At 34.4% G+C, this 56,804-nt stretch carries 64 protein-coding genes and 1 riboswitch (1 of these 65 running past the window's edge); of the genes, 22 read left to right on the top strand and 42 right to left on the bottom strand.

Features of this window, described 5'->3' with window-relative positions:
• Positions 1-63: the 3' portion of a DUF4271 domain-containing protein gene (locus tag M0D21_RS23110; protein ID WP_394802448.1), read on the top strand. The gene continues 591 nt to the left of window position 1, outside the view; the window shows 63 of its 654 coding nt (coding positions 592-654); its start codon lies off the left edge, out of view; the stop codon is at positions 61-63.
• 33 nt (positions 64-96) lie between these two features.
• The gene (locus M0D21_RS04865) at positions 97-843 is read left to right on the top strand and encodes a uroporphyrinogen-III synthase (protein ID WP_248327324.1); all 747 of its coding nucleotides are present in this window, start codon (positions 97-99) and stop codon (positions 841-843) included.
• Between the two features lie 97 nt (positions 844-940).
• Here the strand turns inward: M0D21_RS04865 and pckA are convergent, their stop codons facing one another.
• Positions 941-2,557 carry a phosphoenolpyruvate carboxykinase (ATP) gene (gene pckA / locus M0D21_RS04860; RefSeq protein ID WP_248327323.1) on the bottom strand — a complete coding sequence of 539 codons (1,617 nt, stop codon included), beginning with the start codon at positions 2,555-2,557 and terminating at the stop codon, positions 941-943.
• Between the two features lie 68 nt (positions 2,558-2,625).
• Positions 2,626-3,015 (bottom strand): DUF423 domain-containing protein, encoded by a 390-nt coding sequence (locus M0D21_RS04855; protein WP_248327322.1) that lies wholly within the window; start codon positions 3,013-3,015, stop codon positions 2,626-2,628.
• A gap of 146 nt (positions 3,016-3,161) precedes the next feature.
• Between M0D21_RS04855 and M0D21_RS04850 the strand changes: the two genes are divergently transcribed.
• Positions 3,162-4,532, top strand: coding sequence for a saccharopine dehydrogenase family protein (locus tag M0D21_RS04850; protein WP_248327321.1), 1,371 nt, complete (start codon positions 3,162-3,164; stop codon positions 4,530-4,532).
• Between the two features lie 91 nt (positions 4,533-4,623).
• The gene (locus M0D21_RS04845; protein ID WP_248327320.1) at positions 4,624-5,088 is read left to right on the top strand and encodes an Lrp/AsnC ligand binding domain-containing protein; all 465 of its coding nucleotides are present in this window, start codon (positions 4,624-4,626) and stop codon (positions 5,086-5,088) included.
• Positions 5,089-5,145: 57 nt separating this feature from the next.
• On the opposite strand, the gene M0D21_RS04840 is transcribed toward M0D21_RS04845, so the two are convergent.
• The 5 genes from M0D21_RS04840 to M0D21_RS04820 all read right to left on the bottom strand — a co-directional run bounded on the left by M0D21_RS04840 (position 5,146) and on the right by M0D21_RS04820 (position 11,277).
• Positions 5,146-5,838, bottom strand: a complete 693-nt coding sequence (locus tag M0D21_RS04840; RefSeq protein ID WP_248327319.1) for a zinc metallopeptidase — start codon at positions 5,836-5,838, stop codon at positions 5,146-5,148.
• Positions 5,839-5,947: 109 nt separating this feature from the next.
• Positions 5,948-7,063 carry an alanine dehydrogenase gene (gene ald / locus M0D21_RS04835; protein ID WP_248327318.1) on the bottom strand — a complete coding sequence of 372 codons (1,116 nt, stop codon included), beginning with the start codon at positions 7,061-7,063 and terminating at the stop codon, positions 5,948-5,950.
• Between the two features lie 134 nt (positions 7,064-7,197).
• Positions 7,198-7,458, bottom strand: a complete 261-nt coding sequence (locus tag M0D21_RS04830; protein WP_248327317.1) for a SemiSWEET family sugar transporter — start codon at positions 7,456-7,458, stop codon at positions 7,198-7,200.
• A gap of 12 nt (positions 7,459-7,470) precedes the next feature.
• Entirely contained in the window at positions 7,471-10,284 is a 2,814-nt protein-coding gene (leuS, locus tag M0D21_RS04825; protein WP_248327316.1) for a leucine--tRNA ligase, read from the bottom strand.
• Positions 10,285-10,344: 60 nt separating this feature from the next.
• Positions 10,345-11,277: a ketopantoate reductase family protein gene (locus M0D21_RS04820; protein WP_248327315.1), complete on the bottom strand. Its 933-nt coding sequence runs from the start codon at positions 11,275-11,277 to the stop codon at positions 10,345-10,347.
• A 109-nt stretch (positions 11,278-11,386) separates the two neighbouring features.
• Here M0D21_RS04820 and M0D21_RS04815 point away from each other — a divergent pair, with 109 nt between their 5' ends.
• From M0D21_RS04815 to M0D21_RS04790, 6 genes are all read left to right on the top strand, one after another.
• Positions 11,387-12,265 carry a cell division protein FtsX gene (locus tag M0D21_RS04815; RefSeq protein ID WP_248327314.1) on the top strand — a complete coding sequence of 293 codons (879 nt, stop codon included), beginning with the start codon at positions 11,387-11,389 and terminating at the stop codon, positions 12,263-12,265.
• Between the two features lie 9 nt (positions 12,266-12,274).
• Positions 12,275-12,682 carry a hypothetical protein gene (locus M0D21_RS04810; protein ID WP_248327313.1) on the top strand — a complete coding sequence of 136 codons (408 nt, stop codon included), beginning with the start codon at positions 12,275-12,277 and terminating at the stop codon, positions 12,680-12,682.
• Positions 12,663-12,929, top strand: a complete 267-nt coding sequence (locus M0D21_RS04805) for a DUF3098 domain-containing protein (RefSeq protein WP_248327312.1) — start codon at positions 12,663-12,665, stop codon at positions 12,927-12,929. The genes M0D21_RS04810 and M0D21_RS04805 overlap by 20 nt, the downstream gene beginning before the upstream one ends.
• Positions 12,930-12,992: 63 nt before the next feature.
• Complete coding sequence (uppP, locus tag M0D21_RS04800) at positions 12,993-13,787, top strand: undecaprenyl-diphosphatase UppP (RefSeq protein ID WP_248327311.1); 795 nt, start codon at positions 12,993-12,995, stop codon at positions 13,785-13,787.
• A 14-nt stretch (positions 13,788-13,801) separates the two neighbouring features.
• Positions 13,802-14,509 carry a tRNA pseudouridine(55) synthase TruB gene (gene truB, locus M0D21_RS04795; protein ID WP_248327310.1) on the top strand — a complete coding sequence of 236 codons (708 nt, stop codon included), beginning with the start codon at positions 13,802-13,804 and terminating at the stop codon, positions 14,507-14,509.
• A 33-nt stretch (positions 14,510-14,542) separates the two neighbouring features.
• On the top strand, positions 14,543-15,238 hold the full coding sequence (locus tag M0D21_RS04790) for a hypothetical protein (protein ID WP_248327309.1): 696 nt from the start codon (positions 14,543-14,545) through the stop codon (positions 15,236-15,238).
• Here M0D21_RS04790 and M0D21_RS04785 read toward each other — a convergent pair.
• Positions 15,235-15,846 (bottom strand): thioredoxin family protein, encoded by a 612-nt coding sequence (locus M0D21_RS04785; protein ID WP_248327308.1) that lies wholly within the window; start codon positions 15,844-15,846, stop codon positions 15,235-15,237. The two genes, M0D21_RS04790 and M0D21_RS04785, sit on opposite strands and share 4 nt — an antisense overlap.
• A 140-nt stretch (positions 15,847-15,986) precedes the next feature.
• On the opposite strand from M0D21_RS04785, the gene M0D21_RS04780 reads away from it, so the two are divergent.
• Both M0D21_RS04780 and M0D21_RS04775 read left to right on the top strand, forming a co-directional pair.
• The gene (locus tag M0D21_RS04780) at positions 15,987-16,550 is read left to right on the top strand and encodes a DNA-3-methyladenine glycosylase I (RefSeq protein ID WP_248327307.1); all 564 of its coding nucleotides are present in this window, start codon (positions 15,987-15,989) and stop codon (positions 16,548-16,550) included.
• A gap of 2 nt (positions 16,551-16,552) precedes the next feature.
• Positions 16,553-16,957, top strand: a complete 405-nt coding sequence (locus M0D21_RS04775) for an ACT domain-containing protein (protein ID WP_248327306.1) — start codon at positions 16,553-16,555, stop codon at positions 16,955-16,957.
• A 1-nt stretch (position 16,958) separates the two neighbouring features.
• Here M0D21_RS04775 and upp read toward each other — a convergent pair whose 3' ends face one another.
• The 4 genes from upp to M0D21_RS04755 form a co-directional block, all read right to left on the bottom strand.
• Positions 16,959-17,612: a uracil phosphoribosyltransferase gene (gene upp, locus M0D21_RS04770; RefSeq protein ID WP_248327305.1), complete on the bottom strand. Its 654-nt coding sequence runs from the start codon at positions 17,610-17,612 to the stop codon at positions 16,959-16,961.
• A gap of 41 nt (positions 17,613-17,653) precedes the next feature.
• A complete protein-coding gene (aat, locus tag M0D21_RS04765; RefSeq protein ID WP_248327304.1) occupies positions 17,654-18,292 on the bottom strand; it encodes a leucyl/phenylalanyl-tRNA--protein transferase in 639 nt (212 codons plus the stop codon).
• A 209-nt stretch (positions 18,293-18,501) separates the two neighbouring features.
• Entirely contained in the window at positions 18,502-18,879 is a 378-nt protein-coding gene (locus tag M0D21_RS04760) for a DUF3127 domain-containing protein (RefSeq protein ID WP_248327303.1), read from the bottom strand.
• Between the two features lie 9 nt (positions 18,880-18,888).
• The gene (locus M0D21_RS04755) at positions 18,889-19,764 is read right to left on the bottom strand and encodes a flavin reductase family protein (protein WP_248327302.1); all 876 of its coding nucleotides are present in this window, start codon (positions 19,762-19,764) and stop codon (positions 18,889-18,891) included.
• Between the two features lie 124 nt (positions 19,765-19,888).
• Here M0D21_RS04755 and M0D21_RS04750 point away from each other — a divergent pair, with 124 nt between their 5' ends.
• Positions 19,889-21,076, top strand: coding sequence for a sensor histidine kinase (locus M0D21_RS04750; RefSeq protein ID WP_248327301.1), 1,188 nt, complete (start codon positions 19,889-19,891; stop codon positions 21,074-21,076).
• A 45-nt stretch (positions 21,077-21,121) separates the two neighbouring features.
• Complete coding sequence (locus M0D21_RS04745; RefSeq protein WP_248327300.1) at positions 21,122-21,487, top strand: hypothetical protein; 366 nt, start codon at positions 21,122-21,124, stop codon at positions 21,485-21,487.
• 2 nt (positions 21,488-21,489) lie between these two features.
• On the opposite strand, the gene M0D21_RS04740 is transcribed toward M0D21_RS04745, so the two are convergent.
• The 3 genes from M0D21_RS04740 to greA all read right to left on the bottom strand — a co-directional run bounded on the left by M0D21_RS04740 (position 21,490) and on the right by greA (position 22,891).
• A complete protein-coding gene (locus M0D21_RS04740) occupies positions 21,490-21,903 on the bottom strand; it encodes an acyl-CoA thioesterase (RefSeq protein WP_248327299.1) in 414 nt (137 codons plus the stop codon).
• Positions 21,904-21,909: 6 nt separating this feature from the next.
• On the bottom strand, positions 21,910-22,299 hold the full coding sequence (locus M0D21_RS04735) for an HIT family protein (protein ID WP_248327298.1): 390 nt from the start codon (positions 22,297-22,299) through the stop codon (positions 21,910-21,912).
• 115 nt (positions 22,300-22,414) lie between these two features.
• Positions 22,415-22,891 (bottom strand): transcription elongation factor GreA, encoded by a 477-nt coding sequence (gene greA, locus M0D21_RS04730; RefSeq protein ID WP_248327297.1) that lies wholly within the window; start codon positions 22,889-22,891, stop codon positions 22,415-22,417.
• A 121-nt stretch (positions 22,892-23,012) separates the two neighbouring features.
• On the opposite strand from greA, the gene M0D21_RS04725 reads away from it, so the two are divergent.
• Complete coding sequence (locus tag M0D21_RS04725) at positions 23,013-23,447, top strand: hypothetical protein (RefSeq protein WP_248327296.1); 435 nt, start codon at positions 23,013-23,015, stop codon at positions 23,445-23,447.
• Positions 23,448-23,449: 2 nt separating this feature from the next.
• On the opposite strand, the gene thiH is transcribed toward M0D21_RS04725, so the two are convergent.
• From thiH to M0D21_RS04685, 8 genes are all read right to left on the bottom strand, one after another.
• Positions 23,450-24,565, bottom strand: coding sequence for a 2-iminoacetate synthase ThiH (thiH, locus tag M0D21_RS04720; protein ID WP_248327295.1), 1,116 nt, complete (start codon positions 24,563-24,565; stop codon positions 23,450-23,452).
• A complete protein-coding gene (locus M0D21_RS04715; protein WP_248327294.1) occupies positions 24,555-25,328 on the bottom strand; it encodes a thiazole synthase in 774 nt (257 codons plus the stop codon). The genes thiH and M0D21_RS04715 overlap by 11 nt, the downstream gene beginning before the upstream one ends.
• A 9-nt stretch (positions 25,329-25,337) precedes the next feature.
• Complete coding sequence (locus M0D21_RS04710; protein ID WP_248327293.1) at positions 25,338-25,961, bottom strand: thiamine phosphate synthase; 624 nt, start codon at positions 25,959-25,961, stop codon at positions 25,338-25,340.
• A 7-nt stretch (positions 25,962-25,968) separates the two neighbouring features.
• On the bottom strand, positions 25,969-26,739 hold the full coding sequence (locus M0D21_RS04705; protein WP_248327292.1) for a hydroxymethylpyrimidine/phosphomethylpyrimidine kinase: 771 nt from the start codon (positions 26,737-26,739) through the stop codon (positions 25,969-25,971).
• Between the two features lie 7 nt (positions 26,740-26,746).
• Complete coding sequence (locus M0D21_RS04700) at positions 26,747-27,346, bottom strand: thiamine phosphate synthase (protein ID WP_248327291.1); 600 nt, start codon at positions 27,344-27,346, stop codon at positions 26,747-26,749.
• A gap of 15 nt (positions 27,347-27,361) precedes the next feature.
• A complete protein-coding gene (gene thiC / locus M0D21_RS04695; protein WP_248327290.1) occupies positions 27,362-29,221 on the bottom strand; it encodes a phosphomethylpyrimidine synthase ThiC in 1,860 nt (619 codons plus the stop codon).
• A 52-nt stretch (positions 29,222-29,273) separates the two neighbouring features.
• Positions 29,274-29,474 (bottom strand): sulfur carrier protein ThiS, encoded by a 201-nt coding sequence (thiS, locus tag M0D21_RS04690; RefSeq protein ID WP_248327289.1) that lies wholly within the window; start codon positions 29,472-29,474, stop codon positions 29,274-29,276.
• A 69-nt stretch (positions 29,475-29,543) separates the two neighbouring features.
• Positions 29,544-29,645: riboswitch (TPP riboswitch) on the bottom strand.
• Between the two features lie 69 nt (positions 29,646-29,714).
• Positions 29,715-31,898 (bottom strand): TonB-dependent receptor, encoded by a 2,184-nt coding sequence (locus tag M0D21_RS04685; RefSeq protein ID WP_248327288.1) that lies wholly within the window; start codon positions 31,896-31,898, stop codon positions 29,715-29,717.
• Positions 31,899-32,235: 337 nt separating this feature from the next.
• On the opposite strand from M0D21_RS04685, the gene M0D21_RS04680 reads away from it, so the two are divergent.
• A complete protein-coding gene (locus M0D21_RS04680; RefSeq protein WP_248327287.1) occupies positions 32,236-34,671 on the top strand; it encodes a hybrid sensor histidine kinase/response regulator in 2,436 nt (811 codons plus the stop codon).
• Here M0D21_RS04680 and M0D21_RS04675 read toward each other — a convergent pair.
• From M0D21_RS04675 to M0D21_RS04640, 8 genes are all read right to left on the bottom strand, one after another.
• Positions 34,668-36,017 carry a sigma-54-dependent transcriptional regulator gene (locus tag M0D21_RS04675; protein WP_248327286.1) on the bottom strand — a complete coding sequence of 450 codons (1,350 nt, stop codon included), beginning with the start codon at positions 36,015-36,017 and terminating at the stop codon, positions 34,668-34,670. The two genes, M0D21_RS04680 and M0D21_RS04675, sit on opposite strands and share 4 nt — an antisense overlap.
• 170 nt (positions 36,018-36,187) lie before the next feature.
• Positions 36,188-36,505: a hypothetical protein gene (locus M0D21_RS04670; RefSeq protein ID WP_248327285.1), complete on the bottom strand. Its 318-nt coding sequence runs from the start codon at positions 36,503-36,505 to the stop codon at positions 36,188-36,190.
• A gap of 215 nt (positions 36,506-36,720) precedes the next feature.
• The gene (gene arfB, locus M0D21_RS04665; RefSeq protein ID WP_248327284.1) at positions 36,721-37,122 is read right to left on the bottom strand and encodes an alternative ribosome rescue aminoacyl-tRNA hydrolase ArfB; all 402 of its coding nucleotides are present in this window, start codon (positions 37,120-37,122) and stop codon (positions 36,721-36,723) included.
• Complete coding sequence (locus M0D21_RS04660) at positions 37,119-38,684, bottom strand: DUF4301 family protein (protein ID WP_248327283.1); 1,566 nt, start codon at positions 38,682-38,684, stop codon at positions 37,119-37,121. Before M0D21_RS04660 ends, arfB begins: the two co-directional genes overlap by 4 nt.
• On the bottom strand, positions 38,668-39,249 hold the full coding sequence (locus tag M0D21_RS04655; protein WP_248327282.1) for an AAA family ATPase: 582 nt from the start codon (positions 39,247-39,249) through the stop codon (positions 38,668-38,670). Before M0D21_RS04655 ends, M0D21_RS04660 begins: the two co-directional genes overlap by 17 nt.
• Positions 39,210-39,842, bottom strand: coding sequence for a nicotinamide riboside transporter PnuC (gene pnuC / locus M0D21_RS04650; RefSeq protein WP_248327281.1), 633 nt, complete (start codon positions 39,840-39,842; stop codon positions 39,210-39,212). Before pnuC ends, M0D21_RS04655 begins: the two co-directional genes overlap by 40 nt.
• A complete protein-coding gene (locus tag M0D21_RS04645; protein WP_248327280.1) occupies positions 39,826-40,086 on the bottom strand; it encodes a YkoF family thiamine/hydroxymethylpyrimidine-binding protein in 261 nt (86 codons plus the stop codon). The genes pnuC and M0D21_RS04645 overlap by 17 nt, the downstream gene beginning before the upstream one ends.
• A 47-nt stretch (positions 40,087-40,133) precedes the next feature.
• Positions 40,134-40,769 carry a 4'-phosphopantetheinyl transferase family protein gene (locus M0D21_RS04640; RefSeq protein ID WP_248327279.1) on the bottom strand — a complete coding sequence of 212 codons (636 nt, stop codon included), beginning with the start codon at positions 40,767-40,769 and terminating at the stop codon, positions 40,134-40,136.
• 135 nt (positions 40,770-40,904) lie between these two features.
• Here M0D21_RS04640 and ahcY point away from each other — a divergent pair, with 135 nt between their 5' ends.
• Positions 40,905-42,221, top strand: a complete 1,317-nt coding sequence (gene ahcY / locus M0D21_RS04635) for an adenosylhomocysteinase (RefSeq protein WP_248327278.1) — start codon at positions 40,905-40,907, stop codon at positions 42,219-42,221.
• Positions 42,222-42,342: 121 nt separating this feature from the next.
• Entirely contained in the window at positions 42,343-42,954 is a 612-nt protein-coding gene (locus M0D21_RS04630; RefSeq protein WP_248327277.1) for a hypothetical protein, read from the top strand.
• 67 nt (positions 42,955-43,021) lie between these two features.
• Here the strand turns inward: M0D21_RS04630 and rpmA are convergent, their stop codons facing one another.
• The 8 genes from rpmA to mutY all read right to left on the bottom strand — a co-directional run bounded on the left by rpmA (position 43,022) and on the right by mutY (position 48,971).
• Positions 43,022-43,282, bottom strand: a complete 261-nt coding sequence (gene rpmA, locus M0D21_RS04625) for a 50S ribosomal protein L27 (protein ID WP_073318462.1) — start codon at positions 43,280-43,282, stop codon at positions 43,022-43,024.
• Between the two features lie 46 nt (positions 43,283-43,328).
• Positions 43,329-43,874, bottom strand: a complete 546-nt coding sequence (rplU, locus tag M0D21_RS04620) for a 50S ribosomal protein L21 (RefSeq protein ID WP_248327276.1) — start codon at positions 43,872-43,874, stop codon at positions 43,329-43,331.
• Positions 43,875-43,974: 100 nt separating this feature from the next.
• Positions 43,975-44,448 (bottom strand): DUF4199 domain-containing protein, encoded by a 474-nt coding sequence (locus M0D21_RS04615; protein ID WP_248327275.1) that lies wholly within the window; start codon positions 44,446-44,448, stop codon positions 43,975-43,977.
• Positions 44,449-44,504: 56 nt separating this feature from the next.
• Positions 44,505-45,419, bottom strand: coding sequence for a DMT family transporter (locus tag M0D21_RS04610; RefSeq protein WP_248327274.1), 915 nt, complete (start codon positions 45,417-45,419; stop codon positions 44,505-44,507).
• A gap of 85 nt (positions 45,420-45,504) precedes the next feature.
• Positions 45,505-46,080 (bottom strand): gliding motility lipoprotein GldD, encoded by a 576-nt coding sequence (gldD, locus tag M0D21_RS04605; protein WP_248327273.1) that lies wholly within the window; start codon positions 46,078-46,080, stop codon positions 45,505-45,507.
• Positions 46,064-47,392, bottom strand: a complete 1,329-nt coding sequence (locus tag M0D21_RS04600) for a gliding motility-associated protein GldE (protein ID WP_248327272.1) — start codon at positions 47,390-47,392, stop codon at positions 46,064-46,066. Before M0D21_RS04600 ends, gldD begins: the two co-directional genes overlap by 17 nt.
• 24 nt (positions 47,393-47,416) lie before the next feature.
• Complete coding sequence (locus tag M0D21_RS04595) at positions 47,417-47,875, bottom strand: single-stranded DNA-binding protein (RefSeq protein WP_248327271.1); 459 nt, start codon at positions 47,873-47,875, stop codon at positions 47,417-47,419.
• 40 nt (positions 47,876-47,915) lie between these two features.
• Positions 47,916-48,971: an A/G-specific adenine glycosylase gene (gene mutY / locus M0D21_RS04590; RefSeq protein ID WP_248327270.1), complete on the bottom strand. Its 1,056-nt coding sequence runs from the start codon at positions 48,969-48,971 to the stop codon at positions 47,916-47,918.
• A 130-nt stretch (positions 48,972-49,101) separates the two neighbouring features.
• On the opposite strand from mutY, the gene M0D21_RS04585 reads away from it, so the two are divergent.
• The 3 genes from M0D21_RS04585 to M0D21_RS04575 all read left to right on the top strand — a co-directional run bounded on the left by M0D21_RS04585 (position 49,102) and on the right by M0D21_RS04575 (position 51,551).
• A complete protein-coding gene (locus M0D21_RS04585) occupies positions 49,102-49,392 on the top strand; it encodes an HU family DNA-binding protein (RefSeq protein WP_024768281.1) in 291 nt (96 codons plus the stop codon).
• Between the two features lie 276 nt (positions 49,393-49,668).
• Positions 49,669-51,207: an Rne/Rng family ribonuclease gene (locus M0D21_RS04580; protein ID WP_248327269.1), complete on the top strand. Its 1,539-nt coding sequence runs from the start codon at positions 49,669-49,671 to the stop codon at positions 51,205-51,207.
• Between the two features lie 176 nt (positions 51,208-51,383).
• Positions 51,384-51,551, top strand: coding sequence for a hypothetical protein (locus M0D21_RS04575; protein ID WP_248327268.1), 168 nt, complete (start codon positions 51,384-51,386; stop codon positions 51,549-51,551).
• 74 nt (positions 51,552-51,625) lie between these two features.
• On the opposite strand, the gene M0D21_RS04570 is transcribed toward M0D21_RS04575, so the two are convergent.
• Complete coding sequence (locus M0D21_RS04570) at positions 51,626-53,482, bottom strand: AraC family transcriptional regulator (protein WP_248327267.1); 1,857 nt, start codon at positions 53,480-53,482, stop codon at positions 51,626-51,628.
• Positions 53,483-53,707: 225 nt separating this feature from the next.
• On the opposite strand from M0D21_RS04570, the gene M0D21_RS04565 reads away from it, so the two are divergent.
• On the top strand, positions 53,708-53,980 hold the full coding sequence (locus M0D21_RS04565) for a hypothetical protein (RefSeq protein ID WP_248327266.1): 273 nt from the start codon (positions 53,708-53,710) through the stop codon (positions 53,978-53,980).
• A gap of 213 nt (positions 53,981-54,193) precedes the next feature.
• Here the strand turns inward: M0D21_RS04565 and M0D21_RS04560 are convergent, their stop codons facing one another.
• Both M0D21_RS04560 and M0D21_RS23050 read right to left on the bottom strand, forming a co-directional pair.
• On the bottom strand, positions 54,194-54,409 hold the full coding sequence (locus M0D21_RS04560) for a class I lanthipeptide (RefSeq protein ID WP_248327265.1): 216 nt from the start codon (positions 54,407-54,409) through the stop codon (positions 54,194-54,196).
• A gap of 133 nt (positions 54,410-54,542) precedes the next feature.
• The gene (locus M0D21_RS23050; protein WP_248327264.1) at positions 54,543-56,249 is read right to left on the bottom strand and encodes a helix-turn-helix domain-containing protein; all 1,707 of its coding nucleotides are present in this window, start codon (positions 56,247-56,249) and stop codon (positions 54,543-54,545) included.
• Between the last annotated feature and the right edge of the window lie 555 nt (positions 56,250-56,804).

Here is a 56,804-nt window from a genome sequence, read left to right as displayed (position 1 = left end):
ATTTTGTATCTTTGCGCACTTGAAATCGCGCCTTATTTTATACTATATAAGCTTATAATCTAAAATTTAGGTTACGAACGTAAGAAAAGAATATATATGAAAGTGAAAACAATTTTGGTCTCACAACCAGAGCCTAAAGTAGAAAATTCACCTTATTTTGATCTAGAAGAAAAGGAAAAAGTGAAGATCGATTTTATTCCTTTTATTCATGTTGAAGGAGTTGATGCCAAGGAGGTAAGATTACAAAAAGTGGATTTATCGCAATACACCGCAATTATTCTTACCAGCCGTAATTCTGTCGATCATTTTTTTAGAATCGCAGAAGAAATGCGTTACAAGGTTCCGGATAGCATGAAATACTTTTGTCAGAGTGAGGCGGTAGCATACTATTTACAGAAGTATGTTGTTTACAGAAAAAGAAAAATATATGTTGGTAAAAGAACGTTCCAAGAGCTTTCACCTTTAATTAAAAAGTATAAGACAGAAAAGTTCTTACTACCATCTTCTGATAAATTAAAACCTGAAATTCCTAACACCCTAGACAGTCTTAAGGTAAATTGGAAACAGGGGATATTCTACAGAACTGTTGTTAGTGACCTTTCTGATTTGAGAGATGTTTTTTATGACGTACTTGTGTTTTTCAGCCCTTCTGGAATAAAGTCGTTATTCGAAAACTTCCCAGATTTTAAGCAAAATAATACTCGTATTGCTGTATTTGGGAACTCAACAGTAAAAGCAGCCGAAGAACATGGTTTGGTAGTAAATATTCAGGCACCAACCCCTGAAACACCATCTATGACAATGGCACTTCAGAAATACATTAAAGAAGTCAACAAAAAATAACTTTTTAAGAACTTAAAGAGAGTTATCTTGATAACATATAATTAAAAAAGGATCTGAAATAAATCAGACCCTTTTTTAATTGTTTATTCTAGATGAATTAGAACCCATAACGTTGTGGCCCTCCTCTTCGGATTTCCTCGTTCGCATAAGATTCAAATTTCTTGAAATTCTCTCTAAACGCATTCGTTAATTTAAAAGCAGTGGTATAGTATGCTTCATCATCATTCCAAGTCGCTCTAGGACTTAGCACGCTATCTGGAACACCGGGACACTTTCTTGGTTGCGCTACACCAAAAACCGAATGAATATGATAATCGTCATACGAATATAGACCAAGATCACCGTTAAGCACCGCTTGAATCATAGCTCTAGTATACTTAAGCTTAATTCTTGAACCTACTCCATAAGGTCCGCCGGTCCACCCCGTATTTACAAGCCACACATTCACACCGGTCTCCTGCATTTTATTGATTAACATTTCTGCATACTCTGCAGGGTGTAACGGCATAAATGGAGCTCCAAAACAAGCAGAGAATGAAGGTTGTGGTTCTACTACTCCAGCTTCAGTTCCAGCAACTTTTGCTGTATATCCAGATATAAAATGATATGCCGCCTGACTTGGAGTAAGCTTAGAAATAGGAGGCAACACTCCAAAAGCATCAGCCGTTAAGAAAAATATATTCTTAGGGTTTTTACCAATAGATGGTGTCTTTATATTCTCTATATGATGTATCGGGTAACTTACTCTGGTGTTTTGTGTGATTGACGTATCAGCAAAATCAACCTCGCCATTATCATCAATAATCACATTTTCCAGAATAGCTCCTTTTTTAATCGCACCATAAATTTCTGGCTCTTTCTCCGCAGACAAATCGATCACTTTTGCATAACAACCTCCTTCAAAATTGAAGATTGTATTTTCTTTTGTCCAACCATGCTCATCATCACCGATAAGTTTGCGATTTGGATCGGTAGAAAGAGTCGTTTTACCTGTTCCTGAAAGACCAAAGAATATTGCAGTATCTCCCTCTTCACCAACATTGGCAGAGCAATGCATTGGCAGAGAGTTTCTTTCTACCGGAAGAATAAAATTTAATGCCGAAAAGATTCCTTTTTTAATCTCTCCCGTGTACCCAGTTCCTCCAATAAGTGCAATTTTTCGCTCAAAATTTAAGATGGCAAAATTATGCTGCCTTGTTCCATCTACAGCAGCTTCTGCCATAAAACCAGGTGCATTAACTACAGTCCATTCTGGCTTAAAGTCTTTTAACTCTTCTTGAGTTGGTCTTAAGAACATATTATAAGCAAACATATTTGACCATGGATACTCATTTATCACTCGTATGTTTAATCTATACTCCGGATCGGCACATGCATAACTATCTCTAACGAAAATTTCCTTTCCTGATAGGTATTTGGTAACCTTATCATAAAGCTTATCGAAAGCGTCGGGTTCAAAAGGAATGTTAATATCTCCCCACCAAATTTTGTCTTTGGTAATGTCATCTTTAACAATAAAACGATCCATTGGTGAGCGACCTGTAAACTCCCCTGTGTTTATTGCCAGTGCTCCCGACTTAGTTATTTTCCCTTGGCCTTTTTGCACCGCCTCATTCTCTAGTTCTTCTGGAGATAATTGGTAGCGCATTGTAGCATTTTCAATACCGTAATGCTTTAACGAAAACGTTTTCGTAATTGGATACAGTGGTTCCATAAAAATATGTTGTGTATGTTATGTACGTGCAAAATTATAAATAATAATTACACTAACCGTGAAAAACTTTACTTAATCTTAACAAGTGCGGCAATAAAGAAAATCCATCCAAAAATTAACAAAAAACCTCCCAAAGGCGTAATAAAACCAATACTTGATAGAGAAATCCCTAATACTTCATCTATTACCAAAAGATAGATGGATCCTGAAAAAAGGGCAATTCCCCCTATAAAGAAATAGAAGATACGTTTCTGAAAAGTCTTATTTAAAGCAGACATATTTCCTAAAATAATAAGCACAATTGCATGGTACATCTGGTACCTTACTCCGGTATTAAAAGAAGTGACACTTGACTCATCTACCAATTTCTTAAGGCCGTGCGCACCAAAAGCACCAAATAGTACTGCAATAAGAGCCAAGGTTGCCCCAGTAATCAAAATTGTCTTATTTAATCTCATTTTCTGTTCAATTGATTTTTCAAACATATTTTCTAAACTATTTAGACATTTTTTTTCAAAAAATAGAATTAATCCAATAGATAACACTTACTATTTTTTGAGGTATTTATTACATTCGTATCAAAGTTATCAAAATATAAACTTGTATGCGAAAGGTTTTAGTTATCGGAGCTGGTAAATCTACCGCCGTATTGATTAAATATTTTCAGGATAAAGCTGAATCAGAAAATCTTCAGATTATTATTGGAGACATTTCAATAGAAAATGCTCAAAAATTAGCTAATAATCATCCCTTCAGCGAAGCGATATTGCTAGATGTTTTTGATAAAAACTCCAGAGAAAATGCCATTCAAAATGCCGACATAGTGGTTTCTATGCTTCCCGCAAGATTTCATATTGAAGTTGCTAAAGACTGTTTGAAATATGAAAAAAATATGGTTACCGCTTCTTATGTGAGTGAAGAAATGCAAGAGCTTGATTCCGAAGTTCGCAAGAAAGGATTAGTATTCATGAATGAAATTGGCCTGGATCCCGGAATAGATCATATGAGTGCCATGCAAGTGATTGATCGAATTAGAAATCAAGGAGGTAAAATAATCTTATTCGAATCTTTTACTGGCGGTCTGGTAGCACCAGAAAGCGATACCAACTTATGGAATTATAAGTTCACATGGAATCCTAGAAATGTGGTTATCGCAGGCCAAGGAGGATCTGCAGAGTTCCTGCAGGAAGGCACCTATAAATATATTCCATACCACAAACTATTTAGAAGAACCGAGTTTTTGGAAGTAGAAGGATATGGGCGTTTTGAGGCTTATGCCAACAGAAATTCACTCAAATATCAAAGCATATATGGCTTAGAAGATATTTTAACATTATACCGAGGAACCATTCGTAGGGTAGGTTTCTCAAGAGCATGGAACATTTTTGTTCAATTAGGAATGACGGCAGATGACTATACCATAGAAAATTCTGAGCATATGAGTTATCGCGATTTTATGAATTCCTTTTTACCCTACTCTCCTTCGGATTCTGTTGAACTAAAACTAAGACATTACCTCAAAATAGATCAAGATGACATCATGTGGGACAAGCTTTTAGAACTTGATCTCTTCAACCCTCACAAAAAAGTTAGTATCTCAAATGCAACTCCTGCCCAGATTCTTCAAAAAATACTAATGGACAAATGGACTCTAGATGACGGAGATAAAGACATGATTGTTATGTATCATAAATTTGGATATGAACTCAACGGAAAACGTCAACAAATAGACGCCACAATGGTGAGTATAGGTGAAGATCAAACCTATACTGCAATGGCCAGGACAGTTGGACTTCCTGTAGCCATGGCAGCACTTCGTATTCTTAATAAAGAGTATACACATAGTGGAGTTCAAATCCCTATCAAAAAAGAGATATATGACCCCATCTTAAAAGAATTAGAAGATTTCGGAATCACATTTAATGAGATAGAGCGCGACTATTTAGGCTACAATCCTGATGGAGTAAAAGGTTAATTTTATTACAATTTTATACATTTATAACATTTGAAATTTCAATTTTATATCAATAATCGTATTTTTGGTTAACAGTTGAAATAATTCCCCTATGAAAAATAGTCAAGTAAAAATCGACGGAATTGATAAAGAAATTTTACGCAATTTAATGGAAGACGCTAGAAGACCCATTCTAGAAATTGCCAGAAAAGTTGGTATTTCTGGTGCCGCAATTCACCAAAGATTACGTAAAATTGAAGCTTCAGGACTAATAGCAGGATCAAAATTTATCATTGACCCGAAAGTACTTGGTTATAAAACGATGGCTTTTGTGGGTGTTTTTCTAGATAAGGCTGTTAGCAATCCAAAAGCAGTAAAACAACTCAAAGAAATTCCTGAAGTAATAGAATGTCATTATACAACAGGTAACTGGTCAATTTTTATCAAAATATTATGCAAAGATAATGAGCATTTGATGAACGTTTTAAACAAGAACATCCAAGCTATAGAAGGCGTTTCTCGAACAGAAACTTTCATCTCTCTAGATCAGCAAATCGACCGTCAAATAAACATATAAAAAAACCTCCAAGATGTAAACTTGGAGGTTTTTTTATCATCTAGGCACACATCTTATCTAGTCTCTTCTTCCTAAAAATATAGAAATGAAATATAACAGCGTAGCTAAGGAACCTAGTGCAGCCACTACATACGTTCTTGCTGCCCATTTCAATGCATCTTTTGCTCCCGCATACTCCTTTTGAGTCACTATATTGTTATTTTCAAGCCAGGCCAAAGCTCTATTACTAGCATCATATTCTACAGGAAGAGTAATAAACGCAAATAGCGTAGTCATCCCGAATAATACTATACCCAGCAGAAACACTGTATTACCGAGAAGCATTCCTGAAGCAGACATCACTAATCCTGCCATGATTACAAAATTTGAAAATTTCCCTGCCATTCCCACTACAGGCACAATCTTAGACCTCATTGTTAACCAACTATAAGCAGTAGCATGTTGTACAGCATGACCAACTTCATGTGCTGCTACAGCAGCAGCAGCTGCATTACGCTGGTTATATACTCCTTCACTAAGATTTACAGTTTTCTTTAGTGGGTTATAATGATCTGTTAGCATTCCTGGTGTAGAAATAACTTGAACATCAAATATGCCATTATCTTGAAGCATTTTGGTCGCTATTTCGGCTCCACTCATTCCATTTTGTAAATGAATATTGGAGTACTTTTTAAATTTACTTTTAAGTTTATTGCTCACATAAGAACTAACCAAGAAGATAATTCCCGCAATGATATAATATCCCATCATAACTTATGTACTTTTTATGTTTGTTAAAGTTACAACATAAAAAGCAAAAACCTCGCCATAAAAGCGAGGTTCTCGGTTAAATAAACTTGAGTTAGCCAATAAGTCGAGTTTAATCTAAATAACCATTTACATCTTCTAACGGAAGGCCAAAAGCCTCTGATATTGCAGGGTACACAACATCTCCATTAATTACATTTAGTCCTTTCTTTAGGGGTTCATTTTCTTTACAAGCCTTTTTCCAGCCCTTATTTGCCAATTGCACAGCATATGGCAAAGTGACATTAGTAAGTGCCAAAGTTGACGTATAAGGCACTGCACCTGGCATATTTGCTACAGAATAGTGCACTACATCATCAATAATATATACAGGGTCTTGGTGTGTCGTTGGTTTAGTAGTTTCAAAACACCCTCCTTGATCAACCGCAACATCAACCAACACCGTTCCAGGGCGCATATCTTTAAGCATATCTCTGGTAATCAATTTTGGCGCCTTTGCCCCCGGAATTAACACCCCTCCTACAATAAGATCTGAAGTTTTGATATGTTTTCTAATCGTGTATTCGTTAGAATATTCAGTATTTATATTGGCAGGCATTACATCATCAAGATATTTTAATCTTTTCGGACTAATATCTAGTATAGTAACATCTGCACCCATACCCGCTGCCATTTTAGCGGCTTGTGTACCTACAACTCCACCTCCTAGAATTAAAACCTTTGCTGGTGCTACTCCAGGAACACCTCCTAAAAGAATACCTCTTCCTTTCAAAGGTTTTTCAAGATATTTGGCTCCTTGTTGGATCGACATTCTCCCTGCAACTTCACTCATAGGAGTTAATAATGGAAGACTTCTATCTGGATCCTCTACGGTTTCATAAGAAACACACACCGATCCACTATCGATCATAGCTTTGGTTAGCACCTCACTAGAAGCGAAATGAAAATATGTAAATAATAACTGATCCTTCTTAATTAAAGAATATTCTGGTTCTATTGGTTCTTTAACCTTAATGATCATTTCAGCGGTTTGGTATACATCTTCAATTGTGGGTAAAATTTGCCCACCAGCACTTATGTATTCTTCATCGCTAAATCCACTTTGTAGACCAGCATTTTGCTGAATAAAAACGGTGTGACCATGTCTAACAAGTTCCATAGTCCCGGCAGGTGTTACACCTACTCTGTTCTCGTTATTTTTGATTTCCTTGGGGACACCAATTATCATATTCTTATTTTTTGGTCGAAAATAGCTGTTTTTATGAAATAAAACAATAAACCAGCCTCTAAAAATATTTTATTGATAATTTTAGCAGGTTTTCATTTAAATTGTTAAAATTTAAAAAACCTTGTTATAGATAGTTAGTTTTTATAGCGAAGCTTGAAATACAAGAGTATCAACCCTAAAATAATGGTGACAAAATTTGCTAAAATAATAGGAAAACTATCGATCAAAAAGCCATAAACCAACCAACAAAGTAACCCAGAAACAAAAATTAACAGCATAGATAATGATAAACTATCTGTTGATTTTGTTTTCCAGGTTTTATACACCTGAGGAAAAAAAGCCGCAGTCGTTAAAACTGCGGCTACGAGTCCCAGAATTTCTATTGGGTCAATCATATTGTTTTTGAGTTATCCTACTACATTTACAATCTTGCCAGGTACTACTATCACCTTTTTAGGTTCACGCCCAGCAAGTTGCTGTTGTGTTTTTTCGTGAGCCATTACAGCCGCTTCAATATCTTCTTTACTCATATCTAAAGGTAGCTCAAGCTCAAAACGTTTTTTCCCGTTAAAAGAGATCGGGTATACTTTTGCGCTTTCTACCAAATATTTCTCTTCGAATTTTGGAAAAGCAGTAGTAGTAATAGAAGTGGTATTCCCTAACTTTTGCCATAGCTCTTCAGCAATATGAGGAGCATAAGGAGATATAAGCACCAAAAGCTGCTCCAAAATCGTTCTTGAATTACATTTTTGAGCGGTAAGCTCATTTACAGCAATCATAAAAGTACTTACTGAAGTGTTAAAAGAAAAATTCTCTATATCTTCTTCTACTTTTTTGATTGTCTTGTGTAGCGTTTTAAGATTATCTTTTGTTGGCTCTGTTTCAGAAACTTCAAAAGCATCTCCATTATGATATAATTTCCATAATTTCTTCAAGAAAGAATGTACACCTGTAATACCCGCGGTATTCCAAGGTTTGGCCTGTTCTAATGGACCTAGGAACATTTCGTATAATCGTAAGGTATCTGCCCCATAATCATTACAAATATCATCTGGGTTTACTACATTAAACCACCTTTTAGACATTTTTTCTACCTCTCGACCTACAATATACTTACCATCTTCAAGGATAAACTCGGCATCAATAAACTGTGGCTGCCAATTTTTGATAGCTTCCAAATTGAGCTCATCGGAATTATTGATCAAACCAACATCTACCCTTAGCTCTTCGGTTTTATGCTGAGCTTTTAAACCTTTAGAAACATAAGAATTTGTACCACTAATTCTATATACAATAGCACTAGTACCTAAAATCATTCCTTGGTTGATCAATTTCTTAGCAAATTCTTCGACTGGCACAACTCTTTTGTCGAACAAGAATTTTTGCCAGAAACGAGCATATAACAAATGTCCTGTTGCATGCTCACTTCCTCCTATATAAAGGTCTACTTCTTTCCAATATTCGATTGCCTCATTAGAAAACACTTCATGTTCGTTTTGAGGATCCATATATCTATTGAAATAATAAGAACTCCCTGCCCAACCCGGCATCGTATTTAATTCTAATGGAAAAACGGTATTATGATCAATCTTATCATTTGAAACAATCGTATTGCTATTGGTATCCCAAGCCCATTCTGTCGCTCTTCCCAAAGGCGGCTCACCTGTTTCGGTGGGTAAGTATTTCTCTACTTCGGGCAACTCAATAGGTAAATGTTTAGCCTCAATCATTTGTGGCATTCCATCGACATAGTATACAGGAAAAGGCTCACCCCAATATCGCTGTCTACTAAATACAGCATCACGAAGACGGTAATTAATTTTTCCTTCTCCCTGACCTAGCTTTTCAAGTTCTTCTATCGCCTTTTTTGTAGCTTCTTTATAGCTTAATCCGTTTAAAAAATCTGAATTAGCGATAACCGTATTCTCTTTATCTGCAAAGGCTTCTTCAGAAATATCTACTCCGTCAAAAATATTAGGAATTTCAATATTAAAGTGTTTCGCAAAGTCATAATCTCGTTGATCTCCACAAGGAACAGCCATTACAGCTCCTGTACCATAGCCCGCTAAAACATAATCTCCAATCCAGATTGGCACTGGCACCTTGGTAAAAGGATGCTCTGCATAGGCTCCAGTAAAAGCACCACTAATGGTTTTTACATCGGCCATACGCTCTCGCTCACTTCGCTTAGCGGTCGCTTCAATATATGCTTCTACTTCGGCTTTTTGCGCTGCAGTTGTAATTTTTTGCACCAAATCATGTTCTGGCGCTAAGGTCATAAAACTAGCTCCAAAAATAGTATCTGGCCGAGTAGTAAATACTTCTATAACTTCATCATGATCTTTTACTTTAAAAGTCACACTAGCTCCTTGAGATCTTCCTATCCAGTTGGTCTGAGAATCCTTTAGAGGTTGTGGCCAATCAATGGTATTCAATCCATCCAATAAACGTTGCGCATATGCCGAAATTCGCATACTCCATTGTGTCATTTTTTTGCGAATCACCGGGTAGCCACCACGTTCTGACACTCCATTTACTATTTCATCATTGGCTAAGACTGTTCCTAGTTGCGGACACCAATTCACCTCTGTTTCGGCAAGGTATGTTAATCTGTATTTTAGAAGTACTGCTTGTTTTTCTTTGACAGAAAATGCATTCCATTGTTCGGCTGTAAACACATTCGTATCATCATCACAAACTGCATTTACCGCACTATTTCCATCTTTTGAAAAAATGGTTGCTAAATCTGAAATATCTCTGGCCTTATTTGCATCATTATCATACCAAGAGTTAAACAGCTGAATAAAAATCCATTGTGTCCATTTATAAAATTTAGGATCACTGGTTCTCACTTCACGACTCCAATCGAAAGAAAACCCTATTTTATCTAATTGCTCACGATATCTTGCAATATTTTCTTTGGTGGTAATAGCAGGATGCTGTCCCGTTTGAATAGCATATTGTTCTGCAGGCAACCCAAAAGAATCATACCCCTGAGGATGTAATACATTGAATCCTTTATGGCGTTTATATCTCGCATAAATATCACTGGCAATATACCCTAGTGGATGCCCCACATGTAATCCGGCACCAGAAGGATAAGGAAACATGTCTAGTACATAATATTTTGGTTTAGCACTGTTGTTTTCTGCTTTGAATGTTTGGTGCTCTGCCCAATATTTTTGCCACTTGGCCTCAATAGTATTAAAATCGTAGCTCATTAATCTAAAATTAAGATCGCAAATTTACGATTTTATGCGAGTTTACTACGTTTTTTCGCTTTAGTTTTTGGTTAACCTTGCTTTGGCTTCCATTGGCTGCAAGCAACTATAAATAAAAGCATTAACAGGCGTAGAAATTCCTAGTTTTTTACCTTCTTCAACAATAAATCCATTAAAATTATTTAATTCTGAAGGTCGCCCCTCTAAAATATCTCGTTGCGTAGAGGCGGTAGAATCAAAAGGTTGCTTCTCGATAAAAGCCATAATACGTTTTACCAGATCACTTGGTAGCCCTATGCCTTTGGCTACTCCAATCTCATAAATTTCCTGGGCCGTTTTCTCCAATAAGTTTTGCGTTCCTGAATCTTGATACATTTCACCAATAGTAAGTCGAGTTAGGGCACCTAGACCACTTACGGTTGCTATAAACATAAACTTACTCCAAATATCTACATAAATGTTTTTTGAAATGGTATTATGAAAACCTGCTTTATTAAACACTTGCTGAATAGTGGACAATCTTTTGGTAAGAGTACCATCAATCTCTCCAAAAACAACTTCTGGATCATGACCAAAATGAGAGATCACCCCTGGAGCTTCAATTTTACTATAAATTTTACACAACCCGCCCAGCACATGTTGTTTGGGAATAGCAGAAAGTAATTTCTCTACATTATCAGCACCATTTTGCAACGGAATAACCACGGTGTTCTCCTTAATTATGGGCAGCACCAATTTTGCAGCTTCTGCAACCTGCCATGATTTTGTGCAAATAAGAATAAGATCTGCCTTTTCTGCTTCATTAATTTGATCTGTCACTAAATAAGGGTGCGTCACAAAGTCTCCATTAATACTATTCACCTCTAAGCCCTTATTTTTAATAGCTATAAGATGCTCCCCTCTGGCAATAAGCGTAACTTTTTGACCAGAATTCGAAATTTTTCCTCCAAAATATCCTCCTACACCTCCAACACCAAAAACAACTGTGTGCATATATAAATCCTTTAAGTAAATAAGAATGTTGTTAAGTATACGTTATTCCTGTACAAACCAAAGTTAATTAACTATTCTTTATTATTTTTACCCGAAAATATAATTCTTTATGAGCTCATCCTTTGAAAAATACCAAAAACGCAGACTAATTTCTTCATACTTCTCGGTGGTGATTAGTATCTCTTTGGTTTTATTTTTATTAGGTTTATTGGGCTTGTTGGTTTTGAATACTAAAAAAGTAGCAGATCATTTTAAAGAAAAGATCGCTCTTACGATTTATTTAAAAGACACTGCCAAAGAGGTAGAAATCAAACAGCTTGAAAAAACGCTAGCCTTAGCAGAATATACAAAGTCGACTACATTTATATCTAAAGATGAAGCTGCCGAAGAACACAGTAAGGATATCGGTGAGAATTTTATGGAATTTCTTGGGTATAATCCCTTGCAAAATTCTATCGACGTATATTTGAAAGCTGATTTTGTAGATGCTGCCAAAATTGAAGATATTTCTGCGTCTATCACTAAGAAGAATTTTGTAGACGAAGTGATTTATGACAAACCGCTTATTTCTTTACTAAATGATAATATTAGACGTATAAGCTTTTGGGTATTATTAATAAGCGGGATTTTCACTTTTATCGCAGTGCTATTGATCAATAGTTCTATTCGTTTATCGGTTTATTCTAAACGATTTATTATTAAAACCATGCAAATGGTTGGTGCTACCAAAAAATTTATTCGCAGACCATTTGTCTGGAAAAGTGTTCGCCTTGGTATGATAGGTGCAATCGTGGCTCTTGTAGGAGTAGGTATTGTATTATATTATTTGAATAAGACCTTCCCAGAATTGGCTTTGCTAGATGATAAGGCCCTCTTAGCAATTTTATTTTTAGGCGTTTTTGGAATTGGAGTACTTATCACCTGGATTAGTACCTTTTTTGCAACCCAGCGATTCTTAAATCTTAGAACCGACGAATTATATTATTAAGCTCTCAAGATGAAAAAAGTAGCTAAAATATGGTTCTCAGTCGTTTTTGTGTTGTTTTTAGGCTTTATGTGGATGATGGTACAAACTTTTAAGCCTGTTCGAAATGTTCAACCTGAAGATGTACTCACCGTAAAAGGAACAGTAACCAAAATAGAAGAAGGCCCAGGTCTTGACCTTGTCATTACACTAAAAGGCGACGAGCACTATTACTATATTAATCGAGGCTTACAGCAAGGATTAACGGTAGAACAAACTCGTCTTGATATTTTAAACAAAACTGTTACTTTGTATCCTATTAAAAGATGGACTATCTTTACTCGCGACGGAAATATGGGACATATTTCTAAATTGATGCTTAAGGACAAGGTAATTTATAACGAGATTAATAACGATATACATGAAAAAACAATCCAATAAAAATTCATTACCGAAACCAGACTTCGTTTTCGGAAAGAAAAATTATATGTTCATGGCCATTGGTATTGCAGTTATTGCTCTTGGTTTTATTTTGATGGCAGGTGGAGGAAGTGACGATCCTAATGTCTTTAATCCGGAAATCTATAGTTTCAGAAGAATAAGACTTGCTCCCACGATTGTATTAATCGGTTTTGGTATAGAAATTTACGCAATCTTATTAAATCCAGATAAGAAGAAAGATAAGTAATCGATCAATTTATCATTCCACTACCCTATATTTGCCAAAGTTTAAGAAAACCCTGAATCCTTTATGGAAATCATTGATTCGATTATTTTAGGCATTATACAAGGACTTACAGAATTTTTACCTGTCTCCTCTAGCGGCCATTTAGAACTAGGAAAAGCTATTTTAGGTGACACCAGCGTACCCGAAGAATCTCTTCTTTTCACCGTAGTCCTTCATTTTGCCACTGCACTAAGTACTATTGTAGTGTTTCGAAAAGATATTCTGGAAATTATTTCTGGATTATTTAAGTTTAAAAAAAACGAAGAAACCTTATTTTCTTTCAAAATTATTATCTCAATGATACCAGCGGTTATTGTGGGTTTGTTTTTTGAAGAACAGTTAGAGCAATTATTTGGAGGAAACATCACATTTGTTGGTTTTATGCTTATTATCACTGCAATTCTATTGTGGTTAGCAGACAAAGCCAAAAACACGCTTAAACCAGTAAGCACCTCCAATGCATTTATAATTGGTATCGCGCAGGCAATTGCCATGTTACCAGGAATATCACGAAGCGGAGCTACTATTTCTACATCGGTTTTACTAGGCAATGACAAAACAAAAGCTGCTCGTTTCTCTTTTCTAATGGTTATTCCTTTAATTTTCGGTAAAATAGCCAAAGACCTTTTAAGTGGTGATCTTAATTTTTCGTCAGAGAACAGTATACCCATCATTGTTGGTTTTATTGCGGCATTCATTTCAGGGCTTTTCGCCTGTACATGGATGATTTCTCTGGTGAAAAAGAGCAAGTTAACGTATTTTGCCGTATATTGTATACTTGTTGGCATACTTGCCATCAGTTTTGGTTTTATTAAATAGCGCCCCACACAACAATGTTAACCGAACAAGATTATAAAGATGGTCAAATTCTATTGATCGACAAACCACTACAATGGACTTCTTTCCAGGTTGTAAATAAATTGCGTTGGCTTATTCGGAAGACGTTCGGCATAAAGAAAATTAAGGTTGGGCATGCCGGAACATTAGATCCTCTAGCTTCGGGGTTATTGGTAATATGTACCGGAAAATTCACTAAGCGCATACAAGAATTTCAAGGTCAAGCCAAAGAATATACTGGGACCATCACATTAGGAGCTACAACTCCTTCTTATGATTTGGAAACTGAAATAGATCAAACTTTTCCGATAGATCATGTTTCTGAAAAAAAAGTTATGGATGCTACTTCTCATTTTATTGGTGAAATACAGCAATTTCCACCGGTCTTTTCAGCCTTGAAAAAAGATGGAAAACGCTTGTATGAGTATGCCCGAGAAGGAGAAGACGTAGAAGTCACCCCCAGAAAAATAACAATTGACGAATTTGAAATTACAAAAATTGCACTGCCAGAAATTGATTTCAGGGTAGTTTGCAGTAAAGGAACATACATACGATCTCTAGCACACGATTTTGGAAAACATTTACAAAGTGGAGCACACCTAACCGCTTTGAGAAGAACCAAAATAGGGGAATTTTCGGTGGAAGAAGCTATGACTATTGAGGCTTTTAAAACCCAGTTACCAGTTAAAATTGAAACTAATTAAAATATTGTATAAGAAAATTAGTTATAGATACCTATGGAGTTTATAGAAAAACATAAAGCCCTGATTATCACATCGATGCTGATGGGTATTTTTGTTCTTAGTCTTTATAACATTAGCATGTTTAAGAAGCAAAAACAGCAATCTGAAATTCTTATGGAGATTCCTGAAGAATTCCTTGCTGAAGAAGAACAAGCTGAAGAAGAAGAACCGCAAATGGAAGAAGCAAGAGACCTAATCGCTTCTAAAAGAACTCACAATGCCTATAATGAAGATTTTGAAGATCATGATGAAATAGAAGAACGCATTAAATCATTAATGGAAGCCGAGCAGGCATCTTCAGAAAATGAAGAAACACAAACCAATGATGGCGAGGTGCCCATAGAAGAAAAAGCTGAAGGAGACGATACAAAAAAAGAAGAACTCGAACCCGAAGGAAAAGAAACCAATAACAGAAATAGTTCGTTAACCTACAGTCTTAAAGGAAGAAACTCGCTTGAATTGCCTAATCCAGTTTATACCTGTAATGGAAGCGGAAAAGTAGTGGTTAAAATTGAAGTGAACAAAAACGGATATGTAGTAGATACCAAAGTCGATAAAAAGCGTTCTACAACAAGAAATGAGTGCTTATTCGACAATGCTATGGAGTATGCCAAACAAGCACTATTTTCTCGTTCTGATGTAGAAGAACAACAGGGTTCAATTACATATTACTTTAATTATAGTAATTAGATAAGTTTGGTTAAATCTTCGATGATATTAACCCCCTTATCTTTATTATACCATACTTGTAAATCTTGTTTAAAATCTGCATCAAGACTACCGTGCTCAGCTTTATAATCGTTTACCATTTTTGTAGCTACTGAAGGTCGAGGACCCCAGGAATTTAGCACTTCCTTTTTATCATTATCAAATGCAATCAATTTAGGAATTGCTTTACCTCCATTGGTTAAAAAATTACTCATTAAGTCATCATGCTCATCGCGAGAAACAATTCTTAAATCGATCCCATCATTAAGTTCTGCCAATTTATTTATTACAGGCAGAGACTGTGCGGCATCGCCACACCAACCTTCGGTCAACACTAACCAAGTTACATTCAATTTTGCGTCAGAAAATATCTTTTTAGCCGCATCATTTACTTTTATAGTTTTATCTAATCGCTTCATTCTTCGATCATTCAACATACTATAATTTGTCAAAGCTTCGGTTTGATCATTACCGGTAGATTTACCTTCTAGCAATAGGCTACTTACTAATTCTTTATATTCTTCATAGCTAGCAGAATTAGAAATTCCCTTTTCTATTAATTCGTTTATTGTTATTGTGGTAGTATTCATATTTCTTTTCATAAATGTTACAAGATAAGACGATAATTATTTTTAAAACTTACGAAATTGGTTTTTTCATTCTATAATCGTACTTCAAGGAAGTATCAGAATAAATAAATGCAATATATTTATATTCTAAAATTCGGAATATGACAAAAATCAGATGTGGATGGTGTGTTGGTGACGACTTATACGAATCTTACCATGATAATGAATGGGGAACTCCTCTTCATGATGAGCAGCTTTTATTTGAGTTTTTGATATTAGAGACTTTTCAGGCTGGCTTGAGCTGGATAACCATTTTAAGAAAACGAGATAACTTCAGAAAAGCTTTTGATAATTTTGATTACAAAATTGTAGCAAAATATGGAGAAACTAAAAAGGAAGAATTGCTTCAAGATGCTGGTATCATAAGAAATAAATTGAAAATAAACTCTGCTATAACTAATGCCCAAAATTTCATAAAAATTCAGGAAGAATTTGGCAGTTTCGATAGTTATATCTGGGGTTTTATTGACAGAAAACCTATTAAAAACTCTTGGAAACATCATAAAGATTGTCCGGCAAATACCGAAATTTCTGATCGCATTAGTAAAGACTTAAAAAAGAGAGGTTTTAAATTTGTTGGATCCACTGTTGTATATGCCTTTATGCAAGCCATAGGAATGGTCAATGACCATGTAGTAGATTGTTTTAGATATAATGAGGTTTGATCATGGAAGGAGAAACCAATTTGACCAAACTGATACGATCATTACAGCCTAAGTTACAAGAGGGCGAGTATATTTTTTCTACCGTAGAAAACGCAAATAGTATTGCCAGAAGCGATATTCTTTGTGAATTCAAAGAAAAAGAAGGAGTAACAATCGTTATGGAGCGTCAAAAAGCGGATGACCACAAACTATCTTATACCTATATTGCTAACTGGATCACACTAAAAGTACATTCTTCATTGGACGCGGTCGGTATGACTGCAATTTTTTCGTCTGAACTGGCAAAACATAATATTAGCTGCAATGTAATAGCAGGGTTTTATCATGACCATATTTTTGTACATAAAAAAGATGGTAATAAAGCGGTAAAAATTCTGAAACAATTATCTGAAAACTATAAAGATTGAATTATAGTTTCACTCCAAAAGATAAATCTCCCGCATCTCCCAACCCCGGAACAATGTAGCTTTTAGCATTGAGCTCCTGGTCTACCGCTGCAATCCATAGATGTGTATTCTCGGGAAATACTTTTTCGGTGTACCCAACCCCAGATTCTGAACCAATTACAGAAACAATATGAATTTGACGAGGGGTACCATGCCCTTTCATTGCTTGTAGGGTATTTTCTAGTGTTTTCCCTGTAGCAAGCATAGGATCGGCCAAAATCAAGGTTTTATTCTCTAATCTTGGTGACGCCAAATAATTCACTACAATATCAAAATCATCACTATCTCTTTTATGATCCCGATATGCTGAGATAAATGCATTTTCAGCTTTATCAAAATAATTCAATAATCCGTTATGCAAAGGAAGGCCTGCCCGTAAAATGGCACATAAAACAATCTCTTCTACAGGAACTAGCGTCTTCTGTTCTCCTAATGGTGTTTGAACGGTTTTATGAACAAACTCCAGCGTTTTACTGAGTTCATATCCTAAAATCTCTCCTATACGCTCTACATTTCTTCGAAATCGCATACTGTCCTTTTGAATAGTTACATCACGAAGCTCAAGCACAAATTGATTTAAAACCGAATTTTCTAATCCTAAATTATGAATGGTCATAAGAGTATAGTTTTTAATACACCGCAATAAGGTAATATTAATTATTTTAAATATTTCAGAAACTCGTCTCTGGGAATTTCTCTAGCTCCTAAACTTGATAAGTGATCTGTATGCACTTGACAATCTATAAGCTTCACGTCTTTTTGCTGCAACCACTCTACTAACATTATAAACCCATATTTGGAAGCGTTACTCATGGTAGAAAACATACTTTCACCACAAAAGATCCTTTTTTCTTCTAGCCATATCCCATATAGCCCTCCAACCATAGTATTTTCTTTCCACACCTCAACAGAAATTGCATAACCCAAATCGAACATCTTTTTATAGGCATTTTGCATATCAGTTGTAATCCATGTTCCTTCTTGATCGGGACGATTTATGGTTGCACAATTATATATGACTTCTTCAAAATTTGAATTAAAGGTAACTTCAAAAGCTTTTTTTCGCAGTATTTGTCGCATGCTTTTACTTATTTTCAATTCATTGGGAAATAAAACCATACGAGGGTCTGGACTAAACCATAAAATAGGCTGTCCTTCATTATACCAGGGAAAAATCCCGTTACGGTATGCAAATATCAATCTATCTGTAGACAAATCGCCGCCTATCGCCAGTAATCCATCGGTATCGGCATAAGCAACTGGAGGAAATTCTATGGATTCTGTTAGAATAAACAAAGTGTAATTATATGAGTTTCTGCAACGTTAAATATCAATCAGTTGTTTGAATTGACCAAAAAAATCACAATCTTTGTTAAGACCTTTTAAGATAAATTTTGTTCATCATTGCTTTTTTGAGTTTTATTAAAAGGTTAACCTAAACCACAATATGAAAAGTCCGATAGTATACTACCGGACTTTTTACTTTTTACTATTTATGTTTTTTTCTAGAACGGTAAGTCGTCGTGTTCTTCTTCAGAAAAATCGTTTGCTGGCTCAAATGCATCTGCAGGTGGCATTGGTGGTGCCGAAGCCGCAGGAGCAGCTGGTTGCAGGCTTTCGATTCTCCAACCCTGAATAGAATTAAAATATTTTGTTTCTCCTTGAGGGTTCACCCATTCGCGCCCTCTTAAATTGATACTTATTTTCACGTCTTGTCCCACTTGAAAATTATTCAACAGATCACACTTATCCTGAATAAATTCTACCATGATATGTTGTGGATACTGCTCGTCTGTAGTTACAACTATTTCTCTCTTTCTAAAACCATTGCTTCCAAAGGTTTGTGTCTCCCCGACCATCTTTACTTTACCTTGTACTTCCATCTTAATGTATTATAATTTTGCTGCTAAAATCTTCCATGCAATATCTATGTGGTTGTCATCTAAATATTGCTTAGCAAATTTATGAATTTCTATTGGGTTGGCCTGTGCTATTTTGTTCTTAATATCATCTTGTTTATTAACAAAATCTAAAGCTTCTTCTTTCCTTGGCAAATGCTCAATATTCGCAAGTTTACCTAAATCGTTTCCTGTAAAAACTGTACTATTCTTAATATCTTCTGGCAATTCATCTACACCAATTCCTATCGTACTCAACGGTTTAGGCACTTCAAACATACCTCTATTTGCACGAGTGTACCAATTTCCTCCCATACGGGCTACCTGATCAATTTTATATTGATCGATACGACCATCGGCATCAACAATATTTTCATTTACGTGCATTAACAGCACTTCACACATAACAAGATTACCAGCACCGCCTTCGCTTCCCATAGGTATAATATCATTTACTTTACACTCGAACTGTACCGGGGATTCACCCACTCTAAATGGCGCTACTTTTTCAGATTTCACCATAGTTAAACCCGATTTTGTAAACTCATTCACACCTTCACCATATTCCGTACTAGATAAAGACATTTGCTGCACAATATCATAGTTTACAATATTAATTACCACTTCTTTTGTGGCTTGAGCATTTTCTAAGGTATGTTTTGTAGTATTATCCCGAACCCTTCTTGCAGGCGAAAAAATTAGTATTGGAGGATTCGCACTAAACACATTAAAAAAGCTAAATGGAGACAAATTTGGATTGCCATCAACATCTACAGTACTCGCAAAAGCTATAGGTCTCGGGCCTATTGCACCCAACATGAAACCGTGTAATTTTCCTGTAGAAACAACTGAAGGATCTATTGTAATCATATTTTATTTTATCTTGAGCAAAGATAACCAAAGTTTGACCACTAATTTCAACTTTAGTATTCTCTTACATAAACAATAAAATTATATAAAAACGTTTATATTTAGGATTTAGTTAACGGTTCTTATGAATTTCTCTGATGAGCGTAATTTTTCTAGCTACTTTATCATTGTAGCAGTTTTGGTAATCACCATTCTTGTGTTATGGAATACTTCATTGTTCCTACAGCGATTTAAAGATGATGAACGTACCAAAATTGAAATATGGACACAATCTAGAAAAGCTTTTAACAGCGAACAGTCTGACGATTACCTCGATTTGGTAATTCTGATTGGAGAAACCAACAAATCGGTACCTTTTATAATTACAGACTCTAAGGGAGATTTTATTAGAGATTCTTTGGGTAAACCCGACCCTAGTTATTTTCAAAACTTATCTAAGAACGTACTTAATGACGAAAGGAAATTAAGGTCTTATCTAAAAAAAATCAAATCTGAAAACGATCCCATAGAACTTGATCTTAAAGACAGTGTACAATACATCTACTATGGCCATTCTGACGTATTAAATAAACTGAAATATTACCCCATAGCCATTGCACTCATTTTATTTTTGCTGATAGGAGTAATTTATTTCTTTTTTACTACTTCTAAAATAAGTGAGCAAAACAAATTATGGGCAGGTATGGCCAAAGAAACAGCCCATCAGATAGGAACTCCTTTGTCTTCATTGGTAGGGTGGAATGAAATCTTGAAAGGAGAAAATGTAAATCCGGATTACATAACCGAAATTGAAAAGGATATTTCAAGACTTAAAGTAATCACCGAACGCTTCTCAAAAATTGGATCAATTCCTATTCTAGAAGAGGTTGATATTGTTGAAGAAACACGAAATGCCTACACATATCTGCAATCAAGAAGTTCAAAGCTTATCAACTTCTCGTTAGATTTACCAGATAAACCTATTCTTGTTTCATTAAACTCTCAACTTTACAGTTGGACTATAGAAAATCTGGTTAAAAACGCAATAGATGCAATGCGTGGAAAGGGCGATCTAAAAATTGATTTATCTGATGATGCCAAACGGGTTTTTATACGAATTAAAGATTCTGGAAAAGGAATCCCAAAAAGCAAATTCACCAAAATATTTGAACCAGGATACACTTCAAAAAGCCGTGGTTGGGGCTTAGGTTTATCACTTTCTAGAAGAATTATTGAAGAATATCATTCTGGAAGAATCAAAGTTCTTAAGTCTGATATAGGGAAAGGAACTACCTTCCAAATTACCCTACGCAAAATAGGAGCTACCGTATAACAATAACTACAATAGAGCGTTATATAGATTCAAAATCTACTCAAGGTGAAAACTGAACATATAATTCTAAAGAGGGCAAATCTAACCAACAATTGTCCAGAATGTTATGCTACTGACGGTATGGTACTTTCTTTTATGCAAGAAAAAAAAACCTCTAGCTTTATAATTAAAACCAACAAAAAAGTACTGGATAATATTCATTGTAGTAAATGCGGTACTCAAATTTTTCCCGGACGATGGACTCCAGATATCGAACGAGTTTATGATTATCACAGAAAGACCATTACCGCTAAACCAGGTTCTACAAAATTTACAGGTTTATCTTATGCTATAGTTTTTATACTCATTACCATATTGAGTTTAGGGTATATTTACTTCAGCCATCCAGAACTTCTAGGCTTAACTTCATAGTCTTATGAGTACTTAGACATTATTTGTCGCAGATCGTCGCTAATCTTAAAAGTTTGATCAATATTAAAATCAAAACACACAGCTACGTCATGTCCTTCGGCACAAAGCACGCCATCATCGTTATAGAGCATATGATGTAATCCAAAACTCGAATTTTTAATAAATTCTACTTTGGTCTCTATAGTTACATTTCCTGGGAAAAACAATGGATGTTTAAAATCACATTTCGTAGAAACCAACATAGGTCCTTTTTTGGTTTCGTCATATAGCTTAGCCAATCCTGTAACATCCCAAAACTGTACACGTGCACTTTGCATGTACTTCATAAAATTAACATTATTGACATGCTGATAGGTGTCCATCTCACTCCAATCAATTCGTAGAGTGAGGGACAATTTAACATCTGAATTTTGCATAAACAATTATAAATTTGATTGAATGGCTGATGCCAGTGTCTCAAATTCTGATTCTGACATAGAAATTTTATGTTGAAAGGTCATGTCCTTCATTTCATTTATCGGAATCAAATGCACATGAACATGAGGAACTTCTAATCCAACAACAGCAATTCCCACTCGTTTACAAGTAACTGTTTTTTCGATAGCTTTGGCAACTTTCCTTGAAAATCGCATAAGCTCAAGATATTCGTCTTCCCCAAGATCGAATATTTTGTCTACTTCTTTTTTGGGTACACACAAAGTATGTCCTTTTGCATTTGGACTAATGTCTAAAAATGCGTAGAAATTCTCATCTTCGGCAACTTTATAAGACGGAATTTCTCCATTAATAATTTTAGTGAATAGGGTAGGCATTAAATTAATTTTAGTCGGTTTATGATCTCGAAATATAATTATTTTTTACAAGTCGAAAACATAAAAAAGCCTTTTTTAATTCTAAAAAAGGCCCTTACATAACTAAAATTTATTTTTATTCTCTGGTGATTTCTACAACATCAAATTTCATGATTCCGTTGGGAACCTGAATTTCTGCAACTTCTCCTACACTTTTACCCAGTAATCCTTTACCAATAGGAGAATCTACAGATATTTTCCCAGTTTTTAAATCGGCTTCACTTTGCGCAACCAATTTGTACGTCATTTGTGCGCCGTTGGTCTGGTTTTTAATCTTCACCGTAGAGTGAATTAAAACCTTAGATGTATCTAATTGAGATTCGTCTATTAAACGCGCATTAGCCAGCGTTTCCTCTAATTTAGAAATTCGCATCTCTAATAATCCTTGTGCTTCTTTTGCGGCATCATACTCAGCATTCTCACTTAAATCTCCTTTGTCACGCGCCTCTGCAATAGCTTGAGAAGCTTTAGGGCGTTCTATATCTTTAAGATTATTTAGTTCATCTCTTAATTTTTTTAGCCCCTCTGCAGTATAATAAGATACTTTGCTCATAACTTCATCGTTTATATAAATACAAAAAATCCCATAGAAAATGGGATTTGTTATTCAAAGATAACAAAAATTTCATGGAAGATTACAAATTTACGTAATTTGCCTTTACAATAATAATGATATGAAAAAGATTGCATTCCTATTAGGCCTTATTCTTATAACTTCTTGTAGCAGTGATGACGGAAATCAAAACAATCCAAATTTACCAAATGTAAGTTTTACAGCTCAAATCAACCTTAATTTACCTCAATTCGTAAACCTGAGGTTTCCGGGAGGAATAGAAGTAGATAGAACCGATGGTCGAGGTATTCGAGGATTGATCCTGTACAACCAAAATGATCAACAGTTTTTTGCATACGAATTAAGTGACCCAAACATTCCTCCTAGTGATTGTTCGGCATTAAGTGTGGAGGGAACTAGAGCGGTATCAAATTGTGGAAATGAAAATATGTATGAAATCACTTCATTTGGCCAACAAATACAGGGTGAAGGCGGGCGTCCTCTTCTTTCATATAGGGTAGAAAAAAACGGAAATACACTTATTATTTCTAACTAAGGTTATTTCCAGTTATATTCCCAATCTTTCCAGACTACTTCTAAGCCTTGATTTTTTAGCATTGTAACGACTTCTTCTGTTGAACGTTCATCAGAGATTTCAAACTGCTCTAACGACTGAGGCTCTACAACATATCCTCCAGGATTGGTCTTAGACTCTGCACTTATTGAAGTAATTCCGAGATTAACGATGTGTTCTCTAAATATTTCACTTTCACGAGTAGAAAGAGATAATTCTACATCTTCATCAAAAAGTCGGTATGCACAAATTAATTGTACCAAATCGGCATCAGTCATCGCTACTTTGGGCTCTAAACCTCCACTATGCGGCCGTAATCTGGGAAATGAAATTGAATACTTTGTTTTCCAATAGGTCTTTTGAAGATATTTTAAATGTAGAGCCGTAAAAAAACTATCGGCTCTCCAATCTTCTAACCCAAAAAGCGCCCCTAAGCCAATTTTATGAATCCCCGCTCTACCCAAACGATCTGGAGTGTCTAATCGGTAATTGAAATTCGATTTCTTTCCTTTGGGATGATGTTTCTTATACTCATCTTGATGATATGTTTCCTGATATACCAGTACAGCATACAACCCACTTTCAATTAATGTGCTATAATCTTCTTCATTCAACGGCTGTACTTCGATCGTAATATTTGCTACATGTGATTGAATAAGTTGTATTGCATTATTGATATAATCTACACCAACCGTTTTATTTGCTTCACCGGTAACCAGAAGAATATGATCGTACCCTTTGCTTTTTAAATATGCTACTTCTTTAAGTATTTCTTCATCGGTTAATGTTCTTCTGGGAATCTTATTGGTCATACTGAAACCGCAATAGGTACAGATGTTCTGACACTCATTACTAAGATATAACGGAGCATACATTTGTATCGTGTTTCCAAAACGTTTTTTGGTAATCATATTGCTTTGACGAGCCATTTCTTCTAAAAATGGTCTTGCAGCAGGAGATATTAGAGCCATAAAGTCATCTAAAGTTCTTTTGGAAGCACCCAAGGCGCGAAGAACATCATCTTCTGTTTTGGATATAATGGTATTTAAAACTTCATCCCAATTGTACTCGTCAAATATATTTTTAAAACTATGATTCATTTAAAAAACTTGTTAAAGGGCTACTAGCTTCGGCATGTTTTTTAACCGGGGCCAACTTTGCATTATATGCCATTCTACCTGCTTCAACTGCCATTTTAAAAGCTTTGGCCATGGCCACCGGATTTTGAGAAACTGCTATAGCGGTATTCACCAAAACTGCATCGGCACCGATTTCCATTGCTTGCGCTGCATGAGAAGGACTACCAATTCCAGCATCCACTATTACAGGAACATTACTTTGATCAATAATAATCTCTAAAAACTCTAAGGTTTTTAATCCCTTGTTACTTCCTATTGGAGCGCCTAACGGCATAACACATTGCACCCCTACTTCTTCTAACCTTTTACACAATACAGGATCTGCATGAATATATGGCATGACAACAAAACCAAGTTTCACCAATTCTTCTGCCGCTTTCAATGTTTCTATTGGGTCGGGTAATAAATACTTGGGATCGGGATGAATTTCTAATTTTACCCAATTTGTTCCCAATGCTTCTTTGGCCAATTGAGCAGCAAAAATGGCTTCTTTAGCATCTCTTACCCCTGAAGTATTGGGTAGTAGATGTATACGATCATGTTGTAAATGATTTAGAATATCATCATTATCCTTATGAACATCAACACGTTTTAAGGCTACTGTTACAAGTTCGCTTTCAGACGCTAACAATGCATCTCTCATAAACCTAGACGAGCTAAATTTTCCTGTACCGGTAAACAATCTTGATGAAAATTCCTTATCTGCGATCTTTAATGTATCCATTCTTTTAAACTAAAAAGTGTTTTTAATGTTTTCTATTTTCTCTTTCAACCCTTTAGGCTCACTTAGCATACTTGAAACGGCTACCCCAGAAACTCCAGTAGCTTTAAGGCCTTCAATATCTCTTATTCCTATTCCTCCAATCGCAACAACAGGCACTTTACCCTTGTACTGATTAAATTCGGAAAGAATTTCTGTATATCCCTCTAACCCCAAAATAGGGCTTAATTTCTTCTTGGTTGACGTAAATCGAAATGGTCCTAATCCTACATAATCAGCACCATTTTCTGCATGATCCAAACAATCTTCTAGAGTATTTGCTGTACCTCCAATAATAAAATTATCTCCTAAGATATTTCTTGCTTCTACAAGACTCATATCATTCAAACCTAAATGAACGCCATCAGCCATCGCTGCTTTAGCGACACTCACCTGATCATTTACGATTAATAGTGCTTCGTATCGGTCACAAATCTCCCTACATTTTAATGCTGTGGTTAATGATGTAGCAGCATCAGTGTTTTTCAACCTTAATTGTATCCATTTACCTCCAGCTCGACATACTTCTTCTATCTTTTGAAGATGCTCCTGAGGCGTGTTTCCTTGTGATATATATTGTAATCTAATCTCTTTCATAACTCCTTTATATACGATGATATCCCAAAAGATTCTTATTTGAACTTAGTACCTTCTCTACATATCGCTTTCCTTTAAAACATGCTTTGTGTAGCGAAAAACCAAGAGCAAGATGAGCCAGAATAGCAGAAGATAAAACACATCCGCTACCATGCTTCTCTGAAATATCTTTTCTTTTTGGTTGTAAAGCATAATATTTACCATCTTTGGTATATAGCTCGTCTTTACCGACTTCATTTTTTCTATGACCTCCCTTAAGTAAAAGGTTAGTTTTGGATCTTATCGCTTGAATCGTTTCATCTACATTTTTATCGGGAAACAGATGTTCAATTTCCCTATAATTTGGAGTAAGTAGATAGATCTTATTCAAAATTTCTTCAAACTGTTTTTCAGTTTTCATCCAGGATGCTATTGATGCATTATGAAAACTAAAACCTGAACTAGATTTCAATACCGGATCTACAACAATTTTTATGTCTCTATTTTGATCTAGAACCATATCAATTATGCTATTCAACATTTCCCAGTTTTGAACAATTCCAATTTTCACAAACTCTACTTTAAAGCGCTTAAATAATACTTCAAGTTGTGCTTTTATAACGTCAAAATCTACCCAATGAGAAAAGACAAAGTCTATATCATTTTGAATTGTATTTGAAGTACATACCGACAAACCATATACCTTCAAAGCTTCAAATGTCTTTACATCTGCAGTAAGGCCAGCCCCATTAGAAGGATCAAAACCGGCTATACTTAATACAAAAGGTCGAGTCTTCATTTTTAATTTAATGATATACTTCTTTCAACTTATTATAAATTTCTTTGAAACTTTCCAGCTCATTGTCTGTATTCCAAATACCACCCAAAACTCCTACACCTTTAAACCCTAGTTTAAATGTTGGCAGAAGAGTCTCTGCATTAATCCCCCCCATACCAATCACAAATTCATCAAGATGGTTCACATCGAAACCCTTACCCTCATACCCAACTTTGGATATCGAGCTGAAAACAGGACTTAATAGCACATATTCAAAAACTCCTGTATGTTCTTCTATATCTTCAATAGAATGGAAAGAACTAGATACTTTTAGATTTTTGTTTGTGTATACCTGTATCGTTACATGTAAAGCGTCTCCTAAATCTCTTCTGGCTTGTTCTTGCAAATGAATTCCTCTTAGCGAATATTCATGGCTCAATTGGTGACACTCATGAAGCATTATTCTATCATAATACTTAGGCTCTATTTGATCCAGCAGCGCTCTGTATCCATCGTCGCTAAACCCTGGTTTTCTAAGATGTAATCTTTCTAAACCAGCTTTACACAATGCATTAATTTTTAGTGCCTCATTCTCAACAATGCCTTCAGAGGTAATGACTATTAACATGGTATCGCAATACTATTATAAATACACTTCACTTCCCTTTTCTTTAAATTCTTCTGCTTTTTCTTGCATCCCGGTTTCAAGAGCTTTTTGATCGTCAATTTCTTTCTTAGCAGCATAATCGCGAACCTCTTGAGAAATTTTCATCGAGCAGAATTTTGGTCCGCACATACTACAGAAATGTGCAATTTTGGCACCTTCGGCTGGTAATGTTTCATCATGATATTCTCTCGCCAATTCTGGATCAAGCGATAGATTGAATTGATCTTCCCAACGAAACTCAAATCTAGCCTTACTTAAGGCATCATCTCTATGTTGTGCTCCAGGGTGTCCTTTGGCAAGATCAGCTGCATGTGCTGCAAGTTTATAAGTAATTACACCAGTTCTTACATCATCTTTGTTTGGCAGGCCTAAATGCTCTTTTGGTGTAACGTAGCATAACATAGCTGTACCGTACCACCCAATCATAGCGGCTCCAATTCCCGAAGTGATATGATCATAGCCAGGAGCAATATCGGTGGTCAAAGGTCCTAATGTGTAAAAAGGAGCTTCTCCACATGCTTCGAGTTGCTTATCCATATTAGCCTTGATCATATGCATTGGTACGTGACCCGGACCTTCAATAAATGTCTGTACATCATGTTTCCAGGCAATTTTAGTTAACTCACCCAGTGTTTCTAATTCTGAAAACTGAGCTTCATCATTCGCATCTGCAATACAACCTGGTCGTAAACCATCTCCCAAAGAAAAGGCTACATCATATGCTTTCATGATTTCACAAATCTCCTCAAAATGAGTGTACAAAAAGCTTTCCTTATGATGCGCCAGGCACCATTTAGCCATAATTGAGCCCCCACGAGATACAATTCCTGTAATTCTTTTGGCGGTCATAGGCACATATGCCAAGCGAACCCCTGCATGAATCGTAAAATAATCTACTCCCTGTTCTGCTTGTTCAATAAGCGTATCTTTAAAAATCTCCCAAGTAAGATCTTCGGCTTTACCATTTACTTTCTCTAAAGCTTGATAAATCGGAACCGTTCCTACAGGAACGGGAGAATTACGAATAATCCATTCTCTGGTTTCATGTATATTCTTACCAGTAGACAGATCCATGATATTATCTGCTCCCCATCGACATGCCCAAACTGCTTTTTCTACCTCTTCTTCGATACTTGAAGTCGTTGCCGAATTTCCAATATTGGCATTTATCTTTACCAGGAAATTTCTTCCTAAAATCATAGGTTCACTTTCTGGATGATTAATATTCGATGGTATAACAGCTCTTCCTCGTGCAATCTCCTCGCGTACAAATTCTGGAGTAATAACTTCAGGAATACTTGCTCCAAAATCCTGCCCAGGATGTTGTTTTGCTAATCTTTTGGCTTCCTGTATTTTTTGATTTTCGCGAATTGCTACATACTCCATTTCTGGAGTGATAATGCCCTGTTTTGCATAATACATTTGCGAAACGTTCTTTCCTTGTTTTGCGCGTTTCGGCTTACGAATATGATTAAATCGTAAATGATCTAAACTTTCATCATTTAGTCGTTCATTACAATAGGTAGAAGTAAAACTATCTAATTCTTCTACATCATCTCTATCAAGAATCCACTGCTCTCTTATGCGTTCAATACCATTATGAACATCGATCTTTTTTGAAGGATCTGTATACGGTCCACTCGTATCATATACTGTTACTGGTTGGTTTTGTGTTTTTTTACCTGTAAAACTATCCACAGTATCTGAAAGAGAAATTTCACGCATCGCAACGTTAATTTGAGGATGTATTTCTCCAGATACATATATTTTTTTAGAATTAGGAAATGGTTTTGTGGTAATTACATTTTCTTGTGGAGCAGTATCTTTTTTCTTCATTAGTATGGAATTTGAGTTTTGTAAAGCTTTAATTGATTATAAAAAGTATTGTTTACCCTCCCTGTGTAGCACGGATAATGGTAATTTGATCTTCATTTTTAAGAGTTATCTGACCCCAATTTTCCTTTGAGATCACTTCGTTATTTAGGGCTACAGCTATACCATTAACAGTAATTTGTAGCTCTGCTAATAATGTCGCTATCGAACTATTTTCTGAAATAGACTGAGATTGATTGTTTACGTTTACGGTCATATCTTATATGATTAATTCCATAAACTTTAGGTAGGATACACCTATGAGAAGAAAAATTACATATAACAATATGCAATTTTAACTTTTCCCTTCGTCGGTACTAACCGCATCAGGTTCAAAGGGTATTTCTCAGACCTCAACATATGGTAAAGGTCACCCCTAAAGTTTAATGTTGGTATAAATGTACTTAAACTTGTTTAAAAACAAGGGTTAAAAATCAAATTTCTAACCCTCATTTACTTAAAATTTTAGTGTTGCTCCAGCAAGAAAATTAATTCCTGCTTGAGGATAAAACCCTGCTCCTTCTACAGTGGTAACAGTTCCTGGATTGGTAAAATCGTCATCAAACGTAAAGAAGTATCCATTGGACACATATTCTTCATCGAAAACATTATTCACCAGCCCTGTGAGCACGATAGAGCTGAAAACCGGGATGTTTTTAATCTCGTAAACAATGTTTAGATCGTTCACAAAGAAACTATCAAGTTTAGAGGTTTCACTATCGATATTACCCATGTACTGCTCGCCAACAAATTTTGACAAAAATCCTATCTGTAGATTTTTTATTGGTTGGTATATGAACATATTTCCAGCTACCACATTTGGAGAATACGAAATATTGGTATCTCCCAAATTAACCAGGCTACCATCTCTTGAAGTAACAAAATCTTTATTCTTATTTGCACTAAGCGATATATTTGGTTTTACAACAAACTTGTCTGAAAGTGTAATATCTGCATCGATTTCTATCCCCAGGCGATAACTTTCACCACTAGTTGCTCGAATAGGCGCTCCAACATCGTCCAAAGCACCAGTTAATACCAACTGATCCCTATACCACATATAATAAATATTAGTATTGACTATTGTTCGTTTTTTGGCAAATCTCCATCCCAATTCTATATCGTTCAATCGTTCTGCTGTGTTTATTCCGTTTTCAAAATCACTCCTTCTTGGTTCACGATTGGCTCTTGCATAAGAAACATATAACTGATTTTCTTTATTAACCTGATAGGTCGCCCCTAATTTTGGGTTAAAAAACTCATATCTTTCATCAACTTCTAAAGGAACTCTATCTGACGTTTCTCCACTAGTTTCATAATCTACAAAACGCCCCTGTAAGTCGACAAAACCGCTCCATTTGTCATTGATTCTATAGGTAGTTTTCCCAAATATTGTAAATTCATTTTTGGTCCCATTCCCGAAGTAATACTGATCTCTGATTTCTGAACCTCCTGCATTTTGAGCCCAGATCACTTCTCCAAAATGATCTCCATCATAATGGCTGAAAAATGCTCCAAAATCAACATCGAGTGTATTGTTTTTATAATTAGCAGAAGCATTTACAACATAAAAATCATTATCTAACCATCTACGACGAATTAAATCTGTGGTGTTAATTGTTTCTCCTCCTAGCACAATAGGTGTAAAATCGTAATCAGCAAAATCTTCGTCTTCTCTATACTGTTCGAAAAACCCTCTTCCGTAGGTATAATTCAATCCAAGATTTGTTGACCAATTATTGTTATATTTTTGATTCCAATGCAACTGATAATGATCTTGTTTGTAGTTATCTACTTCATTATCATAAAATCTTGTATTTCCATTTTCATCGGTATATTGCCCTGCAGGATTAAAAGTACGATCACTTTCTAAAGTAGCTTCGTCGATTCCAAACCAGGATTGATAGGTAATTTCGTGGCCTCCAAACGCAATTGCCTTAATCAATGTATTCTCATCAACAAAAGACCCCTGTAAAAAGTAAGATTTCAAATCTGAAGATGCTCGATCTATATATCCGTCTGAAGCAATAGCAGATAAACGACCTGCTATTTCTATTTGCTCATTGATAAGACCAGTGCTAAACTTTACATTATGTCTTCTTGTTCCAAAAGAACCGAAAGAATTTGAAATTTCAGCATTTGCAATTTCAGAAACAGCATCGGTTAGTAAATTTAAACTGGCACCAAATGCTCCAGAACCGTTGGTAGATGTTCCTACTCCTCTTTGCAACTGTAGATTCTCTATCGAAGAGGCAAAATCTGGCAAATTCACCCAAAATGTACCTTGACTTTCAGCATCATTAAACGGAATCCCATTTAACGTAACATTTACCCTAGATGCATCACTACCTCTAACTCTAATATACGTATATCCCACACCCGCGCCAGCATCTGATGCTGTAACTACACCAGGTAAATAATTTAATAAAATTGGGATATCCTGACCTAGATTACGCTCTGCTAACTCCTCTTTTGATAGGTTGGAGTGGGTAATGGGCGAATCGGCATCAACACGAACAGATTTCACTAATACCTCATCCAGTTTTTCGACACCATTACGTATAGAATCGGTTTGTTTTTGTTGGGCTATAGCATTAAACCCAAATAGAATAACAAGAAAACAAAATACTACATTTTTCATTCGTAAATGATTTTTACGAATAAAAGGGGTAATTATTCTAATGTTTAAAATTGATAATTACTAAAATAAGCATTTAAAATGCCACCGCGCCAGCTAGCTCCTGCGCTAAAATATCCAAAGGACATTTTCTTTACGCTTGGCCTCCCTTGGCAGCATTACCTGCCCAGGTTCATCGGGTATGATCTCAGCTTTGCTCCAAAAAACACTTTGAAGGTTTAGCACCCCTTTGAGATTTCGGCGCAAAAATACTATGTTTTATTCATTTATCGTAACTTTATTTACTATAAAAACAATGCTTTTCGCTTTTTTAAGTTATTAAATTAGTCGAATTTAAGATATGAAGAATACAAAAAAGTCGGTTACGTTAAAGATAATTTTGGGGTATTTACTAGCCATTGTACTTGCCGTAATTTCTTTTTGGGTCATCTATAGACAATTCGGGAACTACTCTGAAATTACACAGATTAAAAATGACAACAATGAGAAGCTTGTTTTGGTTGGAGAAGCGATTACAGGTCTATATGAAGCAGAAAGTTTAACAAGGAACATTATTCAAACCTCAGATACTGAAAAATTTGCCGCTTACAAGGCAAAAATTGATTCCATAATAACTACTATAGATTTGGTTGGAGGAATGTCTGTTGATGGATTTCAAGCTAATAAAATAGATAGCATTAAAGTACTTATTGATAGCAAAAACAGAAATTTCGAAAAACTTATCGCTATTTATGAGCAGCAAAAAGAAAAAGGGTTAAAGGAAAATGTGATAGATCAGCTCAAAAAATCCAGTAAAGAATATGGTAACTATCTGGATTTGGACGATCGGATTAAAAATCAAAATCCAGCGACAAAAAGACTGATCAAAAATCTTATTAATTGGTCAAAAAAAGACAATGAAGAATACCTTACCAATCAAACCTTAGATTCTGTTTCGTATCACTTTTACAAAGTACTTATTGAAGTTGAAGAGCGGCAAAGAAAATATGAAAAACAAATAAAAGCCAGAGAAAACAAACTATTAAAGAACGATCAAATTATTACCAAACAGCTTCGTGATTTAATGGCAGCTATTGAAGACAGTGAAAGAAAAGAGTATGTAGCCAAACTAGAAAGATCTAACCATATTCTTGACAAAACTGCCAAATTTATCATCATCATAACGGCTATAAGTCTATTTATAGCGATTCTGTTTCTTTTCTTGATTACAAAAGATGTTTCTCAGAGTCAGAAATACCGTAACGACCTAGAACATGAAAAAACATATACAGAATCCTTACTCAAAACCAGAGAATCTATTATTAATACTGTTACTCATGATTTAAGATCCCCTTTAAACACAGTAATAGGGTATTCGGATTTATTGGAAAGGACTGGACTAAGTAATAAACAAAAGCACTATTTGGATCATCTAAAAAAGTCTTCAGATTATATCCTCCATTTGGTAAATGATCTTTTGGATTTATCAAAACTAGAGGCTGGAAAAATGATCATAGAAGAATTGCCTTTTTCTCCCAAAAAACTTATTGAAAATACCATTTCAAGTGTTATTCCTGTAAATGATAAGAAAAATCTGGACATTCAGATCATTACCGATGATCAATTAAAGAAACAATATCTTAGTGATCCTTTTAGAATAAAACAGGTACTTATAAACTTGGTAAACAACGCTTACAAGTTTACCGATCACGGCTCGATTACTATAGAAAGTACTATTGTTGAAAATGGTTTATCTCAAAAACAGCTAAAAATATCTGTTCAGGATACTGGAATAGGGATTACCAAAGCTCAACAGCAGTATATTTTTGAGGAATTCTCTCAGGGAGATGAAGACACCGAAAAGAAATTTGGTGGATTTGGCCTTGGACTTGCCATTACCAAAAGAATAATTAAACTCCTTAATGGTAAAATAACTCTGGAGAGCGAGCCTGACAAAGGGAGTAATTTTACCTTTTATATACCTATTAAACTTTCTAGCCCTTCTACTCCTGAAGAAGAATCAGAAGTTTCTGAAATACAAAACTTCATAAACAAGAAGGTGCTTATTGTAGATGACGACCCAAGTCAGCTAGCACTAACTAGTGAAGTAGCAGCCCTAGCCGGTTTATCTTATGACGTTTGCGAAAATGGCACTCATGCTGTTTCATTTTTAAAGAAAAACACATATGATCTAGTACTTACCGATATTCAAATGCCAAAAATGGATGGCTTCGAACTTCTAAAAACCATTAAAGAAGAATTAGAACTGATTGATTTACCAGTAATAGCTTTATCTGGTAGAACTGATACTACCATAGCCGAATATGAAGATGCTGGTTTTTCTGGAAGTTTAAGAAAGCCATATGCTCCCAAAGAACTAACAGATTTAATTGCAGAAATATTAAGTTTTGATTTGGATGAACCTGAATCAAGCATCAATATTGAAGAAAATGAAGATCCTGATAAAGAATACTCTCTAAACGACTTAATGCTCTTTGCTCATGGCGACTCAGAATCATTGTACGCTATTTTAGACACTTTTTATGAAAGTACGATTGAAAATATTGCTGATCTTAAAAATATGGTAAACGAACAGGACATAGAGCAAATCCAAAAAATAGCACACAAGATGCTACCCATGTTTAAGCAAATAAAGGCCAAAGAAGTTGTGCCATTACTTACCAAACTGGAACACCATGAACAATATGATTTGGATAACGATACTGTTCTCAAACTTGCCAAGCAAGCCGTTATCAATATAGAAAGTTTAATAGATAAGTTAAAAGTAGAGACCTAAAGACTTATATCATACTGCTTCAACTTATTATAAAGTGTTTTTCTGTCAATAGACAACATTCTAGCAGCTTTTGCTTTATTCCCATTAGCTTTCTCAAGTGCATCAAGAATTAATTCTTGTTCATTTTGGTTTTTAAAAAGACCATACGTTTGCTTAGCGCTAGTAGTTGCATATGCAATATCATTTGGAAGAATATCTAATGTGATCATATCTTTTTGGGATAGCAGTACCGAGCGTTTTACTATATTTTTAAGCTCCCTAAGGTTACCAGGCCAATCATAATTTTTGAATGCCTCTAATACCTCATCAGCAAAACCAACTACATGTTTATCTAGCTCTACATTTGATTCTTCTAGAAAATGATTCGCAAAAAGCATCAAATCTTCAATCCTATCTTTCAAAGGAGGAACTTTTATAGAAAACTCATTAAGCCTGTGATATAAATCTTCTCTAAACTCTCCTTCCTTTACCGCAAGACTCAAATCTTCATTTGTTGCGGCAATAACTCGTATATCAACTTCTATCTCTTTATTGCTACCAACTGGTTTAATCTTTCTCTCCTGTAATGCTCTTAGTAATTGTACCTGTAATTCATAGCTTAGATTACCTATTTCATCCAAAAACAAGGTCCCTCCATTGGCAGCTTCAAAATGCCCTACTTTATCGTTTACTGCTCCTGTAAAAGATCCTTTTATATGGCCAAAAAACTCACTAGAAGCAATTTCTTTAGGTATCGCTCCACAATCTACCGCGACAAAAGGTTTTTCTGATCGTTTACTAGCTTTATGAATACTACTCGCTACATATTCTTTTCCCGTACCACTATCACCTACTACCAAAACAGACATGCGAGTAGGGGCGACCAAAGCCACATACTCGTTCAGTTTTTTTGAAGCATCACTTACTCCTCTTACAAAAGCTTCATTTTGACTGGTAGAAACTTCGCTCTTAGGTGTTTTTTTATTTTTAGTAGGTATTGGTGCTTTACTTGTATTTAAAGCCTTTTGTATAGTTTGTAGTATGGTGTCCGGATTAAACGGTTTAGAAACATAATCGAAAGCTCCTTGTTTTATGGCGTTCACAGCCATATTGATCTCGGCATAACCAGTCATAATAATCACTTGAGTATCACTATTACTTTTATGAATTTCATCAAGTAACGTAATTCCATCTCGATCGGGAAGTCTTACATCGGCTAATACAATATCAAAAGTTTCCTTTTTTATTTTAGGAATAGCCTCATTTCCAGAAAAAGCTGTGGCCACTTCATATTCCTTTTTTTCTAAAAAGGTTTTCAGCATTGTACAAAAAGCCACATCATCTTCTACGATAAGTATCTTTGACATATTCTATACTTTTTTTGTTTGAGAACTATGTTATAAAATTACAACTAAAAACACTTAGTTTGATTAAAAACATAAAAAAAGAGACCCTTGGGATTGAGTCTCTTTTTTAGCACTAAACAACTTTATATCGTCCTTGGTTGCAAAACGATATCCTTTTTCTACCCCTAGATTTAAGATTTATTGTCGTTTGGCGTAATCCATTCGCCATTAGCGCTTGCAAATACAACTTTTTTGTTGTTATCGTTATCTTGTAAAATAATCTTATATGTATTGTCTTTAGCCATATAAGCTTTTACAATTCTTAATTTCTGAAAATCTCGAGCTACTGCTTCTTGCACTGCCATCGGTAACTCTACCGCTTTTACTTCGGTATATTCTTGTTGCTCATATTCATAACTGCCATAACCATACTCATCGTTAAGAGCTAATTCATCTTGAGCCAAAACACCCTGAGCCGAAAAAATACTTACTACAATCGCTACTATCATTTGTAACTTTTTCATTGGGTTTATAGTTTGTAAAATAATTTCTACACAATTATATAAGTAATAACTATTCCAAAAATACCAGCGAACCAATAAAACAAATAATTATCTGAAAATCAACTATTTAAAATACGTCAATAGTAGCTAGTTGGACTAAAAAAACTGTAGAATCCACATAAAAGTGTAGAAATTTTACACACTTTTGAAATGCAATAATTTTACCATTCCGGTTTTTTGCGGCTTGATTTCTTTAAAGACTGCTTTTGCTTACTTTCTAATCTTTTTAAAACCGACCGTTTTGAAGGTTTGGTGGGTTTTCGTTTTTTAGGAATATGAAGATTAGTTTTTAAAATCTCCAACAATCTTTTTATCCCTAGTTCTTTATTTTTATGTTGACTTCTACTATCACTACACTGCAGGATTAAGATTCCGTTTTTAGTCAACTTTGAAGAGAGTTTTTGTTGTAGTATTAACTTCTCCTCTTCGGTGAAGGCAAGTGAAGAAAGGATATCTAAACTTAATTCGATTTTGGAAGAAACTTTATTTACGTGTTGCCCTCCAGCCCCCGAACTTCTTATTGCCTTAAAACTTATCTCTTTTATGATTATAGAAGTATTCACGAAAATAGTTTAACCTGATGTGCAGATTTTAATAAATCATTCACGGTTTTTACTGGATTAAAAGTAGTTAGTGGCACTTCGACAAAAACACTTATCCAATTCGACATTGCCCCATTCCATAAACCTGGAAGCTCCAAAGCTTTTAAAACCTTCCCATTCATTGTTTTTCTGGTAATAAATCCAGCCTCAGGATCAACAAATTCTAATAAATTAAACTTATTACCCTTGTAATCTTTAACTCCGCACACTAAATCTACAGGATTAAAATGTGTCGCGCTATTTAGAATATCCTCTTGCCTTTGATCCTTTTTGTTAATTTGTGGAGTTTCAATGATTTGAAGCACCAATCGTCCATTTTCCTTTTTAACCCAAAACGGACCTCCTCCAGGTTCGCCTTCATTAATTACCATACCACAAACACGAATTGGTCTATTTAAAGATTCTCTTAAGAATTGGAGTTTGTATTTATCTGAAAATTTATCAAAATCTAGTGGTAATCTAACATTAAGTTGTTGTACCAGGAATTTCTTAATATCTTTTAATTCGGCTTCAGAAGGCTTTTTCTTATCTATAGAATCCAAAATTCTAAACACTTCATCCTGTATCTCAATTAGCTTACCGGCCAAAACTTTTTTGTAGCTAGAAACCTCATCCTGATACTTTCTCACAACTACATTATCTATGTTTTTTATATAAATAATGTCTGCGGTTAAATCATCAAGATTTTCTATTAAAGCACCGTGTCCTCCAGGTCTAAAAACTAGTGACCCATCTTTTGTTCTAAAAGGTTCATTTCTATAATCTACAGCAATAGTATCTGTTTCTGGTTTTTGAAATGAATATGAGATAATAAAATTGGTTTTCGTTTTTTCCTCGACCTTTTTCTTAATTCTTTCAAACTCTCCTTTAAAGGCTTCAAGATGTTCTTTTGAAATGGTAAAATGTAACTCGGAATCTCCATTTTCATTCGTATTATAACCCGCAGCTTCATATAAATGCTCTTCAAAAGAAGTTGCAATACTACTACTGTATTTATGAAATGGAAGCAATCCTTTAGGGTAATTACCAAAATTCATCCCTTTTTCCTTTAACATCATCTCGACAAAAATATAAAGTTGTCTTCCTTCAGATAAGGATTCAAATTTTGGATAGGACGTTTTTACCTTTTCCATGACTACATCGTAAAATGGAAATTTTTCTAATCCAATCAAAAAAAGACGAATAGCATCTGCTTTTTCAAGGTTGGTATAAGAATTTAAGCTTTCTTTCTCACAATTGTAATTATCTAAAAACCTGAACAAATCTTTAAACATTCTTGTGGCAGCACCAGAGGCAGGAACAAACTTTATCGTATCAAGGTCTCCAGATCTTGAATCATATAGTTTGGATAATTCAGATTGATAATGCTCAGAGAATTTAAGTATTCCGTTATTTAAGGTAGCTGCGCTTCTTAAAGCCACAAAAGGAATTTCGTTCTTGAATGTCTCAATTTGAGAGAACACTTTATCAACTGTTAATCCTTTCGATTTTATTAATTTAATGTCTTTATCTGTTATATTCACGTTTCTTATATATTAGTTGGTCAATTACCTTGATTGCTTTTTCTAACCGAGACATTTCGTCTCCTTTTATAGTGACATACGGAAGATCATATTTGTCTAGAGTTTCTTTAAACCTAAAAAACATCTCTTCTCTCTCGTTGGGTTTATCTCTAAGATCATCTGGCACCCAAGGGATATCAATATAGGTTAAAAGATACAAATCATAATTATTTTCTAATGAAATTTTATTTAAGATTTCTGGTACTTTTCCCTCATAGTATATCTCAGAGTATACTTTTAATTCCAATAAATTGGTGTCGCAAAATAGTATTTTGTTACCTTCTAACACTAATTTATTCTCTAATTTCATTTGACCTTCTGCTATGGGAAGAAGATCTTCGTATACACAGATTTCTTTGTGATTATCCCACTTTGCCTGAAGATATTCACGCATGTATTCTGGAACCCATTGGGTTTTATAGTGTTTAGCTAATTGTTCGCACATGGTAGTTTTACCCGTAGATTCTGGGCCAAAAAGTACAATTCTTAAGCTATTACCGGGTTGCTGTCTATACTTTTCTTCCATGCCAGATATCCAAAAATTGCCATAATTGTAAATAGAACGTATTGAAAACTAGTAAAAGTGAATCCTTTATAAAAATAAAGAGGTATAGAAATAAGATCACCCACAATCCAAAATATCCAATTTTCTATTTTTCTACGAGCCATTAACCACATCCCTACAAAAAATATAGCCGTGGTTAACGTATCAACATAAGCTGTCCAGTCGTTCCATTTATCAAATGTAATATATACCGAATACACAAAGATAATAGCGGCAACAAATATCAAAACCTGAACCAGTTTTTCCATTCGATTTGTCCGGCTGATAGGAGTAACATGGGTTTCATCAATTTTACGGGTCCAGACATACCACCCATAAATACTCATTATAAAATAATACCCATTAATCATCATGTCACCCAACAATGACCACTTAAAAAGTAAGTACACATAAATAGCAGTGCTAATAATTCCTGTGGGATATACCCATATTTTATTAAACCATGCAAAAAAAACACTTGCAACACCAAAGAAAACAGCAATTATTTCAAGAACAATATGTAATGTAGAATATTCTGAATATTGCCCGAAGAGAAATTCAAAAATTTGGCTCATAGTCGCTTCTATTACTTTTTACAAGTTTCATATACACCAAAACATGCTCCATTTCACCAAATGCATTTTTTATCTCGCTTGTCAAAAACTGCATGACCTTATCATACTCTCCATATACCTGTGTACTCAAGGGGTTTTCTAAAATAGTAAACTCTGAGTTTCTTAACCTTTTGATAAATTGAATAATATGCTTTTCATAATCATCTTGAAGCGGAGTAAGCGTTAGTTCAACAGAAACTTGCATATACGTAAAGTCAAAATTAAGGTTTGTATCATACGAAGGTACATATATTAAGAAGAAGGTAAAGCATATACACAGGTAAAACCTTCAAACTCGGTAAATGACAAATCATAATGACTAATTACGTCTTTATAATTTATGGCTCCAAAAACAAATGGGTATTCTAAAGTGAATGTGGAAATGTAAATATGTTGCTCAAAACTTAGTCCTGCAGTCGCAAATAATTTGTATAATGATTCTTTGGCTCCCCAAATTACCGTAAGCGCCCTAGTTTCATCTATATCTTGAGCCTCCAAATACGTTTTCTCTAAAGGGTTGACAAACTTATGAGCAATACGATTAATTTTATCGCGCTGTTTTTCTATATCTATACCTACAGGTTTGTCGCTAACAATTATTCCCGCAAAGTTAAATGAATGTGTAATAGAAATTTGTTTTCCATCTTTCAAATGCGGTTTTCCAAATTCATCATAAAACAGATCATGATCTGTATATCCTATAACGGCTAACAGGTGTCTCACACTCATAAAACCTCTTCGATGCATTTCAGATTTCATATTATCTACCCTATCCTGGCAATGAGGCGTTAACTCAACCTCATTACTAAGAAATTCATAAGACTCTTCAATCTTCCAAATCAGCACTTTAGTGCTTTTGTCTACTGTTATAGTTTTGTAAAGAGGCATTTAAAATCTTAAAGTTATTATGTACCTTTGCAAACTGAAAATTGACAAATAAAGCTGTTTTATTTTCAGGAAACGAATTTAGAACAATTTAGTGCCAAAAACCAAAGGGCGCTTTATAAACATAAAATAAATACTATGAGCACCAAAACAGCACCTTACGTGCCTTATAAGGTAAAAGACATTTCTCTAGCAGGATGGGGAAGAAAAGAAATAGAATTGGCTGAAGCTGAAATGCCAGGTCTTATGTCACTTAGAGAAGAATATAAAGATGAACAGCCACTTAAAGGAGCACGTATTGCAGGATGTTTACACATGACGATTCAAACTGCAGTATTAATTGAAACTCTTGTTGCTTTGGGCGCAGAAGTTACCTGGAGTTCTTGTAATATTTTCTCTACCCAGGATCAGGCTGCCGCTGCAATTGCAGAAGCAGGAATACCTGTATATGCATGGAAGGGAATGAATGAAGAAGAATTTGATTGGTGTATAGAGCAAACTTTGTTTTTTGGAGAAGATCGTAAACCATTAAATATGATTCTTGATGATGGAGGAGATCTTACCAATATGGTTTTAGATAAGTATCCAGAATTAGTAGACGATATTAAAGGTTTATCTGAAGAAACTACTACTGGAGTTCACCGTTTGTATGAAAGAATGAAAAACGGGACCTTACCAATGCCTGCTATTAATGTAAATGACTCTGTGACCAAGTCAAAATTCGATAATAAATACGGATGTAGAGAAAGTGCAGTAGATGCTATTCGTAGAGCTACAGACACCATGCTTGCAGGTAAAAGAGTAGTAGTTTGTGGATACGGTGATGTTGGAAAAGGTACCGCTGCATCGTTTAGAGGAGCTGGCTCTATTGTAACTGTAACCGAAATAGATCCTATTTGTGCACTTCAGGCTGCCATGGATGGTTTTGAAGTAAAAAAATTAGAAACCGTTATTGGTAATGCAGATGTTGTTATCACTACTACCGGAAATAAGGATATTGTTCAAGGACAACACTTTAAAGCTTTAAAAGATAAAGCCATCGTTTGTAATATCGGTCATTTTGACAACGAGATCGATATGGCTTGGTTAAACAATAACTACGGTAGCACTAAGGATGAAATCAAACCTCAGGTAGATAAATACACTATCGATGGAAAAGATATTATCATTCTTGCCGAAGGTCGTTTGGTAAACTTAGGATGTGCTACAGGACACCCAAGTTTTGTAATGAGTAACTCATTTACCAATCAAACATTGGCTCAAATAGAATTATGGAAGAACTCTGAAAACTATAAAAATGAAGTATATATGCTACCAAAACACTTAGATGAAAAAGTAGCAAAACTTCACCTTGCACGTTTAGGAGCAGAACTGGAAACACTAAGACCTGAACAGGCAGAATATATTGGAGTTACAGTTGAAGGACCATTCAAACCAGAATATTACAGATACTAACGATTAAAAACATTTCGTTTTTAAAATATCAATAACCCTAACTAATAGTTGGGGTTATTTTTTTGATTTATGTTTACATATTAAATTTAGTACATCCTTTTGATCCTATATAAACACATAAATGAAACTGATCTTTACTTTATTTCTTATATCGCTAACAACCTTTGCCCAGAGTAAGGACCAAGTCATTCAAGATATTAAAAGACAGTATTTAGTAATCTGCGAACTGCTCGAACAAGGCAGTCTAGTAGAGATTTCTAAAGAAAGCGATTGTACTGGCAATGGACAAATTAACACATTCGCATCCTTTTATTACCACAACGATAGTCTGGTATATATTCATTGTCAACGCCATGAAGGACATAACGATTATAACGATCACTATTATCTTTGGAACAACCAATTGATCTTCTTTTTCTCTGAATATTCATCCTGGATTTGGGATTATGAATCTACACCTCCGGAACAAGGATTTACCAATGAGATATGGACATATGAAGAACAGCGCACATACTTCAACAATAAAACTCCCATAAAATGTTTATATAAGACGTATCAACAAAAATCTGCCGACCTACCGCATGAAGAATCAAACAAATTGTCTGATACTATAAAAAACGTTGTTATTGATTGCGGTAGCGAATTAAAGCCTGAAGTTATAAGACGATATCTTTACCTTCGTAGTTTTCAAAAGGACAACACCAACAAAAGTATTTGTAATGTTTACGATTAAATCATCTAAAAAATAACCCTTTCCAGTTACCTGAAAAGGGTGATAATATATTACAAAGGAAAGATCCTTATGCTTCGAAAGGAACTATCGAAACGTAGGATTTATTATCTTTCTTTTTAGTAAATTTTACGATACCATCTACCTTTGCGTGTAGGGTATGATCTTTACCAGCGTAAACATTTTCACCTGGCTTGTGTGCTGTACCTCTTTGTCTTACAATGATGTTACCAGCCACGGCAGCTTGTCCACCAAATATCTTTACACCTAAGCGTTTCGATTCTGATTCTCTACCGTTCTTCGAACTACCAACTCCTTTTTTATGAGCCATTTTCTTTAGGTTTTATAGTTAATATTAAACAGTATTACCTGCCGTTTTATTTTCCTTGTAAAGCTTCGATTAATTCGGCTTTCTTCATAGAAGAAATTCCTGAAATCCCTTGAGCTTTTGCCATTTCTTTTAATTCAGCTACAGTTTTAGAGCTTAAATCTTCATTTACCGCTTTTGGAGCAGCTTCTTTCTTAGGAGCTTCTGCTTTTGGAGCAGCTTCTACCTTAGCTTTTGGCTCAGCTTTTTTAGCTTCTTTCTTTGGAGCAGCTTTTTTAGCTCCAGAAGTTACAATGCTTTCAATTACAATTTCTGTAAGAGCTTGACGGTGACCATTTTTTACACGGTATCCTTTACGTCTCTTTTTCTTGAAAACAATAACTTTATCACCTTTTAGGTGTCTTGTGATTTTCGCTCCTACTTGAGCTCCATCTATAGCTGGGGCGCCTAAAGTAACTTTATCTCCATCTGCAGCAAGAAGTACTTTATCAAAAGATACTTTATCTCCTTCTTCTCCTGCTAAACGATGTACAAATACTTTTTGGTCTTTTGCAACTTTAAATTGCTGCCCTGCTATCTCTACAATTGCGTACATAGCGTAACGTTTAATTAATTTATTTTTATATACAAGAACAACACCTATTTTGCAATAGGCGGGTGCAAATATACTGCTAATTAATTAAATGACAAATATTTTAAGCCTCTACCGGTGAAGAATTATGTCTTTTTCGAGTATTCCAGCTTTCTTTAAATAATTGCATGAAAGATAAGGTAAGTACAAAAGTAGTCGCAAATCCCATTATCGCTGCAATAAACACTACTATACCTACTCCTACATGATAGTGAGAACTCCAGTTGGCCAGCATCTCAGGAAGAAAATTAGTATTTATATTGGTTACATAAATAGCAAAGAAAATAGTAAAGATCATTGTAGCATTAAAACCGGTAAACAACCCAGCCATAAACCCTTTTTGATATTCAAAACCACTTCCTTTTTCTTCTTTATACGTTTTCATTGCTTTATACAAACCTATTGCAACTAGAATACCGTTTCCAAGGCTAAACACAGGATTGGTTTGTACTCCGATTAAAGAAAGAATTAAAAAATATGCAATAAGCCCAATTGCGATATAAACTCCATATTTCACAGGGATAGTAGACTTTTTCATAACTTTTCTATTTTAGGATTCTTATTAAAAGTATGAAATTTAAGAGTTCTTTAACCTTAAAGGCTTGTTAATTTATTGTTTAACAATGGTTTACGACTAGCTTTTTTATTGGTTAAGTACACTCCAAAAACGATCACTAACGAAGCCAGCAATTGGTAGAATGAAAACTTCTCACCATCCCATAAACCCCAAATTAAAGCAATAATAGGCATTGTGTAAGTCACCGAGCTTGCAAATACCGGAGTACTAATTTGTATAAGCTTGTTAAACATTAGCTTTGCAATTCCAGTTCCTACAACAGCTAGAATAGCCATATATAAAATACTAGTTTGCAATTCACTGCTAGTAAGTATCTCTGACCTAAAAAAACCTGAAAAAAACAGCACACATAGTGCTGGAATAACTAGAACAACAAAGTTTCCATTTGCGATTGCCATAGGGGAGAGATGTTGCAAATGACGCTTGATAATATTTACATTAATCCCGTACCCAAACGTTGCTATAATCACCAAAAAAGCGTAGCTATAGTCCTGATTCGGATTAATAATAGCACCTTCCCAAATGAGCCCAATACTTCCAATTAAACCAATAAGTACTCCTAGAAGTTGATTCTTATTAAAACGGACAGAAAAGAGGATTACCCCTAGCACAAATGTGATTAGAGGAGTAAGAGAATTAAGAATAGAGGTGATTCCACTATCGATTTCTGTTTCTGCAAATGCAAATAAAAAAGCTGGTATAAATGTTCCCACAAAAGCTGATATGGAAACCCATTTCCACTCTTTTCCATGAATGGTTTTGATACTTTTAAAACCTATTGAAAATAAAAAAATTGCAGCAAAAACAGTACGCAAAGCACCTAATTGCATAGGCGTTAACCCAATAAGGGATTTTTTAATGAGAATAAAAGAACTACCCCAAATAAGAGATAATATGGTAAGATATATCCATTTAAGCTTTCCGTGTTGCATTTCCCATTTTTGCTACGCTGCAAAAATGATAAAATTCTACTGGAACAAAAATGGTTTGGAATGAAAATTAACTAAGATTTAGCGTTCAGTCTTTCCAGTTTAAGGTTTCTATAAGATGTTTCATGTCATTTCGCAGATAATTGGCCGCAGGCAGAATAGAATCATAGTTAGGTTTAACTTTGAAATAGATAGACCCCAAAATAAAATGGTTAAGACTGTCGGTTACATAAAACTGAGATTGTGACGCCGCATCCCCTGTTACCTCATAAAACATACCATATACCTTTTTCTCTGCATCTACATAAGGTTCCTGTAAAATACCATCGGCTTTGATAACATGCTCCTGAGTTAAGTTTTGAGCATCTCTTAGAAGAGAATCCAAATTATTATTAATTTCGAAATAAGAAATATACAATGTTGCTTTTAGTCTTTTATACTCAAGATTATACCAGCACTTTCTATTTCTTCTGGCTTTTTGGAGTTCGGCAAATTCATTTTTTTCAAAGGTATAAGAACAAGGAATAGACACTTCTTTATACTCAGGTTTTGGATAACTCAACCTAAGCATTGCTTTTGGTTTTGGAAGCACTTCTCCACCACATGCACTGCATAAGAGCACTGTAAATATTACTATAAAAAACTTCTTATACACTTGTTTCATCAATTGTTAATTTCACCTGTTTTATTCTTTTCTTATCTAAAGACTCTATTTTAAAGGTATAATTTTCAATAGTTATCTTATCACCTCTCTTAGGAAAACTACCTGAAATTTCGAGCAACAGACCTGCAATAGTTTCAGCATCTCCTTTCTTATCTTCAAAGACGCTATTATCCTCTAATCGTAATACTCTATAAAAATCTTTAAGCGCTGTTCTACCTTCAAAAACATAATTTAAATCATCTAGTTTCGAATAAATCAAATCTTCATCATCAAACTCATCACTTATATCACCAACAATCTCTTCAATAATATCTTCCATAGAAATTAAACCACTGGTCCCACCATACTCATCTACCACAATAGCTAAGTGATTCTTTTTGTTTTTAAAGTCACTCAATAAATCATCTAATTTTTTATTTTCAGGAACAAAGTATGGCTCTCTTATAAGGCTTACCCAATTAAAATTGCTTTCATTTATATAAGGTAGAAGATCTTTTACATACAAGATACCGGTTACTTTGTCTATACTTTCTTCAAACACTGGGATTCTGGAGAATCCTTTTTCAATTATCTCCGGAAGAATTTCTTTGTAAGGCGCCTCACAATTCAGTGCAAAAATATCCATTCTTGGCTTCATGACTTGTTTAGTATCAGTATTACCAAAAGATACTATTCCTTCAAGAATCTTCTTTTCTTCAACTGTTGTTTCCTGATCTGAAGTAAGCTCTAAAGCTTGTGAAAGTTGATCTACACTTAAATTAGATTTTTGTTTCCCCAGCTTGTTGTGAATTCTTGTAGTTACATTGCGCATAGGTTGACTAATTGGAGAAAGTAACCAATACAATATCCCTATCGGACGTGCCATAAACTTTGCAAATTTTACTCTATTCCTGCTCGCATATACTTTTGGCAAAATTTCTCCGAAAAGTAAGATCAAAAATGTAACAATACCCACCTCTACAACGAATCGCACATTAACAACACCTAACCAATCATAATCTAAGCTCTTAAAATATGTTTCACCAAGCGAAGCGAATAATAGTACAATGGCAATATTGATGAAATTATTTGCCACCAGAATGGTCGCCAATAGCTTTTTGGGGTTATTTAGCAATTTACCAACAATTCTTAGATTTTTTGAAGTGTTTTCATGATCCTTAAGATCTGCGGGAGTTAAAGAAAATAAAGCTACTTCACTACCCGAGATAAGTGCAGAAAACACCAATAACACCAAAAGCACAACCAAATTTATGGTCTGCATGATATCAAAAATAAATAGAGTAGCTAATAAAGGTTCAGGATCAGGGTCCAAATTATCTTCGTTTAGTTAAACATATCAGAACGGAAGGTCATCGTCTTCTGTTTGCTGCGTACTAGAGGACACTGCCTGTGGATTTGCCGCAGGCGTACTCATATTCGATGGATGCTGAGTATTTGACTCAGTGGGTTGGGTCTCGTTTTTAGGAGTTAGAAAGGTAAAATCTGTACATTGTATTTCTGTACTATATCGATCTTTTCCTTGTTCGTCTTGCCATTTTCTAGTCTTAAGTCGACCTTCGATATAGATTTTATCTCCTTTATTAAGGTATTTTTCGCAAATTTCGGCAGCTTTGTTTCTAACCACAATGTTATGCCATTCTGTAGTTGTCACACGCTCACCAGTACTTTTATTCATATAAGAATCATTGGTGGCCAATGGAAATCTTCCAATACAATTACCTCCTTCAAAATAATGCATCTTTACCTCATCTCCAGTATGCCCTATAAGCATTACTTTATTTAATGTTCCTGACATTCTCTTCTTTGTTAATATTAGTAAATGTAATAAAAAAGCCTCATACCTTAAAAAAGGAATCTATAAAATTACCTAACAAAATAGGAACAGGATAATTGTGTACCTCTTTAAAATTAACAATTTTTTGTTCGTCACTTATGTTTGGCATCTCACCTAGTTTTACGATATAAAATCGAGTGTATAAATGTTGATGAGATAATTTATGCACCAAATATTCCTTTGTATAGGCAGTAAGATCATAGCTTGCACCATCTATAATATCTTGAAATACCTTGTCTGAAGGGATACTTTCTTCGGTATATCCCTCTCCTTCTAACAATGGAAACTCATACAACCCTTTCCAAATTCCATTCCCCGTTCTTTGTTGAAGAATGGTATATTCATCATTAATAATAAAGACCGTATAATTAAAGTATCTTTTCTTAATCTTTAACTTTTTAAGTTTTACTGGCAACTCATTGATCTTACCTTTTTCTAACGCAACACAGCTATCATTTAATGGACACACAATACAATATGGGTTTTTAGGTTTGCACTGCAACGCCCCAAATTCCATAATGGCCTGATTATAATCTGCTGGCTTTTCCAGGTCAATTAATTCTATGGCCAATTTTTTAAACTCTTTTATTCCTTGAGTACTATTAATAGGAGTATCTATTCCGAAATATCTCGATAATACTCTATACACATTACCATCTACTACGGGAGCCGGTTCATTAAAAGATATAGAAGCTATGGCACTAGCCGTATAATCACCCACACCTTTTAATTCTAGAAGACCTTTATAAGTGTTCGGAAAAACTCCGTTCAATTCATTGGCTACATATTGTGCTGTAAAATGAAGATTTCTAGCTCGCGAATAATACCCCAACCCCTGCCATAATTTTAAGACCTGTTCTTCACTAGCAGAAGCCAAATCAAAAACGGTAGGAAACGATTCTACAAAAGACAAATAATAGGGTAATCCTTGCGCGACTCTGGTCTGTTGAAGTATAATTTCACTTAACCAAATTCGATACGGATCCTTAGTTTCACGCCATGGCATCGATCTTTTGTTTTGTAAATACCACAAAATGAGTTTTTTAGAAAAAATCATAGCAAATTTATCTGTTTTGCAAAATTAATTGAATAAAGATGATAATTTAATCTTAAGTATTGATTTTTTGGATTTTAAATTCTTATATTTGCCCCCTTGAAAATTTAAAAAACCCCTAAATAGGTAAATAATGACTAAAGCAGATATCGTAGCAAAAATTTCTGAAAAGCTAGGAATAGAAAAAGGAGATGTTCAAGCAACAGTTGAAACATTCATGGAAGAAGTAAAAAGTTCATTAGAAAGCGGAGACAACGTTTATCTAAGAGGATTTGGAAGCTTTATCATCAAAACAAGAGCAGAGAAAACTGGTCGTAACATTTCTAAAAATACGACTATCAAGATTCCTGCACACAATATACCAGCATTCAAGCCTGCAAAAGTATTTGTAGAAGGTGTTAAGACCAACGTAGAAGTTAAATAATCATATAAATAGAAGTACACTATGCCAAGTGGTAAAAAACGTAAAAGACACAAGGTAGCGACGCACAAGCGTAAAAAGAGAAGAAGAGCTAATCGCCACAAGAAAAAGTAGTTTCTAACTACTTTTTTCATTTAAATGTTCTTTGAAATCGAAATAAAGATCCTATAGCTCAAGCTACCAAAATATAGCCTTTATTTCAACGGAATTGTCAAAAATTCCTGTGAAAAAATTGTTTAATCCATTCCGATAGTTATCGGGATAAAAATCTATTTAAGAGTGAACAAAGAATTGATCATTAGATCTGGTTCCTCTACAGATTTTGCCTTATTAAAGGATGGAAAACTAATTGAATTACATAAGGAAGAAGATGATAGTAATTTTTCTGTTGGTGATATTTTTATTGCCAAAATAAGAAAATCTGTCCCTGGATTAAATGCCGCATTTGTAAATGTTGGCTACGAAAAAGATGCTTTTTTGCATTATCATGATCTGGGTCCTCAAGTATCTTCTTTACTTAAATTCATCAAACGTGTAAGCACAGGTAAATTAAAAAACTATTCTCTTAAGGATTTTCCTTTCGAGAAAGACATTGATAAACACGGTACGATTACAAACGTGTTAAAATCAAACCAATCGCTATTAGTACAAATAGTAAAAGAACCTATATCTACCAAAGGCCCCAGAATAAGCTCTGAGCTATCTATCGCCGGTAGATATATTGTATTGGTTCCTTTTTCTAATCGAATTTCTATTTCGCAAAAAATAGAATCTACAGAAGAAAAGGAGCGCCTAAAAAGGCTTGTAAAAAGTATTAAGCCCAAAGGTTTCGGAATTATTGTTCGTACAGTAGCGGAAGGCAAAAAAGTAGCAGAACTAGACAAAGATTTGCAAAACTTGATGGATCGCTGGAAAGCCATGTGTAAAAAATTATACAAAGCCCACCACCCGTCAAAAGTATTAGGTGAAATGAACAGAGCATCCTCTATTTTAAGAGATGTTTTTAATGACACCTTTACATCTATTGTTGTAGATGACGAAGAACTCTACAACAGAATCAAAGAGTATCTGCAAGAAATTGCACCTAAAAAGGAATCAATTGTAAAATTACACACCTCTAAGGCTCCCGTTTTTGAAAAATACGGAATCGAGAGACAGATCAAAACCAGTTTTGGCAAAACGGTATCTATGAGTAAAGGTGCCTATTTGGTTATCGAGCATACCGAAGCCATGCACGTTATAGACGTTAACAGCGGAAACCGCTCTAATAAAGCCAAAAACCAAGAAGATACTGCCCTCGAAGTAAACCTTATTAGCGCAGCCGAAGTGGCTCGCCAACTGCGTCTTAGAGATATGGGAGGTATTATTGTAGTCGATTTTATCGATATGAATAATGCCGAAAATCGTAGAACGCTCTTCAATCACCTAAGGGAAGAAATGAAAGATGATAGAGCGAAACATAAAATTTTACCGCCAAGTAAGTTTGGCTTGATTCAAATCACGCGACAACGCGTGCGACCTGAAATGAATATCAAAACCCGAGAGGAAAACCCGAATGGTGAAAACGGCGAAATTGAGGCGCCAATCGTTCTGGTAGATAAAATAAAGGTCGAACTAGAAAAATTAATTAAAAAAGACCATAAAAAGATCACCTTGAGTGCACATCCTTTTATTGCGGCTTTTTTAACCAAAGGATTTCCATCTACCCGATCAAAATGGTTCTTTGACCATAAGCGATGGGTAAAGATTGTACCTAGAGACGCTTACACGTATTTAGAGTATCACTTTCACGATAAAGATGGTGAAGTGATCAAGTAAAAAACTAAAACCCGGTTCGATATCGAACCGGGTTTTTTTATGCCCTATTTTTAATTCCTTCTACATTTTCTACGTTCATCTCAAAATTTGAGACACAAGTACTCTAGTTTTACCATTGAAATCAAACAATAACACTATTACCCTTCATCAAGGTAATGTATTTAAAAAATCAAAAAATGAAAGGTTTACAAAATTTAACTGTTCGTGAATTAACTAGTATTAATGGAGGAATGAATCCTCACACTACAAATGTCACTGATGACGGATCTGGAAACGGATGCACAGGGCCTGTTTTACCTATCGGACCTAAACGACCAACTCTAGAGGATCTTATCCAGTACTAATAAAAAATTTTCTTGTCTGAACCAAGATTATTTGTGTTGAACAAAACCCTGTTATGTATACATAGCAGGGTTTTTTAAGTTGTAACCGTCGTCTGCTTTTCCAACTGTTTGATAAAATAAGAAGGGTAAATACCTGTACTCTTGTAAAACGCTTTTGAGAAGGCATCGGGACTTTTAAATCCTATCTCGTTGGCAATAGCTTTTACGGTATACTTTCTAAAAGTAGAGTTTGACTTAAGTTGTGTAACAACGTATTCAATTCTAAGATCATTAATGTAATGACTAAAACTTTTATGCTTATTGGCATTTACAATCTTAGACAAATAATTGGCATTTGTTTTTAGCTCTTTGGCCAGTGAGTTTAGAGTAAGGCTATTTTTAAGATACCCTTGCTGCTGCTCAAAATCATCAAGTTTTTGTAGAATTTCGGTCACGATACTGTCTGAAATACCAATATCTGAATCTTTAGAAGACTCTTGCACGGGTTTTTGTTCCTCTTCTTTCGTTTGATTCATAAGCAGCTCAAAACGTTGCGTATAAGCCTTACGTTTACGATAATTCCAGAATAAAAAACCACCAAGCACCAGAGAAAACAAAGACAGCCCCAAAATTACTTTGGACGATTGGTTGTCTTTGGCTTCTAAATCTGTGATTAAGGCTTCTTTTTCTACAAGTAACTGCGGAATGTCGTAGTCTTTTTTAAGTTTATCTCCTAAATATCGATAGGTATGATCCAAAATACTGTCCGCATATAACAATCTGTTAATGTAAAAAAGTTGTTGATCTCTATTCTCGTTTATTTTATAATATTGAATCAACTTTTTATACGCCAATTTAGTTTCAGGTAAGATGTAATTTACTGTTTGAGCAAGAGAATCAATTCTTTTATAATAATAAACCATGTTTTTTTCATCCAATAACGCCTCATATGATTTTCCTAAATATAGATAAGCAGTTATCAAATCATATTCATTAAAAAAATACCTGTTTTCATAACTTAATAAATCCGGTAAAACATCATTAATTCCATCTATAACTTCACTATATCTTTTTTCATAATAATAAAGCATAGCCTTATTCAATTTGAATAAGTTCGCAGTTTCTTTCTCCTTTATCGATTTATCATTATTATTTAACCTTTCTCCAATAGAAGAATTAAGACCTTTTTTGTTATAAATTAAAGCAGAATCAATCTGTGAATTCAAACGATAAATATTAACCAAATCTGATAATGATACCAAATAACTAAGGGAATCTATTTTTCTCATTTCTTTTTTATTGCCAATGTAAATTAGACATTCTTTCATCATAGATTTAGCTTCTTCATATTTCCCTATCTTTCTTTTCAAAATAGCAATGTTATTTTTTAGAATAGATATATGGTTTTTGTTTTGGGATCTTTTTGCCCATTTCATTGCTTCCAAATAGTTCTCAAATGCTTTACTAAAATTTCCTAATTCATCATAATTGGTTCCTTTATAAATGTAAAAAAGCGCAGGAAAGGATTTATGTTTAATATTCTTTGTAATTGCTATCGCACTATCATTATATTGGATTTGTATTTCTGGGCTATCATGGAAAATAACACTAACCATTATATATCCAATTGCATTTTCTATAACACTATTTTCATTCTTACTTTTTTGGAGGTAAGCTCTAGCATAAACTTCAGTGTATTTATTTTCCCCATATCTTTCTTGTTCCCATCTTGATCTAAGCTCATCATAACTCAACTTTAGTAATGAGTCTGGAATTATAAGATTCTTTTCTTGAGCTATTGCTGCTTGCAACCCAAATACCACAAAAAAGAACAACAGTACTTGTATTTTATAGGGATAAAAAAATGTAGAAACAGGTTTCAAAAGAGATTGTACAATTGGTTTTACCTTAAAATAGATATCAAAAATAAGTTTTTTATTGCATGTAATCATTTTTCTTAGAAAAATCAATAATACCATTATTATCAAATACTTAACCCTTATAATATCGCCCTATTTTCATGAATTACGGGTATATTTTCTTGTTTTTGGGAGCAACTTGCCACTACATTTGACCTGTAAACGTAAAAAAACCTACGTCTAGATAATTTGTAACCATATGATTATAATTGCTTTTACTAATCATGAATAACTAACAAACTTAAAAAGGGAAAAGTAATGCAAAATATACTTATACAATTAGAATTAATATCGCGTATAGATAGACTTATTCGTATGCAGGCAACTGGCTCTCCAAGCACATTGGCCAGACGATTAGATATATCAAAAACCAAACTACATCGTATCATTAATACTATGAAAGCTCTTGGCGCCCCTATTGTTTATGATGTAGATGTGCAAAGTTATATTTATGAAGAAGTTGTAGGGTTTTCATATGGCTTTTATTTAAAATCTAACACTGCTAAATCTGCATTTCAATTTACTAGTTAAAAAAACAAAACCCCAACTCAAGAAGAGTTGGGGTTTTGTCATCATTTTAAATATAATTACTCACTGTCTGGTTGATATGCCGGATGCCCTGTTTGCCAAAAGGCAAAGGCTAAATTTTATATTCAATTAAGAACAAATAGTCTTAACTGATATGTACTTGTTGAACTATTTTGTGTTAATGGTTATAGGACTATCAAATAAAGACTTATTATATTATTGTTCATTGTCTAGAAGTATATTTCTTCCAATAGTAAATATACATGGCCACCCACTACCTGCTCTATCATCTCCTGTATTACATAAAGAATCTTTAGAATCTGGATCTGGAATACCCGTACCTCCTTTAACAGCAGCAAGTGTATTATGATCTAATTTTGCAATATTTACTTTTCCTAAAACTAACTTTTTCTTTGTGTGATTCTTCTTCATGATTATTTGGTTTAAATGTTTGATTCAAATATAGGTATTGGGATTAGAAAAAAATCAATAAAAAACAATCTATCGGTCTGTATTCTAAGAAAACAGACCTTTAAATACTTGTAAATCAACATCTTGTGTGATTCTATTTTTCTAGCTGCTTAATGAAGTAAGAAGGGTATATTCCTGTGGTTTTGTAGAAAGATTTAGAAAATGCCTCCGTAGTATTGAACCCTATTTCACGAGAAATTGCTTTAACGGTATACAATCTAAACTTAGAATCATCCTTTAGTTTCTCAATAACATACTGTATTCGCAATTCATTAATATACACACTAAAGCTTTTCTTTTTATACGTATTAATGATTTTCGATAAGTACTTAGAATTGGTATTTAATTGTTTTGCAAGATCATTAGTGGTAATGTTTGCAGATAAAAATCCTTTCTTCTTCTCAAATATTTCTAATCCATTTAAAATATCAGTTATAATCTCATTAGAAATTCCTATTGAAGTTTCTGCAACTTTTGCATCTTTATTATCACTGATCTCTTTTTCATTTGCTTCAGGAATTTTAGTTTCCATCAATTCATTAAACCTCTTTTTGTATTTAACGTTTTTATTATATTGTAATAACAAAATAACCATTGTAACAACTAGTACTGTTAGCGTTATAATTAATTTTAAATTTGATTTTTTCTCCTTCTTTTGTAAATCGCTTATCAAGAGTTCTTTTTCTTCAAGAAGTCTAGGTGTATCGTATTCCCTAATTATTTTTTTACTTAGGTCTTTATAATTTATATCTAAGATACTGTCTACAGCAAACAATTTATTAATATAATATAACTGTTGATTCTTGTCATCTTCAGCCTTATAATGCTTAATAAGCATCTCATAGCCTTCGCTAACCTCTAGAGAGGTAAAACCTGTCTCCTCGTGATATGTATCTATTTTTCCTAAAGACTCTAATACTTTTTCATTATTATTAAACTTCTTGTATAACTTTCCTAAATGCAAATAACCACTTACAAGTAATGATTTGTTTATTTTTCTAAATTGTTTTTCTATAATTGGCACAGCCTTTTCTATACTATCTAAAGAAGCTTTGTGCTGTTTTTTATAAAACTTGTTGATACCCTCATTCAACACGAAAAAATTATAAATGTCCAAGCTGTCTTTTAGAGATTCATTTATACCAATTTTATTGTAATAGGCAGCAGAATCTTGTAATCCTAACTTTACATAAGTGCTAGAAAGCGCTAACATGGTCGACAAATGTCCCTTACCAGATATATTATTATCATCTTCATACCGCAACACTTCTTCAAACATTTTAGAGGCATCTTCATACTCATAAATGATTTTTTTTAACAAACCAATATTATGCTTGGTCTCATAATAGAAACTTCTGTTATTTGCTTCATCGAAATATTGTAAGGCTTTTAAGTAATCATCTAAGGCTTTGCTATAGTTACCTAATCTTTTATATGTACGTGCTCTTTCAGAATGTGAATATGCAGGATAATTCTTGTCATCAAGATTTTTACTGGATACAACAGAACTATCAAGGTATTTTATTTTAAGTTTTGGATCAGTCGAACTAAATGATGCAGCAGCATATCCTTTCAATAAGGCCAAAAAGTTATTTTTCTTCTTGGCTTTAGAGATTAAAACCTTCGCATACAAAGGGAACTTAATTGAATCCCCATAACTTTTATTTAATGAATTCTCTATTTCACGAATACTTCGTTTTTTCAAAGAATCAGGAATTATAACATCAGCTTCCTGGCTTACTCCCAAAAAGCCAACTAAAAGCAATAAAGGAAAAACTATACGATAGTAGTTAGTGTTCACTGTAGTTTGTTTAGTCATTTCATAGCACCACGATTAACAAAATTAGTCGTAGCATATTTCTTTTTCTTTCACAAAAGACTCTGCTCAGGGTACTTTATTTCACATTTTTGCACAAAAATCCTAATTTTTTCTTAAAAACATGTTATGAAATTGGTGTTATTTCATCGTACTGCACAATAATTATATCACCTAAAGTATATCAATAAACCTAAAAAACCCAAAATCTATCCCTCTACTAGGGTATATAAAGATACGGTTTTCTCTTTTTAGTTGGTATTTAAGAAAAAATAATTAAAAAATACTGATTACCAATGTTTTAACCACCAAAACTCTTGGTCTGAATTCTGGGAATGCAGGGTCTGTATTCCCGAATGACGATGTACTTCACTTGTTTTTGGCTTTTTATCGAGCTTATATTTGAATGAATCAAAAAACGATCAGTCATATTTTTCACAAATCAAAAATTCAAGCCTTATGATGCAAGCTTTGATCTCTTTAGTAATGAAACTTTCACATTTTGTAGTTGATATGACGGTTGCTCTTTATCAATTCATT

The sequence above is a fragment of the Aquimarina acroporae genome (assembly GCF_023195925.1).
GTDB classification, from domain to species: domain Bacteria; phylum Bacteroidota; class Bacteroidia; order Flavobacteriales; family Flavobacteriaceae; genus Aquimarina; species Aquimarina acroporae.
Note: the sequence above shows the minus strand (reverse complement) of the source record. Positions and strands in the feature narration are given on the sequence as shown.

Excerpts from the sequence above, each read along its gene's own strand:
- M0D21_RS04865 (WP_248327324.1), top strand. The coding sequence starts at position 97 with ATGAAAGTGAAAACAATTTTGGTCTCACAACCAGAGCCTAAAGTAGAA.
- pckA (WP_248327323.1), bottom strand. The coding sequence starts at position 2,557 with ATGGAACCACTGTATCCAATTACGAAAACGTTTTCGTTAAAGCATTAC.
- M0D21_RS04855 (WP_248327322.1), bottom strand. The coding sequence starts at position 3,015 with ATGAGATTAAATAAGACAATTTTGATTACTGGGGCAACCTTGGCTCTT.
- M0D21_RS04850 (WP_248327321.1), top strand. The coding sequence starts at position 3,162 with ATGCGAAAGGTTTTAGTTATCGGAGCTGGTAAATCTACCGCCGTATTG.
- M0D21_RS04845 (WP_248327320.1), top strand. The coding sequence starts at position 4,624 with ATGAAAAATAGTCAAGTAAAAATCGACGGAATTGATAAAGAAATTTTA.
- M0D21_RS04840 (WP_248327319.1), bottom strand. The coding sequence starts at position 5,838 with ATGATGGGATATTATATCATTGCGGGAATTATCTTCTTGGTTAGTTCT.
- ald (WP_248327318.1), bottom strand. The coding sequence starts at position 7,063 with ATGATAATTGGTGTCCCCAAGGAAATCAAAAATAACGAGAACAGAGTA.
- M0D21_RS04830 (WP_248327317.1), bottom strand. The coding sequence starts at position 7,458 with ATGATTGACCCAATAGAAATTCTGGGACTCGTAGCCGCAGTTTTAACG.
- leuS (WP_248327316.1), bottom strand. The coding sequence starts at position 10,284 with ATGAGCTACGATTTTAATACTATTGAGGCCAAGTGGCAAAAATATTGG.
- M0D21_RS04820 (WP_248327315.1), bottom strand. The coding sequence starts at position 11,277 with ATGCACACAGTTGTTTTTGGTGTTGGAGGTGTAGGAGGATATTTTGGA.
- M0D21_RS04815 (WP_248327314.1), top strand. The coding sequence starts at position 11,387 with ATGAGCTCATCCTTTGAAAAATACCAAAAACGCAGACTAATTTCTTCA.
- M0D21_RS04810 (WP_248327313.1), top strand. The coding sequence starts at position 12,275 with ATGAAAAAAGTAGCTAAAATATGGTTCTCAGTCGTTTTTGTGTTGTTT.
- M0D21_RS04805 (WP_248327312.1), top strand. The coding sequence starts at position 12,663 with ATGAAAAAACAATCCAATAAAAATTCATTACCGAAACCAGACTTCGTT.
- uppP (WP_248327311.1), top strand. The coding sequence starts at position 12,993 with ATGGAAATCATTGATTCGATTATTTTAGGCATTATACAAGGACTTACA.
- truB (WP_248327310.1), top strand. The coding sequence starts at position 13,802 with ATGTTAACCGAACAAGATTATAAAGATGGTCAAATTCTATTGATCGAC.
- M0D21_RS04790 (WP_248327309.1), top strand. The coding sequence starts at position 14,543 with ATGGAGTTTATAGAAAAACATAAAGCCCTGATTATCACATCGATGCTG.
- M0D21_RS04785 (WP_248327308.1), bottom strand. The coding sequence starts at position 15,846 with ATGAATACTACCACAATAACAATAAACGAATTAATAGAAAAGGGAATT.
- M0D21_RS04780 (WP_248327307.1), top strand. The coding sequence starts at position 15,987 with ATGACAAAAATCAGATGTGGATGGTGTGTTGGTGACGACTTATACGAA.
- M0D21_RS04775 (WP_248327306.1), top strand. The coding sequence starts at position 16,553 with ATGGAAGGAGAAACCAATTTGACCAAACTGATACGATCATTACAGCCT.
- upp (WP_248327305.1), bottom strand. The coding sequence starts at position 17,612 with ATGACCATTCATAATTTAGGATTAGAAAATTCGGTTTTAAATCAATTT.
- M0D21_RS04760 (WP_248327303.1), bottom strand. The coding sequence starts at position 18,879 with ATGGAAGTACAAGGTAAAGTAAAGATGGTCGGGGAGACACAAACCTTT.
- M0D21_RS04755 (WP_248327302.1), bottom strand. The coding sequence starts at position 19,764 with ATGATTACAATAGATCCTTCAGTTGTTTCTACAGGAAAATTACACGGT.
- M0D21_RS04750 (WP_248327301.1), top strand. The coding sequence starts at position 19,889 with ATGAATTTCTCTGATGAGCGTAATTTTTCTAGCTACTTTATCATTGTA.
- M0D21_RS04740 (WP_248327299.1), bottom strand. The coding sequence starts at position 21,903 with ATGCAAAATTCAGATGTTAAATTGTCCCTCACTCTACGAATTGATTGG.
- M0D21_RS04735 (WP_248327298.1), bottom strand. The coding sequence starts at position 22,299 with ATGCCTACCCTATTCACTAAAATTATTAATGGAGAAATTCCGTCTTAT.
- greA (WP_248327297.1), bottom strand. The coding sequence starts at position 22,891 with ATGAGCAAAGTATCTTATTATACTGCAGAGGGGCTAAAAAAATTAAGA.
- M0D21_RS04725 (WP_248327296.1), top strand. The coding sequence starts at position 23,013 with ATGAAAAAGATTGCATTCCTATTAGGCCTTATTCTTATAACTTCTTGT.
- thiH (WP_248327295.1), bottom strand. The coding sequence starts at position 24,565 with ATGAATCATAGTTTTAAAAATATATTTGACGAGTACAATTGGGATGAA.
- M0D21_RS04715 (WP_248327294.1), bottom strand. The coding sequence starts at position 25,328 with ATGGATACATTAAAGATCGCAGATAAGGAATTTTCATCAAGATTGTTT.
- M0D21_RS04710 (WP_248327293.1), bottom strand. The coding sequence starts at position 25,961 with ATGAAAGAGATTAGATTACAATATATATCACAAGGAAACACGCCTCAG.
- M0D21_RS04705 (WP_248327292.1), bottom strand. The coding sequence starts at position 26,739 with ATGAAGACTCGACCTTTTGTATTAAGTATAGCCGGTTTTGATCCTTCT.
- M0D21_RS04700 (WP_248327291.1), bottom strand. The coding sequence starts at position 27,346 with ATGTTAATAGTCATTACCTCTGAAGGCATTGTTGAGAATGAGGCACTA.
- thiC (WP_248327290.1), bottom strand. The coding sequence starts at position 29,221 with ATGAAGAAAAAAGATACTGCTCCACAAGAAAATGTAATTACCACAAAA.
- thiS (WP_248327289.1), bottom strand. The coding sequence starts at position 29,474 with ATGACCGTAAACGTAAACAATCAATCTCAGTCTATTTCAGAAAATAGT.
- M0D21_RS04685 (WP_248327288.1), bottom strand. The coding sequence starts at position 31,898 with ATGAAAAATGTAGTATTTTGTTTTCTTGTTATTCTATTTGGGTTTAAT.
- M0D21_RS04680 (WP_248327287.1), top strand. The coding sequence starts at position 32,236 with ATGAAGAATACAAAAAAGTCGGTTACGTTAAAGATAATTTTGGGGTAT.
- M0D21_RS04675 (WP_248327286.1), bottom strand. The coding sequence starts at position 36,017 with ATGTCAAAGATACTTATCGTAGAAGATGATGTGGCTTTTTGTACAATG.
- M0D21_RS04670 (WP_248327285.1), bottom strand. The coding sequence starts at position 36,505 with ATGATAGTAGCGATTGTAGTAAGTATTTTTTCGGCTCAGGGTGTTTTG.
- M0D21_RS04655 (WP_248327282.1), bottom strand. The coding sequence starts at position 39,249 with ATGGAAGAAAAGTATAGACAGCAACCCGGTAATAGCTTAAGAATTGTA.
- pnuC (WP_248327281.1), bottom strand. The coding sequence starts at position 39,842 with ATGAGCCAAATTTTTGAATTTCTCTTCGGGCAATATTCAGAATATTCT.
- M0D21_RS04645 (WP_248327280.1), bottom strand. The coding sequence starts at position 40,086 with ATGCAAGTTTCTGTTGAACTAACGCTTACTCCGCTTCAAGATGATTAT.
- M0D21_RS04640 (WP_248327279.1), bottom strand. The coding sequence starts at position 40,769 with ATGCCTCTTTACAAAACTATAACAGTAGACAAAAGCACTAAAGTGCTG.
- ahcY (WP_248327278.1), top strand. The coding sequence starts at position 40,905 with ATGAGCACCAAAACAGCACCTTACGTGCCTTATAAGGTAAAAGACATT.
- M0D21_RS04630 (WP_248327277.1), top strand. The coding sequence starts at position 42,343 with ATGAAACTGATCTTTACTTTATTTCTTATATCGCTAACAACCTTTGCC.
- rpmA (WP_073318462.1), bottom strand. The coding sequence starts at position 43,282 with ATGGCTCATAAAAAAGGAGTTGGTAGTTCGAAGAACGGTAGAGAATCA.
- rplU (WP_248327276.1), bottom strand. The coding sequence starts at position 43,874 with ATGTACGCAATTGTAGAGATAGCAGGGCAGCAATTTAAAGTTGCAAAA.
- M0D21_RS04615 (WP_248327275.1), bottom strand. The coding sequence starts at position 44,448 with ATGAAAAAGTCTACTATCCCTGTGAAATATGGAGTTTATATCGCAATT.
- M0D21_RS04610 (WP_248327274.1), bottom strand. The coding sequence starts at position 45,419 with ATGCAACACGGAAAGCTTAAATGGATATATCTTACCATATTATCTCTT.
- gldD (WP_248327273.1), bottom strand. The coding sequence starts at position 46,080 with ATGAAACAAGTGTATAAGAAGTTTTTTATAGTAATATTTACAGTGCTC.
- M0D21_RS04595 (WP_248327271.1), bottom strand. The coding sequence starts at position 47,875 with ATGTCAGGAACATTAAATAAAGTAATGCTTATAGGGCATACTGGAGAT.
- mutY (WP_248327270.1), bottom strand. The coding sequence starts at position 48,971 with ATGATTTTTTCTAAAAAACTCATTTTGTGGTATTTACAAAACAAAAGA.
- M0D21_RS04585 (WP_024768281.1), top strand. The coding sequence starts at position 49,102 with ATGACTAAAGCAGATATCGTAGCAAAAATTTCTGAAAAGCTAGGAATA.
- M0D21_RS04575 (WP_248327268.1), top strand. The coding sequence starts at position 51,384 with ATGAAAGGTTTACAAAATTTAACTGTTCGTGAATTAACTAGTATTAAT.
- M0D21_RS04570 (WP_248327267.1), bottom strand. The coding sequence starts at position 53,482 with ATGATTACATGCAATAAAAAACTTATTTTTGATATCTATTTTAAGGTA.
- M0D21_RS04565 (WP_248327266.1), top strand. The coding sequence starts at position 53,708 with ATGCAAAATATACTTATACAATTAGAATTAATATCGCGTATAGATAGA.
- M0D21_RS04560 (WP_248327265.1), bottom strand. The coding sequence starts at position 54,409 with ATGAAGAAGAATCACACAAAGAAAAAGTTAGTTTTAGGAAAAGTAAAT.